51 protein-coding genes and 5 pseudogenes are annotated in these 52,579 nt (G+C 60.0%); 19 read left to right on the top strand and 37 right to left on the bottom strand.

The annotated features are described in order from the left end of the window. On the top strand, window positions 1–734 hold a 734-nt coding region (locus NKH59_RS26545; RefSeq protein ID WP_353023517.1), incomplete at its 5' end, for a LysR substrate-binding domain-containing protein. Window positions 735–798: 64 nt separating this feature from the next. Here the strand turns inward: NKH59_RS26545 and NKH59_RS26540 are convergent. From NKH59_RS26540 to NKH59_RS26520, 5 genes are all read right to left on the bottom strand, one after another. Beyond that, window positions 799–3,183, bottom strand: a complete 2,385-nt coding sequence (locus NKH59_RS26540) for a xanthine dehydrogenase family protein molybdopterin-binding subunit (RefSeq protein WP_353023518.1) — start codon at window positions 3,181–3,183, stop codon at window positions 799–801. Beyond that, a complete protein-coding gene (locus tag NKH59_RS26535; RefSeq protein WP_353023515.1) occupies window positions 3,180–4,172 on the bottom strand; it encodes an FAD binding domain-containing protein in 993 nt (330 codons plus the stop codon). Before NKH59_RS26535 ends, NKH59_RS26540 begins: the two co-directional genes overlap by 4 nt. Then, window positions 4,169–4,660, bottom strand: a complete 492-nt coding sequence (locus tag NKH59_RS26530; RefSeq protein WP_352910148.1) for a (2Fe-2S)-binding protein — start codon at window positions 4,658–4,660, stop codon at window positions 4,169–4,171. Before NKH59_RS26530 ends, NKH59_RS26535 begins: the two co-directional genes overlap by 4 nt. Before the next feature lie 238 nt (window positions 4,661–4,898). Then, on the bottom strand, window positions 4,899–5,732 hold the full coding sequence (locus tag NKH59_RS26525) for an SDR family oxidoreductase (RefSeq protein WP_353023513.1): 834 nt from the start codon (window positions 5,730–5,732) through the stop codon (window positions 4,899–4,901). Between the two features lie 33 nt (window positions 5,733–5,765). Continuing rightward, on the bottom strand, window positions 5,766–6,929 hold the full coding sequence (locus tag NKH59_RS26520; RefSeq protein WP_353023511.1) for an NADH-dependent flavin oxidoreductase: 1,164 nt from the start codon (window positions 6,927–6,929) through the stop codon (window positions 5,766–5,768). Between the two features lie 109 nt (window positions 6,930–7,038). Here NKH59_RS26520 and NKH59_RS26515 point away from each other — a divergent pair, with 109 nt between their 5' ends. Continuing rightward, window positions 7,039–7,932, top strand: coding sequence for a LysR family transcriptional regulator (locus tag NKH59_RS26515; RefSeq protein ID WP_353023509.1), 894 nt, complete (start codon window positions 7,039–7,041; stop codon window positions 7,930–7,932). Between the two features lie 427 nt (window positions 7,933–8,359). Here the strand turns inward: NKH59_RS26515 and NKH59_RS26510 are convergent, their stop codons facing one another. From NKH59_RS26510 to NKH59_RS26485, 6 genes and pseudogenes are all read right to left on the bottom strand, one after another. Beyond that, on the bottom strand, window positions 8,360–9,358 hold the full coding sequence (locus NKH59_RS26510; RefSeq protein WP_353023507.1) for a tyrosine-type recombinase/integrase: 999 nt from the start codon (window positions 9,356–9,358) through the stop codon (window positions 8,360–8,362). After that, window positions 9,355–10,278 (bottom strand): tyrosine-type recombinase/integrase, encoded by a 924-nt coding sequence (locus NKH59_RS26505; RefSeq protein WP_353023505.1) that lies wholly within the window; start codon window positions 10,276–10,278, stop codon window positions 9,355–9,357. The genes NKH59_RS26510 and NKH59_RS26505 overlap by 4 nt, the downstream gene beginning before the upstream one ends. Continuing rightward, entirely contained in the window at window positions 10,278–11,507 is a 1,230-nt protein-coding gene (locus NKH59_RS26500; RefSeq protein WP_353023503.1) for a tyrosine-type recombinase/integrase, read from the bottom strand. Before NKH59_RS26500 ends, NKH59_RS26505 begins: the two co-directional genes overlap by 1 nt. A gap of 398 nt (window positions 11,508–11,905) precedes the next feature. Then, window positions 11,906–12,177, bottom strand: a pseudogene (locus NKH59_RS26495) (type IV secretory system conjugative DNA transfer family protein); the annotation flags it as partial. Further along, a complete protein-coding gene (locus NKH59_RS26490; protein ID WP_352816244.1) occupies window positions 12,111–13,235 on the bottom strand; it encodes an S-adenosylmethionine:tRNA ribosyltransferase-isomerase in 1,125 nt (374 codons plus the stop codon). The gene NKH59_RS26490 and the pseudogene NKH59_RS26495, both read right to left, overlap by 67 nt. After that, window positions 13,232–13,954: an SDR family NAD(P)-dependent oxidoreductase gene (locus NKH59_RS26485; RefSeq protein WP_353023501.1), complete on the bottom strand. Its 723-nt coding sequence runs from the start codon at window positions 13,952–13,954 to the stop codon at window positions 13,232–13,234. Before NKH59_RS26485 ends, NKH59_RS26490 begins: the two co-directional genes overlap by 4 nt. Window positions 13,955–14,048: 94 nt before the next feature. Between NKH59_RS26485 and soxR the strand changes: the two genes are divergently transcribed. Beyond that, window positions 14,049–14,474 carry a redox-sensitive transcriptional activator SoxR gene (gene soxR / locus NKH59_RS26480; RefSeq protein WP_502895522.1) on the top strand — a complete coding sequence of 142 codons (426 nt, stop codon included), beginning with the start codon at window positions 14,049–14,051 and terminating at the stop codon, window positions 14,472–14,474. Between the two features lie 369 nt (window positions 14,475–14,843). Here the strand turns inward: soxR and NKH59_RS26475 are convergent, their stop codons facing one another. The 4 genes from NKH59_RS26475 to NKH59_RS26460 form a co-directional block, all read right to left on the bottom strand. Next, window positions 14,844–15,716 carry a ferritin-like domain-containing protein gene (locus NKH59_RS26475; RefSeq protein WP_353023499.1) on the bottom strand — a complete coding sequence of 291 codons (873 nt, stop codon included), beginning with the start codon at window positions 15,714–15,716 and terminating at the stop codon, window positions 14,844–14,846. 506 nt (window positions 15,717–16,222) lie between these two features. Continuing rightward, a complete protein-coding gene (locus tag NKH59_RS26470) occupies window positions 16,223–16,420 on the bottom strand; it encodes a hypothetical protein (protein WP_352542309.1) in 198 nt (65 codons plus the stop codon). Continuing rightward, window positions 16,417–17,007 carry a type II toxin-antitoxin system VapC family toxin gene (locus NKH59_RS26465; RefSeq protein ID WP_352542308.1) on the bottom strand — a complete coding sequence of 197 codons (591 nt, stop codon included), beginning with the start codon at window positions 17,005–17,007 and terminating at the stop codon, window positions 16,417–16,419. The genes NKH59_RS26470 and NKH59_RS26465 overlap by 4 nt, the downstream gene beginning before the upstream one ends. Continuing rightward, window positions 16,997–17,293, bottom strand: a complete 297-nt coding sequence (locus NKH59_RS26460; RefSeq protein WP_353023498.1) for a hypothetical protein — start codon at window positions 17,291–17,293, stop codon at window positions 16,997–16,999. Before NKH59_RS26460 ends, NKH59_RS26465 begins: the two co-directional genes overlap by 11 nt. 69 nt (window positions 17,294–17,362) lie before the next feature. Between NKH59_RS26460 and NKH59_RS26455 the strand changes: the two are divergent. Next, window positions 17,363–17,779, top strand: a pseudogene (locus NKH59_RS26455) (ATP-binding protein); the annotation flags it as partial. A 443-nt stretch (window positions 17,780–18,222) separates the two neighbouring features. On the opposite strand, the gene NKH59_RS26450 reads toward NKH59_RS26455, so the two are convergent. Beyond that, on the bottom strand, window positions 18,223–18,354 hold the full coding sequence (locus NKH59_RS26450) for a carboxymuconolactone decarboxylase family protein (protein ID WP_353023496.1): 132 nt from the start codon (window positions 18,352–18,354) through the stop codon (window positions 18,223–18,225). A 599-nt stretch (window positions 18,355–18,953) separates the two neighbouring features. Then, entirely contained in the window at window positions 18,954–19,427 is a 474-nt protein-coding gene (locus NKH59_RS26445; RefSeq protein WP_352542306.1) for an Lrp/AsnC family transcriptional regulator, read from the bottom strand. Window positions 19,428–19,555: 128 nt separating this feature from the next. On the opposite strand from NKH59_RS26445, the gene NKH59_RS26440 reads away from it, so the two are divergent. Continuing rightward, window positions 19,556–21,946: a thiamine pyrophosphate-binding protein gene (locus tag NKH59_RS26440; protein ID WP_353023494.1), complete on the top strand. Its 2,391-nt coding sequence runs from the start codon at window positions 19,556–19,558 to the stop codon at window positions 21,944–21,946. A gap of 109 nt (window positions 21,947–22,055) precedes the next feature. Here NKH59_RS26440 and NKH59_RS26435 read toward each other — a convergent pair whose 3' ends face one another. The 14 genes and pseudogenes from NKH59_RS26435 to NKH59_RS26370 all read right to left on the bottom strand — a co-directional run bounded on the left by NKH59_RS26435 (window position 22,056) and on the right by NKH59_RS26370 (window position 38,774). After that, entirely contained in the window at window positions 22,056–22,808 is a 753-nt protein-coding gene (locus tag NKH59_RS26435; RefSeq protein WP_353023492.1) for an ATP-binding cassette domain-containing protein, read from the bottom strand. 9 nt (window positions 22,809–22,817) lie between these two features. After that, a complete protein-coding gene (locus tag NKH59_RS26430) occupies window positions 22,818–24,017 on the bottom strand; it encodes an alanine racemase (RefSeq protein WP_352542304.1) in 1,200 nt (399 codons plus the stop codon). A 12-nt stretch (window positions 24,018–24,029) separates the two neighbouring features. Beyond that, a complete protein-coding gene (locus NKH59_RS26425) occupies window positions 24,030–25,004 on the bottom strand; it encodes an ABC transporter permease (RefSeq protein WP_352542303.1) in 975 nt (324 codons plus the stop codon). A 35-nt stretch (window positions 25,005–25,039) separates the two neighbouring features. Beyond that, complete coding sequence (locus NKH59_RS26420; protein ID WP_352542302.1) at window positions 25,040–26,101, bottom strand: substrate-binding domain-containing protein; 1,062 nt, start codon at window positions 26,099–26,101, stop codon at window positions 25,040–25,042. Window positions 26,102–26,161: 60 nt separating this feature from the next. After that, window positions 26,162–27,223, bottom strand: coding sequence for a substrate-binding domain-containing protein (locus tag NKH59_RS26415; RefSeq protein WP_352472940.1), 1,062 nt, complete (start codon window positions 27,221–27,223; stop codon window positions 26,162–26,164). A gap of 33 nt (window positions 27,224–27,256) precedes the next feature. Continuing rightward, window positions 27,257–28,516: a M20 family metallopeptidase gene (locus NKH59_RS26410; protein ID WP_352542301.1), complete on the bottom strand. Its 1,260-nt coding sequence runs from the start codon at window positions 28,514–28,516 to the stop codon at window positions 27,257–27,259. Then, a complete protein-coding gene (locus NKH59_RS26405) occupies window positions 28,513–29,727 on the bottom strand; it encodes an ROK family transcriptional regulator (protein ID WP_352542300.1) in 1,215 nt (404 codons plus the stop codon). Before NKH59_RS26405 ends, NKH59_RS26410 begins: the two co-directional genes overlap by 4 nt. A gap of 236 nt (window positions 29,728–29,963) precedes the next feature. Next, window positions 29,964–30,197 (bottom strand): DUF6894 family protein, encoded by a 234-nt coding sequence (locus NKH59_RS26400; RefSeq protein ID WP_352542299.1) that lies wholly within the window; start codon window positions 30,195–30,197, stop codon window positions 29,964–29,966. Window positions 30,198–31,059: 862 nt separating this feature from the next. Beyond that, window positions 31,060–31,805, bottom strand: a pseudogene (locus tag NKH59_RS26395) (SDR family NAD(P)-dependent oxidoreductase). Window positions 31,806–31,876: 71 nt separating this feature from the next. After that, window positions 31,877–32,641 (bottom strand): SDR family oxidoreductase, encoded by a 765-nt coding sequence (locus tag NKH59_RS26390; protein WP_352542335.1) that lies wholly within the window; start codon window positions 32,639–32,641, stop codon window positions 31,877–31,879. Window positions 32,642–32,659: 18 nt separating this feature from the next. After that, the gene (locus tag NKH59_RS26385) at window positions 32,660–33,568 is read right to left on the bottom strand and encodes an aminotransferase class IV (RefSeq protein WP_352542297.1); all 909 of its coding nucleotides are present in this window, start codon (window positions 33,566–33,568) and stop codon (window positions 32,660–32,662) included. Window positions 33,569–33,643: 75 nt separating this feature from the next. Next, complete coding sequence (locus NKH59_RS26380) at window positions 33,644–35,458, bottom strand: hydantoinase B/oxoprolinase family protein (protein WP_352542296.1); 1,815 nt, start codon at window positions 35,456–35,458, stop codon at window positions 33,644–33,646. Between the two features lie 14 nt (window positions 35,459–35,472). Beyond that, window positions 35,473–37,575, bottom strand: coding sequence for a hydantoinase/oxoprolinase family protein (locus NKH59_RS26375; RefSeq protein WP_352980810.1), 2,103 nt, complete (start codon window positions 37,573–37,575; stop codon window positions 35,473–35,475). Window positions 37,576–37,655: 80 nt separating this feature from the next. After that, window positions 37,656–38,774 (bottom strand): LacI family DNA-binding transcriptional regulator, encoded by a 1,119-nt coding sequence (locus tag NKH59_RS26370; protein ID WP_352816259.1) that lies wholly within the window; start codon window positions 38,772–38,774, stop codon window positions 37,656–37,658. 464 nt (window positions 38,775–39,238) lie between these two features. On the opposite strand from NKH59_RS26370, the gene NKH59_RS26365 reads away from it, so the two are divergent. From NKH59_RS26365 to NKH59_RS26355, 3 genes are all read left to right on the top strand, one after another. Next, on the top strand, window positions 39,239–40,168 hold the full coding sequence (locus NKH59_RS26365; RefSeq protein WP_352542293.1) for a sugar ABC transporter substrate-binding protein: 930 nt from the start codon (window positions 39,239–39,241) through the stop codon (window positions 40,166–40,168). A gap of 73 nt (window positions 40,169–40,241) precedes the next feature. Then, a complete protein-coding gene (locus NKH59_RS26360; RefSeq protein ID WP_353023490.1) occupies window positions 40,242–41,780 on the top strand; it encodes a sugar ABC transporter ATP-binding protein in 1,539 nt (512 codons plus the stop codon). 23 nt (window positions 41,781–41,803) lie between these two features. Beyond that, the gene (locus NKH59_RS26355) at window positions 41,804–42,829 is read left to right on the top strand and encodes an ABC transporter permease (protein WP_352542291.1); all 1,026 of its coding nucleotides are present in this window, start codon (window positions 41,804–41,806) and stop codon (window positions 42,827–42,829) included. A 465-nt stretch (window positions 42,830–43,294) separates the two neighbouring features. Here the strand turns inward: NKH59_RS26355 and NKH59_RS26350 are convergent, their stop codons facing one another. Both NKH59_RS26350 and NKH59_RS26345 read right to left on the bottom strand, forming a co-directional pair. After that, complete coding sequence (locus NKH59_RS26350; protein WP_352996902.1) at window positions 43,295–43,426, bottom strand: hypothetical protein; 132 nt, start codon at window positions 43,424–43,426, stop codon at window positions 43,295–43,297. Between the two features lie 9 nt (window positions 43,427–43,435). Beyond that, window positions 43,436–43,738, bottom strand: a complete 303-nt coding sequence (locus NKH59_RS26345; protein WP_353023489.1) for a hypothetical protein — start codon at window positions 43,736–43,738, stop codon at window positions 43,436–43,438. An 881-nt stretch (window positions 43,739–44,619) separates the two neighbouring features. On the opposite strand from NKH59_RS26345, the pseudogene NKH59_RS26340 reads away from it, so the two are divergent. Both NKH59_RS26340 and NKH59_RS26335 read left to right on the top strand, forming a co-directional pair. Beyond that, window positions 44,620–45,363: pseudogene (locus NKH59_RS26340) on the top strand (thiamine pyrophosphate-binding protein); the annotation flags it as partial. Window positions 45,364–45,527: 164 nt separating this feature from the next. Continuing rightward, entirely contained in the window at window positions 45,528–46,244 is a 717-nt protein-coding gene (locus NKH59_RS26335) for a thiamine pyrophosphate-dependent enzyme (RefSeq protein WP_353023487.1), read from the top strand. Between the two features lie 179 nt (window positions 46,245–46,423). Here NKH59_RS26335 and NKH59_RS26330 read toward each other — a convergent pair whose 3' ends face one another. Further along, the gene (locus NKH59_RS26330) at window positions 46,424–46,687 is read right to left on the bottom strand and encodes a DUF6894 family protein (protein WP_352542287.1); all 264 of its coding nucleotides are present in this window, start codon (window positions 46,685–46,687) and stop codon (window positions 46,424–46,426) included. 166 nt (window positions 46,688–46,853) lie between these two features. On the opposite strand from NKH59_RS26330, the gene NKH59_RS26325 reads away from it, so the two are divergent. From NKH59_RS26325 to NKH59_RS26295, 7 genes are all read left to right on the top strand, one after another. Further along, window positions 46,854–47,114 (top strand): hypothetical protein, encoded by a 261-nt coding sequence (locus NKH59_RS26325; protein WP_352542286.1) that lies wholly within the window; start codon window positions 46,854–46,856, stop codon window positions 47,112–47,114. 71 nt (window positions 47,115–47,185) lie between these two features. Beyond that, window positions 47,186–47,419 carry a hypothetical protein gene (locus tag NKH59_RS26320; protein WP_352542285.1) on the top strand — a complete coding sequence of 78 codons (234 nt, stop codon included), beginning with the start codon at window positions 47,186–47,188 and terminating at the stop codon, window positions 47,417–47,419. Window positions 47,420–47,425: 6 nt separating this feature from the next. Continuing rightward, a complete protein-coding gene (locus NKH59_RS26315) occupies window positions 47,426–47,713 on the top strand; it encodes a DUF982 domain-containing protein (protein WP_352996894.1) in 288 nt (95 codons plus the stop codon). A 154-nt stretch (window positions 47,714–47,867) separates the two neighbouring features. Next, a complete protein-coding gene (locus tag NKH59_RS26310) occupies window positions 47,868–48,062 on the top strand; it encodes a hypothetical protein (protein WP_352542283.1) in 195 nt (64 codons plus the stop codon). Between the two features lie 276 nt (window positions 48,063–48,338). After that, entirely contained in the window at window positions 48,339–48,557 is a 219-nt protein-coding gene (locus tag NKH59_RS26305) for a hypothetical protein (protein WP_352542282.1), read from the top strand. A gap of 186 nt (window positions 48,558–48,743) precedes the next feature. After that, complete coding sequence (locus tag NKH59_RS26300) at window positions 48,744–48,989, top strand: DUF982 domain-containing protein (protein WP_352542281.1); 246 nt, start codon at window positions 48,744–48,746, stop codon at window positions 48,987–48,989. A 76-nt stretch (window positions 48,990–49,065) separates the two neighbouring features. Next, window positions 49,066–49,308, top strand: coding sequence for a DUF982 domain-containing protein (locus NKH59_RS26295; protein WP_353023485.1), 243 nt, complete (start codon window positions 49,066–49,068; stop codon window positions 49,306–49,308). 77 nt (window positions 49,309–49,385) lie between these two features. Here NKH59_RS26295 and NKH59_RS33570 read toward each other — a convergent pair. Continuing rightward, window positions 49,386–49,651, bottom strand: a pseudogene (locus NKH59_RS33570) (hypothetical protein). Window positions 49,652–49,997: 346 nt separating this feature from the next. Between NKH59_RS33570 and NKH59_RS26290 the strand changes: the two are divergent. After that, complete coding sequence (locus NKH59_RS26290) at window positions 49,998–50,453, top strand: Ros/MucR family transcriptional regulator (protein ID WP_352816273.1); 456 nt, start codon at window positions 49,998–50,000, stop codon at window positions 50,451–50,453. A gap of 351 nt (window positions 50,454–50,804) precedes the next feature. Here the strand turns inward: NKH59_RS26290 and NKH59_RS26285 are convergent, their stop codons facing one another. Together NKH59_RS26285 and NKH59_RS26280 are read right to left on the bottom strand one after the other, a co-directional pair. Then, entirely contained in the window at window positions 50,805–51,059 is a 255-nt protein-coding gene (locus NKH59_RS26285) for a DUF982 domain-containing protein (protein WP_352542334.1), read from the bottom strand. A gap of 497 nt (window positions 51,060–51,556) precedes the next feature. Then, window positions 51,557–51,703, bottom strand: coding sequence for an FAD-dependent monooxygenase (locus tag NKH59_RS26280; protein WP_352542278.1), 147 nt, complete (start codon window positions 51,701–51,703; stop codon window positions 51,557–51,559). 482 nt (window positions 51,704–52,185) lie between these two features. Between NKH59_RS26280 and NKH59_RS26275 the strand changes: the two genes are divergently transcribed. After that, on the top strand, window positions 52,186–52,362 hold the full coding sequence (locus NKH59_RS26275) for a DUF982 domain-containing protein (protein ID WP_352542277.1): 177 nt from the start codon (window positions 52,186–52,188) through the stop codon (window positions 52,360–52,362). The last annotated feature ends 217 nt before the right edge of the window (window positions 52,363–52,579 follow it).

The following is a 52,579-nucleotide window of genomic DNA, read 5'->3' as shown; positions in this document are numbered from 1 at the left end:
CGACGCGGAGCGTCGCACCGACCGAGGCCGGCGAGCGACTTTTCCAATCTCTTGTTCCCCGCTTCGAGGAAATCGAAGCCGACCTTGCAAGCCTGGTGGCCTTTCGCGACAAGCCCTCTGGAACGGTCCGTATCACGCTGTCCGACCATGCGCTCCAGACGACCGTCTGGCCGAAGCTGCAGCCCTTGCTCAGCGACTATCCTGACGTGCGCGTCGAGCTCTACAGCGACAACGGCATGAAGAACATTGTGGAGGAGCGCTTCGACGCAGGCGTGCGGCTTGGTGAGAGCATCGACAGGGATATGATCGCAGTGAGGATCGGGCCGGATTGGAGGCTCGTGGCCGTGGCTTCGCCGGAGTACTTTTCCCGCCATCCGGTTCCGACCGCACCCCAGGATCTGGTCGATCATGACTGCATTAATATGCGGCAGGCAACGTTCGGCGGATTATATGTCTGGGAATTCGCCAAGGATGGCCGCGACCTTCGTGTGCGGGTGGAAGGCCAACTCACCTTCAATTCGTCCATTCCCATGATCGAGGCTGCGATAAGCGGTTTCGGGATCGCCTATGTCCCGGAAAACCTCGTCAGCCACCACATCGCCAAGGGATGCCTTAGGCTCGTGCTTGACGACTGGAGCCCGCCGTTTGCGGGCTATCACCTCTACTACCCGAGCAGGCGACAGCTCTCGCCTGCGATGGCGGTGATCGTGGAGGCGCTCCGCCATCGTATCTGACCCCTTTAGAAGCGTACTCTTTGAATGCTCGCCTATTCGCGCAGCAAGGGTCACCAGAGGCGCATCAAGCGAGCTTTTCCAGCGTGATTGGAAGGCTTCGAATGCGTTTGCCGGTCGCGTGGAAGACGGCATTCCCGATCGCTGGGGCGACCCCTACGACACCGATCTCGCCGACTCCTTTGCCCCCCAGAGCAGTTGCCTGCATGTCCGGAATACCAACCGAAATCACTTGGATGTCGGGCACATCGGCGTTGACCGGGACGGCATAGTCGGCAAAATTCGCGTTGATGGTGCGTCCGTCCCGCTGGTCGACGTAACCCTCTTCCAGGAGAGCTTGCCCGAGACCCATCACCATACCGCTGATCCACTGGCTTTCGGCAAGCTTCGGATTGAAGATCCTGCCGCTGTCGAATGCCGAGACCATGCGCTTGACACGGATCGTGCCAAAATCCTCATCGATGCGAACTTCCACGAAATGCGCACACCAGCTATGGGCAGAGACGCCTCCTTCCACCGCGCCCTTCAACTGGGCGAAACTGCGGTCGGCCCCATTCTTCGTCTCTTCGGTGGCGCCTGGAGCAAAGGTGTTGCCCTCGATTTCCAGTTTGTCTGTGCCCACTGCCTTCAACAGTTCCGCTATGCTGATGCCGCCGGTCGGTCGACGGGTCGGCCGTACCGAGCCGTTTTCGAACGTGAGGTCAGTCGCCTTCGAGGCTGCCAGCGGCGACTTCGGATCGGATGCGGCAAGCGCCAGGAAGGCATCCCGTGCATTCTTGGCCGCCTTGTTCACCGCTCCCGTCAGGTTGTTGGCCTGCTGGGAGCCGCCAGCGAGCGCCGATCTGGGGAGGATGGTATCGCCAAGCCGCACCGCGACGGTCTCGACGGGAACACCCAGAGCGTCAGCCGCGGTCTGGGCGAGAATGGTATAGGTCCCCGTTCCCATGTCGGTGCCTGCGCTGAGGACTTCGATCTGTCCACTGGCATGGAATACGATCTTGGCTTCGCTCGCAGTCCGGATCATGGGGTATGACCCGGCGGCCATTCCATAACCGATCAACTCGCGGCCTTCGCGCATCGAGCGAGGGGCCGGGTTCCTGTTCCACCAGCCGATGGCTTCTGCGCCGGCGGCATAGGCTTCGCGCAACTGTCGAGTGGTCCACGGCATACTGTTGCTGGGATCGATCTCCGCCCAGTTGGCAAGGCGAAGCGTGATCGGATCAATGTTGAGCGCGTACGCCAGTTCGTCGATCGCGCTTTCCAGAGCATAAGCACTGGGGTTTTCGCCGGGGCCCCGTTTCCAGCCAGGCTGAACCGTATTGACCGGCACGACGTTGAGACGTGACGAGAAGTTCGGCATCGCATACATGATTTTCGTCACATTGTTGCAAGCCTCGATGTGGACTTCGTCGATCGCTGTCTCGTTCCAGCTCTCATGGACAATCGAGCTTATCTTTCCGTCCTTCGAGGCGCCGATCGACAGGGTCTGCCGAGTTGCCGGTCGGCCGCCAAGGCCGGTGAAGGTCTGCGGTCTAGTGAGAGAAACCTTGACGGGCCTGCTGAGCCTCCGTGAGGCCGCGCAAGCCAGCCCCACATGTGGATGTGCCCCGATCTTGGACCCGAACCCGCCGCCGACGTAAGGCGAGATCACCCGCACATTTTCGATGTCGATGCCGAGCCATTCCGACACGACGCTTCGAGCCCCGCCAACCCACTGGCTGGGCTCCCAGACGGTGATTTTCCCGTTCTCCCAGGAAGCGATGCAGGCATGCGGCTCTATCGGCACATTGTATTCGCGTGATGTCGTGTAGGTGACGTCTACCTTGACCTCGGAATTGGCCAGGGCTGTCGCGGCATCGCCCCAGGCAGCACCCATGGGATCGATGAGCTGGGCTTTTGCCTTGGGATCGTTGATGTCGAGAATAGGGTCGCCGTCCTCATATTCCACCTTGAGAAGGCTTGCCGCTTCCGTTGCCTGTTCAAAGGTTTCAGCGACCACGAGCGCGATATGCATGCCGTTGAAGCGGACCACATCGTCCTGAATTGGGGTAAATTCCTCGGTGGCTCCGCCGCCCTTGCTGTAGACGGTCGGCTTGTTGAGCTTCAGGGAATTCTGCGCGGTATAGACGTCCAAGACGCCCGGCAGAGCCTTGGCGGCCGAAGTATCGATATTGACGATACGCCCTGCCGGCCGTGTCGATTGGACGGAAACGCCATAAGCCAAGTTCTCCAGCTTCTGCTCGATCGCATAGCGGGCCTGCCCGGTGACTTTCAACGGGCCTTCGGCGCGCGACAGACGCGCACCGAGCACAGAGCCCTTGGATTTAGTGGGATCGCTTGCAAAAGCTGTTTCGCCCGACAAGCCAACCCCAGCGGTGGCCACAGCGGCTGCGCCTGCTCCGAGTTTCATGACGGTACGCCGGTTGAGTTCGAACTCGTTGCCATGTGTCATGCGATATCTCCTACCGTCATCAGGGCGCGTGCCACGACCTTCGGTGCCAGCTCGATTTTGAACGCATTGTGTCCCCTCGACTTTGCGCCATCGACGGCAGCTGCAGCAGCAGTGCGGAGCGTTGCCTCGTCGAGTGTCTTTCCCTTGAGCGCATCCTCGACCGCACGAAGGCGCCATGGCTTGGTGGCAACGCCGCCAACTGCAATGCGCACATCGCGGATCGTCTTGCCGTCCGCTTCCATCTCGATACCAACGGCAGCACTGGCTGCCGCGAACTCATAAGACGCGCGATCGCGGACCTTGAGATAATGGGAGCGCTTCAACGCGGCCGAACGCGGGATCTCGATCCCGACGATCATCTCGCCTGGCGCCAACTGGTGCTCGAGATGGGGGGTATCGCCCGGGAGCAGGAAGAATTCGTCGACGGGAATTTTGCGTTCGGAAGCTCCCCGGACGATGACCGTGGCGTCGAATGCCACCAGGGAAACTGCAAAATCTCCCGGATAGATCGCTATGCACGCGTCACTCGTGCCAAGCACCGCGTGGTTGCGGTTGACACCCTCGAGCGCTGCACATCCGGAGCCGGGATTGCGCTTGTTGCAGTTCGAATAGGCGCCGGGGTCGCGGAAGTACGTGCAGCGGGTTCGCTGCATCAGGTTGCCGCCGATGGACGCCATGTTGCGTAGCTGCGCCGAGGCGGCGCGCCACAGGCTTTCGGAGAGAACCGGTGCCGCTTCCTTGATGTCTGCGTGGGCCGCGACCTTGCTCATCTTGGCAAGGGCGCGGATACGAATGACATCCGCAGACACCTCGATCGTGTCGAGCCCGGAAAGGCGGGTGATGTCCACCACGCGGGCAGGGCGCTCGACATTCAGCTTCATGAGGTCAAGGAGCGTGGTGCCGCCCGCGAGAAAAAGGGTCTCGGGCTTGGCAGCCTCAGCAACCGCCGTTGCGGCGTCTTCGGCGCGGAGATACTCGAACGTTCTCATAGTGCTGCCTCCTTCTTGAGGCGGCTGGCAGCATCGCGCACCGCGGCGACGATATGGGGGTAAGCGCCGCACCTGCAGATATTGCCGCTCATGTATTCGCGGATGTCCTCGTCCGTACCGGCGTGGCCTTCGCGAATACAGGCAACAGCCGACATGATCTGGCCTGGGGTGCAATAACCGCACTGGAAAGCGTCGTGCTCGATAAAGGCAGTTTGAACCGCGTGCATCACACCGTCGGCTGTCTGCAGGCCCTCGATCGTTGTGATCTGACGGCCCTCGACCTGGGCCGCCAAGGTGAGACAGCTCAGAACGCGCTCACCTTCGACGTGAACTGTGCAGGCACCGCACTGGCCGTGATCGCAGCCTTTCTTCGTGCCGGGCAGGTTGGCATGCTCGCGTAGTGCGTCCAGCAGGGTCACGCGTGCGTCAAGATTGAACTGGTGGCGGCGGCTGTTGATGTCCAAGGCTAGCTGTCGGGGCTCTGACATGTCGTCTCCTCGAGTGGCGAGCGGGGATTGGGACTTCTCGCGAAGTCGACCGGACCGACGAAGCCTGCGGCATCAGTCGGAAAGGAAGTCTATTCCGAAGGCCCTGTCGTCGGCCGGTTGCCTAAGCAACCCTCAGGAGAGCACGGACGCGACATTCGAATTAGCCCTCAAAATTCGCATGAGCCTATCAATGGCACTCATGAATACACCTGCGAGTGGTGGTGCTGAATGCGAACCTTCAGCTGTCGAAGGCCAGTGAGCTGGATAGCTCCTCATGGGCGTCGACCTGCTGCTGCAGCAGAGCGAGTTTCTGCCTGACCATGCCAAGAGCATCGGCGCCGGCGATGAAGCGACGGGGCAGCTCCGGCTTGTCGACCAGAGTTATCAGCGCCTGCGCGAGTTTGGCCGGGTCGCCGACTTGCCGGCCGTTCGCGGCTTTCCAACCCGTTATCTGCTGGGCGCGACGTTCGCTGTAATCGCTAACGGATGACGGAGCATATTGAGTGGATTCGTCCGTCAGCAGCTCCGTGCGGAAAAACCCGGGGTTCACGATCATGGTTTCAATGCCGAACGGCGCCACCTCGGCTTGCAGCGACTCGATCCAGCCATCCACGCCGAATTTTGCCGCCGCGTACGCAGAACAGAACTCGAAACCAACCAGGCCTGCCGTCGATGAGATTGCAATGACCTTGCCAGAACCCTGCGCGCGCATCACCGGCAGGACTGCACGGGTGACATTCATGGCCCCGGTCAGGGTGGACGCGAGCTGAAGTTCGATATGGGCCGGAGTCAGGTCCTCGAAATAGCCCGCATAGAAGCCCGCGGCATTGTTGACGAGCACGTCCAGGCGACCAAAGCGGTCGAGGGTTGCCTTCACCGCGGCATCGGCGTCGGCCGGCTTGGTCACGTCCAACGTCACGACCAAAAGATTATCCGATTGGCCGATCGCCTTGGCGACCCGAGCCGGGTTACGGCCGGTCGCAACGACCTTATCGCCGATCGCCAAGACCGCCTTGGCAAAGTGGAGGCCCATGCCTCGCCCAGCGCCGGTAATCAACCATACTCTACTCATAGCCGTATCCTTCCTACCCAGTATCTTTTCAATTTATGCGGCGTTGGCTTTTGGGACGTCCGTCTCAGCGGTGATCTTGAACCACCCGGTGGCGGACTGAATCACACCCCATAGTTTCGCTGGAATATCGATGCCCAGAACGCTCGACGGCCGGATTTCGGTCTCGATCAGATCCTCGCGGCCGCTCTTTGCCAGCTGGACCCACTCCGGGTTCATCACCAGTCCTTGCCCAACCGCGACGAGCGTGAGGCCTGTCGCCAGGGCGAGCTCGGCCTGAAAAGGCGTCCTGACCTGACCCGCGGCAACGACCGGGACCCGACCGCTGGCTCGGTGAGTGATCAGGCCGGCGATGGTGTCGCCCTCGGGCGCCTTTATAGGCTTTGCCTCGAGAACGCTCGTCAGAGATGCATGGAGGTAGTCCACACCTTCATCGATAAGACGTTCAATCAGCTCGTACGTGTCGGCAATACGCAAGCCACCTGACTCGGGTTCCTCGGGTGACACCCGGTAGCCCACGAGGAAGGGGCGGTTCGCATGTGCCGTGGCCACTCGCTTTACCTCACGCATCACGGCGATCGGGAAACGCATCCGATTTTCGAGCGTGCCGCCCCATTCATCGCCACGCTGATTGTAGAGAGGCGAGAAGAAGTTCTGGATCAGAAATCCGTGAGCGCCATGCAGTTCGATGCCGTCGAAGCCTGCCTCGATGGCCCGTCGTGTCGCCTCGCCATAGGCGGTAATGATCGCGAGGATTTCGTCATTCGACAGTGCACGTGTCTTCACACCGCCCGGATTGAAGGGGCCGGGCGGGACTTCGAGCGCACTGGCGCTGACGATCTCGCCGCCGGGTATAAGTGCCGGCACGGCCTTGTTCCCGGCATGAAAGATTTGCAGGACGGCCAGGGCCCCGCCGCTTTTGGCCGCTGACGCCAACCTTGAGAGGCTTGGGATGAAACGATCGTCGTAGGAGGCGAATTCGCCCGCAAAGCCGATGCCGTCGGGCAAGACATGGGTGCAGCCGGTGAGCACAAGTCCGACGCCATTTGCCCGACGCCGGTAGTAGGTGATCTCCGCATCGGAGACCGTTCCGTCGTCATTGGCCGACCAGGTGGTCATCGGCGCCATGACAATCCTGTTGTCGACGCTCAACCCGTTCGGAAATTGGAACGGCTGGAAGATCTGTCGTGAGGTGTCCACAGCGTTTCCCTTTCGACGCGCGTTTCGTTGTCTCCGGGGTGAAATAGCGAATAGGACTCGATATGATTAGCCGTTACAATCCGCATGAAGTTAGAAATGGGGTTGATAAATGAGGCGCGGAGATTTCAGCGAGCTGGCCGTCTTCATCGCCGTAGCAGAGGCAGGCAGCTTCACACGCGCCGCAGCAAAGCTCGGTCTATCGCAGTCCGCGCTCAGTTACGCTGTCAGGACGCTGGAACAGCGCCTGGGAGTCCGGCTGATCTCACGCACCACACGCAGCCTGTCCGTGACGGTAGCTGGAGAGCGCTTGCTGCGAAGCCTACGACCGGCCTTCGATCACATCGAAAGCGAGATCGCCGCCGTCACCGCCCTGCGCGACAAGCCCGCTGGCCTCATTCGCCTGACGACATTCCGGTATGCTGCCAAGTCAGTACTGTGGCCCGTCATCGCCAAACTCCTCCTGGAGTATCCGGATATCGAAGTGGAATTGAGCCTGGACGAGGGGCTGGTTGACATCGTTGCAAACAAATTCGACGCCGGTATCCGGATCGGCGAGCAGGTCCAGAAGGATATGGTGGCAATAAGGATCGGCCCGGACCTGCGCATGGCGGTGGTCGGATCACCGTCATATTTTGCAAACCGAACCCTTCCAAAGACACCGCGCGAACTTGGGGAACACAGAGGCATCAGCTACCGCCAGAAGACAGGCGGCGGGCTCTTTGCCTGGGAGTTCGAGAAAGGCGGGGAGGAACTTGAAGTCAGGATGAATGGCCCACTCGTCATCAATGACGGTGAAATGCTCGAGGATGCGGCTCTTGACGGTCTCGGTTTAGCATACACCTTTGAAAGCCAGGTTGCTCCGTTCATCGCAGACGGACGCCTTATCCGGGTACTGGAAGACTGGTGCCAACCCTTCTCAGGCTATCACCTCTATTACCCCAGCCGACGCCAGCACACCGCAGCCTTCGCTCTACTTCTCGAGGCCCTCCGTTTCAAGGCGTGACAGGTGGCAGAACCGCATTCAAACATGCCGCTCTACCTTGGCATAGTATGAGGTATCCGTCTCTCATATGCACAACCTCGCGGGACGTCGACAATCAAGGCCCGCTCTGGGAGAACAGGCGCGCCCAGCTCGCCCTCGAAAAAGTCTCAACTTACCCTGACGGACTGCGTTGCGGTGAACTCCGATTCCAGAATTCAGAGCCCCTAAGCCGCCATTCCGCTTCCGGCCCCGCGTAAGCCGAAAAGCAGGTGCTGAATGAACGGCATGTTCCGGGTGCTCCGCAGCCCAGCCTGAAAGACTGACTCGAAGTCGTGAGCTGACGGCCAAGCTTATCGACCCTTGGCCCCTAGCTGGAAAGTCTATCATGAGGATCCGAGCATGGAGATTGGCGCCGGGCAAGTGGCTGCCCGGCACCGACATTGAGAAATCAAAGCGCATTCAAGAATGCCAGCAGCTTGTCGCCCGCCTTGAAGCGCATGCCTTTTTGCCCCTCCATAGCCGTCACCTTCGCCAACGCCGCCTCCTTCAGCGCGAGATGAGCATGGAGGTAGGTCTGTGTTGTTTGAATTGATTCATGGCCAAGCCAAAGCGCAATCACCGCCAGGTCGACGCCGGCCAATAGCAGTTCCATGGCGGCGCTGTGCCGGAGCGTGTGGGGTGAAACGTGTTTTGAACGCAGGGAGCGGTAGGTCTCCGCTGCGACGTTCACGTATTTGGACAACATAAATTGCACAGCATCCGCGCTCATGCGATCTCCGTGGATGGTGGGAAACAGCGCGGTCGCACCGTTGTGCGCTGGTTCCGTCAGCCACTTCTTGACGGCCTCCCGTGCCAGTTTGGTCAGCGGGGTGCTTCTCTCTTTGCGCCCCTTGCCGAAGCATCGAATATGCGCGCCGACGCCGAGCTGTACAGCGTCCCGATCGAGGCCGGTAATCTCGGACAGTCTCAAGCCCGTCTGGACTGCCACGAGCAACAGCGTGTAGTCGCGACGGCCTGCCCACGTCGCCTTGTTGGGGACAGCGAGGATAGCCTCGATCTCGGCTCGGCTGAGGAACTCCACTTCCCGGCGGGCGACGCGCTTTGGTGGGATCGCCAGGACACGCTGGATCTGCATGCTATATGCCGGTTCTTCGAACGCAACGAAACGAAAGAACGTCCTGATCGACGTCAGACGCAGGTTGCGCGATCGTGCTCCGATGCTCCGCTCGGTCTCCAGATGCTCGAGGAAGCCAGCGATCAGACGGGCATCAAGGTCCGTAAGGTTCAACCGCGACGGCGGTCGGCCGAGCTTCTTCGACGCGAAACGAAGAAGGAGTCGAAAGGTATCCCTGTAGGAGGCAATCGTGTTGGGGCTGACGTTCCGCTGCTGCATCAGTCGTTGAGTGAAGAACCGCTCGATCAAAGACGGAAGGATCGTCGGATTCATACCGCATCCCCCCATCTGCTCTCCAGCCGATCGGCGGCATGGCGCATGAGCTCGGGGCACGCTGAAAGATACCAATACGTGTCGCGGGTGTGGGTGTGTCCGAGATAGGTCGACAAGATCGGAAGCATACGGTCGACGTCGTCACCGGCCTCATACCATCGCAAGAGCGTGTTGACGGCATAGGTGTGTCGAAGGTCGTGAATCCTCGGCCCGCGCGTGCCGACCGCTCCACGAAGACCCGCACGCCGCATACTCGTGATGAAGACGAACTCGACGCGCTGCTTGTAGAGGCCCTTGCCGCGTTCGCCGACGAAGAAGCGATCGCCCAGCCGCCTTGCTGGGCTGGCATCCCGTCGTTCACAATAATCCTGAAGCACTGATGCAGTTGTGTGATGGACTGGAACGATCCGCGATTTGCCGAACTTCGACTCCTCGACAGAAATGACCCCGGCATCAAGATCGACATCGGAACGTTTGAGCCGAATCGCCTCTCCGAGTCGCATTCCGGTCACCGCGAGCAGGCCGATACAGCAATGGAAGGTCCATTGCCCGAAGCCGTTCCTGGAACGCCATCGCTTTATCTCCGAGAGGAGGACTTCGATCTCCTCAGCGGTGTAGATATGGGGTTGCGGCCGGTGATGCTGCGGGAACACCCCAGTCGGGGGGATCTCGGTCCGTGGCTCAAGGTCGGCGAGATACCGGGCGAATGTTCGGACCGCGGAGAGCCGGATCGCCCACGTTGCCGGGCCGGCCGAGCTTCCCGCCCATTCTATCGCCAGCTTGCCTGTGACGACGGTCGCTCCCTGTCGATCCATGAACGCGACGAAGTTGCGGAGCTTGCCATCGCCATCCTCGAGTTTGAAACCGAGAGCACGCTTTGTCCGGAGATACGCTTCGAGAAAGTCGTGGAGTTTTGTCATCAGGTGGCCTCCGGCCAGGGAAGGCTCAGCAGGCGCAGACGCGGAAGATCCACCTTCGCGTAAATCCGTGTGGTGTCGTGGCTCAGATGCCGGAGGATTTGGCCGATCTCATTTAGAGTGGCGCCGGACCGAACCATATCTGTCGCAAGTGTGTGTCGGAATACATGCGAGCGAACGTTTGCGATTCCGGTAATGCCGGCACGCTTTAAAGCCCTCGTGGCGACCAAAATGATACCGGTTGCGGTAGGAAAACCCACCTTCGGCGTCTGCAGGCGCAGGAAGAGCTGCCGAGATGCTGAAGATGGCCGATCGTTTACCAGGTAGTCGACGATCGCGGCGCCGACGTCGCACGGCAGAGGTAACACCGACTGCGTTCCCGCCTTACCAGTGATGGAGATCACGCCGGAGCCCCAATCGATATCGTCCAGCGAGAGCTTTGAAACCTCATGGGCGCGCAGTCCCAGGCGAGCCAACAGCAGCAGGATTGCATGGTCGCGGCGCCCTGCGGGCGTGGTGCGATCACAAGCATTGAGAACGCTCTGCAGTTGTACAGGCGTCAGGAACTTCGGCAATGCTGCGTGTCTGCGCCCGCTAATAGCGGGAATGCTTGATGACAGGTCTTCATCAAGCAGGCCCTCGGCAAACAGGTATCGCAGGAAGGACCGCTGCCGTGTGAATATGCTTTGTGTCGTTCTGACGCTGCGATCATGAACATGCCGATCAACGTAGTTCACGACGTCCTGTCGACATATCTGCCTTAGGTCGTCCGTGCCGTTCCAGATCTCCCTGAGAAACGGCAACACGTAATATACGCTGGACTCGATCGTGCTGGGCTGAAGCCCTCGCTTTCGTCTGAGGTACTCGCTGAACGAGTCAAGGACCTGCTCATGTGGATCAGTCACCGGCGGGCTCAGAACGATGCCAGCTTCAAGGAGCTCGCCGAGAAACCGCAAGATCGCCGATCGATCACCGTTTTGGAGCTTGCCCAGCTTCCTTCGGTAGCTCAGGAAGCTGGAAGCCGTCTTGCGAGAAACGTCACTCCCATCGTGATGATGGTCGATGAGCCACCGGGCGTAATCCCCGACCGTCCTTATCGCGCGGCAGATTGTTTGCGTCCGATAACCGGAAGCGTGCATCCAAGTGATGTAAGCATCGACGTTGTCTCGAAAAATCCATCCGTCAAATCGCTGCCATAGCTGGTGGCTGTAGAGATTAATGGTGCAGGTCATCTTGCTCTCCTTTGCATCGTTGCAAGGAGGGCAGAATACTATGCCGAGCCGTGGTGGCCTTTTTTACCGAAAGTCCCGTGGCCTAGGCAGCTTGATCGGCATAGTCTCCGACTCGGGATAAGATCCATACGAGCACATCGACGGCATCAAGGTGAAGACGCGGAATTTCCGATAGAAGCTGCAGCGGATATACCGTCATCATGTGGTAGTCTGGCCCGCATGACGGCGCTTTATCTCAATTGACGCGGAAGACGGTGGATCCCTCAGCCGAATAAAACGCATCCGCCGAAATGGATCGAGCCTCAGCTGACGCGCCTGGTCGACGAAGCGCCCGACGGCGCCGATTGGCTTCACGAGATCACACGATGCTCGCCGGCCTGGCCCGAAGCGGCAGCCGGGCTCCAGTCGTCCGTGCCCGGCTGTGCCGGCCTGGCAAGCACCGGCGGCGCCATGAGCCGGTCCTTGAAACGGCGATCCTTGTAGCGCGCCTTCTTCGCGCGGATCGGCGGCGTGCCCGCCACCATGACGATCTCGTCGGCGGGCGGGAGCTGCATGATCTCGCCCGGGTTAGCAGCGGTCTGGCGGTCTCGGAGCGCGACACCATCAGATGGCCAAGCCAGGGCGAGAGCCGATGGCCCGCATAGTTGCGCATGGCGCGCATCTCGGGAGCACCTCGGCACGGTTCCGTTCGCGCGATAGAAGCAGCGGTTGGCGATTGAGCAGCATGGAATCGCCGAATTCATGCGCGCGGTATCGATACGCGATGAAGGCTGCGGAGGCCTTGGCGAGCAGAGCATCGTCGGCAAAGGCGCGCAAGAGCTCGAAATGGCTTTCGCCGGGCTGGTGGACGCCCGTGAGAACCGCATCGACCACGCGAAGCCGCGTGCCCCGCGCGATGCGCCCTGTCGCAATGCCATTTCCGGCACGCACATTGCCGCCGGGATTGGCAGCTGCCTCAAGTGCGCGCACTACGCTCGTGCCGATCGCAATGATGCGGCCGCCGCGCAGCTTCGCCCACGCGACCTGCGCCGCGGTGCGCCCAGGGATGCGGTATGGCTCGTCGAAGGGAAGGCGCGAGTCGAGCGCGGGATCGCCGGTAGAAGAGACGCCCGCAGCATGCGTGAGTGTTGCAAAGCCAATGTCGTGCCGACGCCAGGCTTGGAGCGTGCGCCAGTCGAGCGCGAAGCCTGCCGATGGCGCCTCGAACGCGACCGGCCCGGCGGCAATCTTCGTCCAAACATCCCACAGTGCCAACGGCTCGGGAACATGCGCGTATTGAATCGGCCGGCCGTGCTGCGCCAGTCCTGCAAGCACCGCTGCGCGATTGCCTGGGAAGTGCAATTCGAGAAGGCGTGGATGGTCGAGAAGGCGCTCGACGACGGCGTCAAGCGAGCCGAGCCGGAGGCGATCGCCTGGTGACAGCGGAGGTGGAGGCAGCCGGTCTTCCGTGCGCGTGCGGTGATCGCCCGAGCCGAAGGCAATCGCCACGAAACGGGTTGGATCGGGAAGTGATAGCCAGCCCGCCAGGCGGATCTCGATCGCCTCACCGCTTGGGACATGCGTGCCGTGCAAGCTGGCAGGCAAGGTCGCGGCGTCATTGGCGACGACCAGATCGCCGGGGTTGAACAGCGTCGCGAGTCCAGCTCGCGGCAGGTCGCGCATCGTGCCGTCCGCCTCGACGACGAACAGCCTGGCGGAGCGCTGATCGGGACGATCGGCGGCAATCATGCATGTGCTCCGGCGAGACGCGTAGAGCGGACCGGCAACGCGTCGAGCATCTTTTCGATGATCTCGGCAGCTGCCTCCTCGGGGCGCTTCAAGGTCGCCGGATCAGCATCAGGGATCGCGAGCGCGTGCAGTGGGGTGTCCATATCGCCGGGGTCAAGTGCGAGGAGCCGGATGCCGTCTGCTTTCGCCTCCTCGTCCCAAATCGCCGTCAGATGGGCAAGAGCGGCCTTGCTCGCGCCGTATGCTCCCCAGCCGGGATAGGCGTTCACCGCGGCGTCGCTGGAAATGTTGATCGCCATCGCGCCACGGCCGCCGCGCGCGGACGCCGCAAGCGCACCGAAAAGAGCCTTCGTCAGCCGGAACGCGCCGACCAGGTTGACGGCGAGCACTGTTTCCAGCTCCTCGCACTCAGTATCGGCGAGGAGCGCCAGAGGGACAGGGCCGAGGCTCGAGGCATTGTTGATCAGGACGTCGAGCCCGCCGAGGCTCGCGGTTACCTGTAGCGCGATCGAGTAGGTGTCCTCCTTCTTGCCGACGTCGCCGACAACGCCGTGCGCGCCCGTCTCGTCAGCGATGCGTGCGACGTTCGCGGCGGTGCGGGCGACGAAGGCGACGCACGCATCCTGTGCGGCAAGCTGCCGCACAAGCGCCAGTCCGAGACCGGACGTGCCGCCCGTGACCGCCACGCGAAGTCCCTGAAGTTCGATATTCGTCTGCATTGCCAGTGCTCCCTTAATCCGTATGCCTCTTGCTACAAGTTAAAGTTAACTTGAAGTCAAGCGGGAATTGTGCTTTGGTTCATGCATGGATTCCATGCTGACCATCACCGACGTGTCACGGCGCAGCGGCGTCGCCTCATCGGCCCTGCGCTTCTACGAGGAGCGCGGGCTGATCGCGTCCGAGCGGGCCGGCTCGGGACACAGACGCTACCCGCGATCCGTGCTGCGCCGGATCGCCTTCATCGTCTTCGCGCAGCGAATTGGGCTGACACTTGAGGAGATCGGCGCCGAGCTGGCCAAGTTGCCGGCCGATCGCGTGCCGTCGCGTCGGGATTGGTCGCGGTTGTCGGGCCAGTGGACCAAGCGCATCGACCAGCGCATCGCCGAGTTGCAGCGCCTGAGGTCGGGGCTTACCGAGTGCATCGGTTGCGGCTGCCTGTCGATGGACCGGTGTAGCCTTGCGAACCCTGCCGATATGGCAGGACGCAAGGGGCCGGGGCCGAGGTATTGGCTGGGGTGAGTTGACAGCCTGCCTGTCCCTATTGCAGAACTCGGCAGCGCAAGACTTCGCCAAGTGCGAGACGCTGCGGGCCCCGGTAAGGTCAGGGCGCGGCGGCCCTGATGTCAATTCAGGAATCGCGCTGAACCGGACAGCTCCTGCATTTGTCTCAAAACCGCGGTCAACAAAGGGTCAGAACAAGAGCTGCTCAAAATCGACGCGATGGAAGGCTCCCGCTCCGCCGGGGTTGGCATCGTTAGGATGGACAAACCGGGAGCGTAAGACTCCTGCGGCGGATTTGATTCGTGATCGTCGCGCAGCCGTACCAGCAGTGCCGCCCGCAGGCCCGCTGCATCTCTTCCGGCGATCCGATCGCCTGTCGCGAGCGACTCAGGTGCTCTTCAGGGTCCCGTTCATCCCTTCCGGATAGAAGCCGCCCTTGCTCACTCCGTCCTTGTCGGTGAGATAGACGATCCGCAGCACTTCCTGCGGCGTCCTGGTGAACGCGATCGCGTCGGGCGTCGAAGGAACGAAATTGGCCTTGCCATTCACCTGGATGCCCTGGTCCTTGTCTTCCGGCCCGTCGATCTTGTCTCGTGCATCGGAGACGGCGTTGGCGGCCTTCCAGGCTTTCTCTCCCTTCCGGTATAGAGTGGAGCGCGCCATTCCCATGTGATAGGCCTCGACCGCCAATATGCCGGCGGCGGCTGCGAGGAAGTCCTTGTCCTTCAGAACCGTCGCAGCACCGGCATAGGCGGTGACGCCGACATCCTCGAACAGCATGCCGCCGAGAACGAAGTTCGTTTCGTTGCCGAAGGGATCGAAGTCCCGCCCGAGGCCCGCTGCCTCCGCGACCGCCTTGAACCCCGCATCGAAATCAATGGCCGGCCTGTCGACTGCGTTCTTTGCAAGCGTCTTGCGGTAGAACCGGACATGCGCGAGTTCGTTTTCAGCAACCTCCTGCATGAATTCGCCGATGGCGGGTGTCTCGAAGGACACTTTCTTTCCGCCGACGACATCGCCGGGTTTGGAACCGGCATCGGCGGCGTCGATGCCTTTTCCGGTGGTGCCGCGAAGATAATATTCGGCCTCCATGTATTCCAGGTTGAGCGCAAAGCGGAAAATGTCCTCGTCCTGCACTTCTTCCTTGGCATAGGCGCGAGAAACCGGCGCCAGGCCCGTCGTGGCGGCGAGGCTGGCTCCCAGCCCAAATTGCAATGCGCGGCGACGGGAAAGGTGGAGTGAAGGGATGGCAAGTATCATGGCTTCCTCCCAAAAGTCCGCCGGGACCACCGTTGGCACCTTATCGCGGGCAACGCGCCCAACTCCGCCATAGGCGAAATGTTCCTGTAAAGGTCGGACTTTGCAGGGGTCGTGCTCCGGATCAATGGCTTTTTGGGCGCGTAACGTCGGAGTTGGCATCGACTATTTGTGACCAAGCCTCGAGTCTAGACATTGAGGTGACACATTATGAGCCGGATAAGCTACGCCCGCGTCGGAACTGGGAGAAACGTCCGCTATCGAACGACCACTTTTCATTCGCGCGGTGAAGCTGCGGAACATCAAAAAGCTGCTCAAGCTCGATCGCAGAAAAGCGCTGCACTTGGTTTGGACCGAACGAGATTGCCGGAAGGTGTGATGCCAGATAAAGCGGGCAGAGGTGCAGTCGCCTCGACGCTGTACTTTTCATCGCGTTATCAAGCCGGTCCGCGATCCCGGTTGCACTCGCCGCCAAACCGGAACCCTGGCCACGGACGAGACAGGCAAGCCTAGCTGGCGGGCCGCCAAGGCAAGCGAAAACCGCCAAATAGAGCCGGATCTAATGTGGGGTATCGAGTTTGACCCAGCTTCACAAAACCCAGAAAGGCCGGCGTATTCTGCAGATGATTGACCTCAGTCGCCGGCCCCCGATCCAGCTGTTCCAGTTCGTGAAGAATATCGACAGGAGGACCAACCGTGACGTTCATGATGACCGCCGTTCCGGCCGAGCTCGATAGAGGATGATCCGTCCCGTCGGCAGAACCTGGGTGAGGAAATCAAAATCGCGGACGTTACCGGTCAGCACGCTCGCACCCAACTGACGCGCCTGCAGGAACACGAGGGCGTCATTTAGGAAGCGCCGCTCGTGCCCCTCCCTCTTGGGCAGATTGCTCAGCCGGAAGAGCAAGCCAGCCAAGACCCCGGCCTGTCCCCAGATCGCATCGTCCGGTGCATGAAGTCGGTAGTCCGGAATGTCCTCTACCGTGGCTTCAATCGTCTCGAGGACAGCTTTTGTGGATGCATGCTTAGGGTCCAGCCGACCAAAGGCTTGGGTCAGCTCAGACAGGCAGGCAGCGGAATGGTGGCATCGGCGATAGGTAAGCAGCGTATCGACTTCAACCGGCGATCGTCCCTGCAGGACATCCAGATAGACGCTCGTATCCAGAAACAGCGGTCCCCCGATCGCAGGTTCGTCAGCAACCCATGGGAGATCGTCGTCGGCCCTGCGCTTCAGCGTTCCGTTGTGCTTTTGGGGCTTTAGCGATCGGAGCGTTTCGGAAAGATCAAACCCCAAGATCTATGTCCGCCGGGATACTGCCCTTACGTCCGACCAGGCGGGCGCCAAAGTCATCTTCGAGGGCCAGGCGCGACAGCGCCAGTTCCAACAGCTCCGTGTCCGAGGTGACATGGGCGCGCTTCTTGGCCGCCTCGATCAACTCCGCGGACACCCGCGCCGAAAGACGGGTATTCTTCGCGGCGCCGAGGAGGCCGGCGGCTTTCGCTTGCTCCAGTACAAGTTTATTGCGGGTCGATGCGACCGTTGCTTCGCTTTCTGCAGCCGTCCGTGTCTGCGCAGCCATGAGAACCTCCTGTGTTGAACAGAATGTAGATTGCGTTGAACGCATAGGCAAGGCTTAGTAGCCGCTGGCCGTCGGGACCATCGCTCCGGGATGATCAAACGGACATCTGACGCTTTCGCACTCATCACGCGCGGTCAGTATTCGGGGCTTGCGACGCAACCCGTGAAGGGCTGAGAAGTCCTCATCGCATTGCAGCGCGAGGGGCAGTCCAAGGTCGCCGACGCGCTCTCAAAGGGTGCGCGTTTTCAGCTCTAGCTGGCCCTGCGGCTTGCCGGATATTACGAGTTCGCCCAGTTTCGACCCTCTGGGCCATTCATTGCCGACGACATCATGGAGAACTTCGACCATTTCCGGTCCGACGAGGTTTTCAGGTTGTTTGGTCAGATGGCAAGCGCTGGCCAGGTGATTTATCTGACGCATCACCAGCACCTGTGCGAGATCGCCAAGGCTGTCGTTCCCGGCGTTACAATTCACGAGCTCACGTAGTTGGCTGCTGCGGCGTGTGATGAGTTGAGGCTGCAAACTGAAAGTAAACGGCCGGGCCGTCAGAAACACACCGCGAAAGGACGGCGAGTGCCACGGCGTCGGGGAACGCATTCCCATCCTCCGCCGGCAAGCCGAAAGCTCCAAGCTGGGCAGCCCGTGCGAAGCCTGGGCGGCTCCCGCGCCGAAAAGCCGTTCAAAATGAGCGATGCCCCGCTGGCGCGGATTTGAAATCATTTCAGGTCTCCTCCTGGAGTTCCTTTTCCTGACGAAAATGGTTTGCAATGAAGAGGGCTTTGGCGCTCGCCGGCTCAAACGAGGAACGCGCCTGGCTGATGTCGGTAGGCCTCGTGCGTTCCGGGTGGACCAATCGGAAGCCGACAGCGAGACGGTCCCAGAGATTGGTGGTGCCGGTGAGAAAGGTCAGCTGGGGGAGCTCTTCGTCACTAAAGGGCCTCTGTCCAGGCGAGGGCGGCGCGTTCGCGCTCGCTGTACAGCGAATCTGCCCTGCGCCAGCCATCGAGCAGATAGAGCCCGCTCTTCCGTCTCGCCGAGCGCGCGAGCGTCCTTGTGTGCATATGAATGCAGTAGGCGCAGCCATTGATCTAGGATGCGCGCATCCTTACGAGCGCGATCAGACTTGGTTCGAGGCAACAGTTGCGGATCGCGTGTTCAAGCGCCCAAAGCGCATTCATAGCGTCAGAAGCTGCCTGTTTCGTTTTCTTGGGTTCAACTCGCATTGTCCTTGTCCCTTCCGGGTTGACGTTCCGCCGTCGCACCGGAAAGACGGCGTTCTTCGTTGCGCAAAATCTGCAGACCCCTCCAGTGCCATGGCGCGCTATGTCGAGCGGCACCGGCGCTTTTCTGATCGCCTCTGACCGGTTTTTCCCGGAACAGGACCGCCAAATGGTGGACGTCCCGCGCCATTGCAGCCTGGTTGGCTTTGGCGGTCAGCCAGGTTCTTGAGCAATCCGCGCGACGGCGGCTGATGCGCCGGAAGGCAGACGATGCTCGCCAGGCCCAACAAAAAATTCTTTATCTAATCGCCGCAACCATGACGCATAAGCTCCAATTGCAGCCGGCGGAAATACCAGAAATCACAGTCAGTGTTGTGGCGTGCCGAACCCATATTGCCCACTTGCTGCAAGACCTGCGACACGCGGGTCCGTCCAAAAAATCATGGCTCTACCGGCAACCGGTTCGATCGCTTGATCTGGGCAAGCGCGAAGCTGGACTCGATCGAGGAGACGCCATCGAGCCGCGTCAGCTTTTCCTTCAGGAAGCGCTCATAGGCGTGCAGGTCGCGCACCACCACACGCAGCAAATAATCGCGCTGGCCAGTCATCAGATAGCAATCGACCACCTCCGGCCAGCGCGCGATTGCCGCGTTGAACCGGTTCAGCTCGCTCTCGCGCTGGCGCTCAAGCTTGATCGAGGCAAACACCGAGATCGGCAGATCGACCATGTCCTGGTCGATCAGTGCGGCATAGCCGGTGATCACCCCCATATCCTCCATCAGGCGGACCCGGCGGGCGCAGGGCGAGGCCGAAAGGCCGACCCGCTCGGCAAGCTGCTGCGCCGTCATCCTGCCATCGACCTGCAGCGCGGCAATGATCTTTCGGTCGATATTGTCCAGTCGACCTTTTGGCATCGAACGTTACTCCATTGGCTGATATTGGCACAACCAGCTAACGCGGCTGCCAATCTCATGCAAGTTTAGCGACAATTGGCTTTTGCTCAGCCCTAGGATTGAGACATCGCAACCGGGAGTCTTGCAGCATGGACAAACAAAAACTGGAGGCACTTTCGGCACTGGAGAAAAAGGTGCTCTGGCTGTCGACATGGATGATCCATAACGCCAATCACCTGCGGGAAAATACGGACGGCTTGAAGGTTGGCGGACACCAGGCATCCTCGGCGTCGCTGGTGACGATCATGACCGCGCTCTATTTCTCGGTGCTGAGGCCACACGACCGGGTCGCGGTGAAGCCGCATGCCTCGCCAGTGTTTCACGCCATCCAGTATCTTCTCGGCAATCAGACGAGGGAGAAGCTCGAAGGGTTTCGCGCCTTCGGTGGCGCGCAAAGCTATCCGTCGCGGACCAAGGATGTCGACGACGTCGATTTCTCCACCGGCTCAGTTGGCCTCGGCGTCGGGCAGACACTGTTTGCCTCGCTTGTGCAGGATTATCTCGGCGCCCGCGACGAAAGCATGCCCGAGGGCCGCATGGTGGCGCTGATCGGCGATGCCGAGATGGACGAAGGCAACATCTTCGAGGCGCTGCTCGAAGGGTGGAAACACGGCCTGCGCAACTGCTGGTGGATCGTCGACTACAACCGACAGAGCCTCGATGCCGTGGTTCGCGAAGGCCTTTGGGAACGCTTCGAAAGCATTTTCCGGAATTTCGGCTGGGACGTCGTGATCCTGAAATATGGCTCGCTGCTCGAAGCCTCCTTCACCGAACCCGGCGGCGAGGCGCTAAAGGCCTGGATCGAGGCCTGCCCGAACCAGCTCTATGCGGCGCTGACGTTTCAAGGCGGCGGCGCCTGGCGCAAGCGCCTGGTCGCCGACATCGGAGACAAGCCGGGCCTGGCATCGCTTCTCGACCGGCGCTCCGATGCCGAGCTCGCCGCGCTGATGACCAATCTCGGCGGCCACGACCTGCCATGCCTGATCGAGGCCTTCGGGACGGCACGCGGCAACGATCGACCGACATGCTTCATTGCATATACGATCAAGGGCTTCGGCCTGCCGCTCGCCGGCCACAAGGACAACCACGCCGGCTTGATGACCAGGGATCAGATGGCGGTCCTTCGTGCCTCGATGTCGGTCGGCGACGGGCGGGAGTGGGACGCCTTCGAGGGATTGGCTGTTGGAGATCTGGAGCTGCAACGGTTCCTCGACGCCGTTCCGTTCGCGGCAAAGGGCCAGCGGCGCCGGCACGCCCAGCGCATCGTGGTCCCCGGTCGTCTCGTTGCGGAAGCCAAAGGCAGCGTCTCCACGCAGGTCGGCTTCGGCAGAATTCTGGACGAGATTGCGCGCGCTGGCGGGCCGCTCGCCGACGCGATCGTCACGGCATCGCCCGATGTCACGGTCTCGACCAATCTCGGTCCCTGGGTCAACCGGCGCGGCCTGTTCGCGCGTCAGTCACTTGCGGACACTTTCCGCAGCGAACGCATCGCCTCGGCGCAGAAATGGGAATTCGGCCCCTCCGGCCAGCACATCCAACTGGGTATCGCCGAGAACAATCTGTTCATCCTGCTGTCGGCACTTGGGATGTCGCATTCGATTTTCGGCAAACGGCTGCTGCCGATCGGCACGCTCTACGATCCGTTCGTCCAGCGCGGTCTCGATGCGCTCAATTACGCCTGCTATCAGGATGCGCGCTTCCTGCTGGTCGCGACGCCATCCGGGGTCACATTGGCGCCGGAAGGTGGGGCGCATCAGTCGATCGCCACACCGTTGATCGGCATAGCGCAAGACGGGCTTGCGGCTTACGAGCCGGCCTTCGTCGACGAGTTGGGCGTCATCATGCGCTTTGCGCTGGATTATATGCAGCGCGACGGCGACGCCGTGCAGTCGGAGCGCACCTGGCTGCGCGACGAGACCGGCGGCTCGGTCTATCTGCGGCTCTCGACGCGCCCGGTCGAGCAGATCATTCGTCCCATGATGCCACAGCTCGAGCAGGACATCATCGACGGGGGCTACTGGCTGCGGGCTCCGGGTCCCAATGCCGAAGTGATTGTTGCCTATACCGGCGCGGTTGCGCCGGAGGCCATCGAAGCTATCGGCATGATGGCAGAGGACCGTCGCGACGTCGGTCTTTTGGCCGTGACTTCGGCCGATCGCTTGAACGCAGGCTGGACAGCGGCAAGTCGCGCGCGCGAACGCGGCCTCGTTCACGCCAGGAGTCATATCGAAAGGCTGTTTGCCGATCTCCCTGCGCATTGCACCATCATCTCCGTCACCGACGGTCATCCGGCGGTACTCGGCTGGCTGGGTTCGGTGTACGGCCATCGCACGCGCAGTCTCGGCGTCGAGCATTTTGGCCAGTCAGGTACTATCGGCGACCTTTACCGCCACTTCGGCATCGACGCCAATTCCATAGCCACAGCCGCCGAGCGGATTGCTGGTGGGCGCCCCATCCGCCATCTGCGCGCGCTGGATTGATGCTGACGACATTCTGTGGCCGAGGCCTGATCGTGGATCTAAAATCATGCCACTCGCTGCTCGGGTAACGCAATATCTGAACGGCGCGCCTCTGTCGGACCGGGCTAGACTAGTGCTGAAGCCCGGTGATCATGGCGACGATCTCGTTCTTGTCGGTCTCGCTGGTCTTGCGCACGCCGATCTGTTTGCCACGTCGCAGAACACAGATCCGATCTGAGAGCCTGAACACCTGGTCGAGGCTGTGGCTGATGATCAGCACGCCGATATTGCGCTGCTTCAGCGACAGAACAATCGTCTCGACCTTGGCGGTCTCGGCAACGCCGAGCGCGGCGGTTGGCTCGTCGAGCAGGATCAGCTTGCTTGCCCAGTGCGTGGCGCGCGCGATCGCCACGCCCTGGCGCTGGCCGCCCGAAAGATCGCGGATGGTGGCGTGAGCCGATGGGATGCGAACGTCGAGATCCTTCACCAGCTTTTCGGTGTCGTCGATCATCCGGCGTCGGTCGAGCAGGCCGAAGCGGTTCACCGGCTCGCGGCCAAGAAACATATTCATGTAGACGGTCTGCTGATCGGCGAGCGCCAAGTCCTGATAGACCACCTCAATTCCGTGGGCGCGCGCCATGGTGGCGCTCGACATTGCCACCGCCTGCCCCTCGATGATGATCGTCCCGGATGTCGGAGCATGCACCCCCGTCACGATCTTGACCAGCGTCGACTTGCCGGCACCGTTATCGCCGACCAACGCCACTATCTCGCCGGGACAGAGCTCGAGCGAGAAATTTTCGATTGCCGTGAGGCCGCCGAAATTCTTGCGGATGTCGCGCAGCTGCAAAACAGGGGGCGTGCCGGTCGTGGTCGCGTTCATCACTTGCTCCTAGACAGGCCAGGCAGCGGTTTCGCCAAAACCGTTTTCGATCGTTTCGACCTGGGGCGCCCCCTTTGAGACACCGGAGATGCCGACCACGTAGGCGCGGGTCACGAACGCCTGGCCGCGAAAGCCGAACACCGCCGTGTCGCCGGAGCGTGGCGCATTGGCGCCGCTAGCGTCAATCATTGCGTAATAGTCGATTGCCGCAGGCGGCGGCACCTCGACGCTTCTGAGCGCGGCGGCGGCCGTGGTGGGTTCTGCGGACACGATTGCCTTCACCTCATAGTCCGGAAAGATCGGATCGATATAGAAGCCGCCACCCAGGCAGTAGGCTTTGCCGCCAGACAAATGCGAGATCTCGGTCAAATACAGAACGGCAGGGAGCTCCGGCAGATCTTCCATGACGTGCAGCGCAGTGGTGCCGGCCAAGCCATTGCCCGGTTCACATTGCGTGGCGCCGGCTTCGGCCAGCGCGCCAAGCAGGACACTCGACGTTGTGCCGGGCGCGTTCACCTCTATGTCGCTGCGACCGGACTTGGCGAGCGCTTCGGCAGCTCTGCCCAGTGTCGCCAGATTGTGTGTCGGCAGGACCGTTCGCGTGGTCTGGTCGAACAACAGCGCCGGGAAGGTGGTGATGCCAGCGAACCGTCCGCCGTCGAGACCATCCAGTTTTTCGGCGACCGCGGCGATATCAGCCGCCTCAAAACCACCTTCGTGGCCGCGGTAGAAAACGTCACCATCGGCGCGGATGCGGGCAAGCAGGTTTTGCGTGTACCCGGCGAGCCTTGCGCCGGCAGCGGCTTCTTCAGCCTTGGTGTCGTTGAAGACGGTCCAATAGTCCGGCCTGAACGTTTTGGCCGCCGCATTGGCCTCGTGCCTTGCGATCTGCTGCAGGTGGCCAAGATGACCGAGCCTCAGGCCTGCTCTGTGCGTTGCCCGCGCGCAGGCCATGTCGACGGCGACGGCCTGATCGATGCCACCACGCTTGAGCGCATGGCAGAACGAACTGGCGCGGCCGACCTGCTTGGTCATGGCGAAAATCTTCAGGCCGAACCGGTCGGCCTCGCGCTTCAGGACCCGGGCATTGCTTTCGACGGCATCGAGGTCGAGCACATAGGAATTAGCCGGCAGCTTTCCTTCCTGGTGCAGGCGCATGGCGCTTTCTATAAAGCTCGGATTGCGGCGCCGCAGAACATCGAGGAACATGACAAAACTCCTTCAACGGGACTTTTCGCGCAGCGATACGGCGACGGCCGCAAGAATGATCAAGCCGCGCACGATCATCTGGTCGGAGACGGACAGGCCCATCAGGATGAGGCCGTTGTTCAGCATGCCCATCATCAGCGAGCCCACCAGCGCACCGACAATCGATCCCTTGCCGCCGTTAAGCAGGGTTCCGCCGACAATGACCGCCGCTATCACCGTCATAAGGTCGGTTTCGCCGAGCGTGTATTTCGCAGCCTGCAGCCGGCCCGCATAGAGCAGCCCGGCAAGGCCGGCGAGCCCGCCGCTTGTGGTCAGAACGGCAAGCCTTATCTGCGCCACGCTGATGCCGGAAACACTGGCGGCACGGCTGTTGTCGCCGGTGGCCAGCACATGGGCGCCGAAGCGCGTCTCGCGAAAGATGAGATGCGCGATCGCAACGGCAATTACCGTCCACCAGATCAAAGACGGAACACCCAGCAAAGAACCCGAGCCGAAGAAACCGGTGAAGGCGTCGTTGGTGACCGGGATCGACCGCAAGTCGGTCATCGAGCGAGATACGCCGGCAAACAGCCCGAGCGTCGCCAGCGTTACCAGGAATGAAGGCAACTTGACGTAAGCCACGAGGGCGCCGTTGAGAAGGCCGATCAGCAGGCCGGCGCCGAGGCCGGCCAGCACCCCAGCCACCAAGCCGTAGGCGTTTATCGCCACCGCGGCGGCAAGGGCTGCCACGGCAACGATCGAACCTATCGAAAGATCAATCTCGCCAGCCGACATGACAAAGACAAGGCCGATCGCCATGATCGTCACGGGTGCCGTCTGCAGCACGATGTTCGACAGGTTGCGGACCGTCAGAAAACCGCTGTCCTTCAGTACGATCGCGAAGAACAGAAAGATCGCCAGAAATCCGAGATAGACGACATATTGCTGCAGGTTGAAGCGGCTGACCAAGCTCGCTGCCCGGCCGGGGCTGGTGTTGACACTCGACATTCTCACTTCCTCCGGCGGGGCGCCATTGTCCGCCGCTATTTCATGGCGGCCGCGATGGTCGCGGGCACGTCCTTGTTGAGGGACCGCTTCCACCCGTCCTTGACGGTGTCCTTGGTGACGGCGAGGGAATCGACCACGATGAACGGCGCGGCTTTCTTGCCGATCAACGAGGCGGCCGTGGCGCGCGCCAGCGTCACGCCGATGTCGTAGGCTTCGTCTGCGATGAGTGCCGCAACGTTGCCGCCTTTCACCATGTCCAGTGCCGCCGGTTCGTTCAGGTCGAGCGTGACGATCTTGGTGTGGCTGTTGCCGGCCGCCCGCAAAGTGGACAGCACGCTAAGCGCCGGCTCAGCCCAGGTGACATAGATACCGTCGAGGTCCGGGTGCTGTGTGATCATCGCCTGCGCGATTTCCTCGCTGCGCGCGGGGTCGGCCATTCCGGCCTCGGCCACGATCTTCATGTCGGGATAGTCCTGCTCGATCGTGTGCTTGAATGCTCCGTCACGCTGGTTGGTGACGTAGAAATCGGCATCGTGAAAGATGTAGCCGACCTTGCCCTGCTTGCCGAGCGCGTCGGCCATTGCGATCCCGGCCTTGTTGCCCATCTGGAAAAGGTCGTCCGAAACGATGGTCACATAATCCTTGTCGTGAACGTAGCCTGCCGGCGAATTGTCGACGAATCCCAATTTCACGCCGGCCTGGCGCGCAGGATCATAGACGGTGGCCGCACTTGCGGGATCGACCGGTAGGGACAGTATAATAGAGGGCCTTTTGGCGAGTACTGTCTCGACGTCGGATTTCTGACGGGCCGCATCAAAGCCGGCGTCGGTCTGAGCGACGACCGTGATGCCGAGCCGCTTCAACTCGTCCTGGGCGCCGCTGTTCACCGCGTTGGTGTATTCGCTCATCTCATGCCAGACCAGCGCGGCGGTGTATTTGCCGTCCTTGATCTGCTGCTCCTCAGCTGGTGTGAGCACGACGCTCTTTGCCGGCGTCGGCTTTTCCCCGTTCGGTCCCGTGGTGGTGCCCTCGGCTGCGAAGGCGTTGGCAGCGACGAGTGCTACCAGTGCCGACAACATTCCAATTGCTATGCGCATGTCGGTTCCCCTTGTTTTTATGATGTCGGCGGCCCTGATTGGCCGCCGGGCATTGCCCTGTCATTTGGCCGCGTCGAGCACCGATTGCGGCGCGTCGCGGTTCAACGAATCCTTCCAGCCCTGCGCAACGTTCTGCTTGGTCACGGTAAGCGCCGGGGCAACGACGAAGGCCGGGGTCTCCTGGCCGAGCAGCGCCTTGACGCCGACAGCGGCCATGGCGCGGCCGAGCTCATAGGCCTTGTCGGCCACCAGTGCGGTCACATTGCCGCCCTTGACCATATCGAGCGCCACCGGTTCGGCGAGGTCGAGCGTGACAATCTTGGTCTTGGTGTTTCCGCTTGCCCGCAAGGCCGACAGCACGCCGTCGGCCGGTTCGGCCCAGGTGACGTAGATGCCGTCAAGATCGGGATGCTGCACGAGCATCGCGCTGGCCAGCTCTTCTGCCCGCGCCGGATCGGAGATCCCCTGCTCGGCGACGATCTTGATGCCGGGATAATCCTTCTCGATCGTTGTCTTGAAAGCCTGGTCGCGCTGGTTCGTCACATAGTAACTGGCGTCGTGGAAGATGTAGCCGACCTTGCCCTTGCCATCGAGCGCCTTGGCCAGTGCATCGGCCGCCTGCTTGCCCATCTGGAACAGGTCGTCAGTGACGATGGCTGCATAGTCGGTTCCGTGCTTGTAGCCTTTCGGCAGATTGGAAAGGAATACCAGCTTGGTGCCGTCGGTGAGCGCCTGACGGAACGCCTCGGCCGAAGTGACCGGATCGAGGGGCAGTGACAGGATGACGTTTGGCTTCGCCGCGAGCGCGGTTTCGATGTCGCTGCGCTGGCGCGCGGCGTCAAAGCCCGCGTCGGTGGTGGCGACGATTTGAATGCCGGCACGGGCAAATTCATCCTTGGCACCGGACGTGACCGCATTGGTGAAGTCGGAGGAGGTGTGCCACAGCAGCGCGGCCTTGTAGCCCTTCTCCTTTACTGCGGCCAGGTCTGCATCCGACAATCTAACCTCGGCGCTGGGTGTCGCCGTCTCGCCGCTCGGTCCCACTGTCTGTGCGCCGGCTCCACCGGCCATGAGCATCAGGCTACCTGCAAGTGCTGTAGCAACAAGTCTGTCTATCAGCATGATAGTTCTCCCATTTTCGCTCTCAGTTGTCCTTCATTCCGTAACGCCGCAATACTCCACCATGAACCGGGCGAAGCCGACGACGCCGGCCAGATATTCCTCGACATCGACGTGTTCGTTGAAGGTGTGGCAGTTGCGAATGTCGCCTGGCGCGCAGTACACGGCGGGGATGCCGAGCCGGTTGGTGAAAAATGATGACTCTGACCAGAATGGCGCGCCTTCGATGGCGCCGCGACCAGCCATCGATCGGGCCATGGCGGCAGCAAGAGCGCCGACCTCCGGCCTGTCAGGTGCAATCTCGGCGGCGTTACCCCCGAGCGGATGATCGCGACCGGCCGGATAGGCGAACGCCAACATGATTTCGGGATCGGTGACGGCGCCGCGCACCACTGCCTCGATTTCGGCGGCGGCCTCGTCCAGCGACTCGCCCGGCAACAGCTTGCGGATCAGCGACAACGTGCAGCGTTCGGGCACCGCGATGTAGCCGCCGCCCGCAAGCCCGGTGATCAGCAGGAAGCCACGCCCGATCAGCGGGTGCTCGGCTCTTGTTGCAACATCTTCCGAATGCTTCCACAGCGCGCTCATGACGGCGTGGCTTGCACGCAAGGCATCCTTGCCGAGTTCGGGTACGCCGAAATAGGCTGATCGTCCGGTGATGGTGATGTCGGTAATGAAGAAGCCAATTTGGGCCGGATAAACCGAAAGGCGGGTAGGCTCCACATAGACGACGAAATCGGGCGCCACGACTTCGCCTTTCTCGATGCGGCCGACGAAGTCCTTGATGCCGGCAGAGACGCCGGTTCCAGGCTGGCCGCTCTCCTCGTCGCCGACGAAGGCAAAGGCAACGTCGCCGGCCAGTTGGATGTCGGCGGTGTCGAGCAGAGAGAGTGCCGACAGCGCGGAGCAGATGCCGGCCTTGAGGTCGCCGGCGCCGCGGCCCCAGATCTGCCCGTCGATCATTGGCGCGGCAAACGGATCCTGCCTGGCGGTGCCAGCCCAGTGCTCGCGCCAGCCCTCGACATGGACCGTATCGGTGTGGCCGATGAAGAGCAGCCGCTTGCCGGCGCCGGCACCTTTGCGCTCACCCCAGACGTTGGGCCGGCCGGGCGCGAATTCCGCACGCCGAATTTCGCTCAAGCCAAGCACGCGCATGCGGTCTTCAAGGAAGGCGACAAAATTTTCTTCGTGACCGGTTATGCTTTCGCGGCCGATTGCCCCCTGCAGAAGCTCAACCGCTGCGTCCCAATCGAGGGCGGCGCGCAAGCGGGTGGTGATGTCCTTTGAGGCGGTCATAGCGTGGCCTCGCGCAGCACGGCCGAACTGGCTGGGGGAAGCGAAATGCGTCCGTCGGGCGCGTCGACGCCGAACAGTGTGTTGTGCAACTGGCCGAGCCCGATCGCGGCAGCGCCGATGAGCGCTGCCCGCGACCCGAGTTCGCTGGCCTCAACGGCGATAGGGTAGGGGAAGCAGCGCGGCAGCAGGTCCCTAACGCGCAACAGGATTTCCGGCCGCAGCCCGATCGAGCCGCCTAGGACGACCTTTTGCGGATTGGCAATTGCCGCTATGGCCACAATGCCTTGTGCGAGGTAGCGCGCGGTTTCGTCAAGTACCGTCGCGGCATGCCTGTCTCCAGCGGATGCACAGTGGAAAATCGTCGGCACGTTGACGATGTTGCCCGTCAGCGTTGCGTAGCGTTCAACCATGGCGCTGGTTGCGACCACGCGCTCGAAAGCGCCGGCGCGCAACGATGTCGGCGCGAATGGATCGGCGCCAATCGGCAAAAAGCCCATCTCGCCGGCTGCATTGCTGGCGCCCCGCACCAGATTGCCTCCAACCATGAGGCCGCTGCCGATACCGGTACCCAGCGCAATGAAGGCGAGGTTGTCGATACCCCGGCCGCACCCCTGCCAGTTTTCGCCGAGCACCGCCAGATTGACATCGTTCTCGATCACCACATGAAATCCGAATGCGTGCTCGAAAGCGCCAACGACATTCATCGTGCCAAAGCCGGCAATATTCGGGGCAAGCAGGACGCGGCCCGTCTTCTTGTCGGGTGCACCGGGAACACCAATCACCGCCAGCCTTATCTTTGTGCGCGAGATTCGGTGCCTCTCGGCCGCCTGAAGCGCTAGATCCACGATCTGGTCGACGATGAACTGTCCGCCCCGAGGATCGGTCGGCGCCGTTTCCTCCGCGAATATCTGGCAGGCAAGATCGGTGAGCGCGACCCGGACTTTGGCGCCGCCGAGGTCGACGGCCGCGATGTAGGCCGCGTCAAATACGAGTTCGTAAGTGACAGCCGTGCGTCCGACATGTCCGCTCGTGCGCCCTGTCTCCTGCACCCAGCCTTCCTGCTCGAGTGTCCTGACGATCTCGGAGATTGTCTGCTTGGACAAGCCGGTCTGCTTTGCGATCGAAGCGCGCGAGATCGGCCCACCTTGCACGATCGCCTCCATGACGGAGCGCTGCGAGAACTGACGAGAAATGCGCGGCAGGTCGTTCAACAGCAGCTCCGATTAATTCGTTCTATGACCGAACTTAATAATCATTTTCGACGGCCGTCAACTGGCCGCTCAAAAAGGGGGTTTGTACACCGGGGAAAAACAGCAGCGCTGGCGATCTAACGTCCCGCTGAAAAGCAGGTCTGTGGTTGCGTTGGTCTTGGTTTTGTATGTGCTCTCGCTACTACGATTGGCAGGGTACACGGTCGCTCGTTCGTATTTTCTATGACGCCCCGCCCCTAATGCGCCATCTCTATTTCGAATTTGATCCTAGCGTGTAGCAAAACCTGGCCCGTCTCGGTGCGAACGATCATCGTAAAGTCGCGGCTAGATCCGTCCGCCTTGTCTTTTACTATCGCCGCCAGAGCCTTTGCTGCCTCGAGCCTGGCGGATTCGACGTCCGGCAGATCGGTACCTTGATCGTCGGGGTACAGTTCGTTCGCATCTGCGAAGTCGAAAAAATATCGCGGCATTGCCGATAACGCCGATTTCAGTTGGTCGGTCTCGGTCGGAAATGTCCTCGTCTATGTGAGACGCCCCCCCGCCGCGACGCCTCATTCGCATCGAGTAAAGACTTGGCGGCTTGGGTCAGGCGAGTGCGATTATTTGCCGTAGGCCTTGATCGCTTGCTCACCTGGCTTGGCGAAGCGCCGCTTCCCGCGCGAAATATTCGACCTCGTAGCTACTCATCCGCCGACACGGTTGCGGTCACTGAAGTCTCGCTTGCTGTTGTCGTCGCCCATTTTGTGCCTCCAAAGGCTTGGCTCATTGCAACGCGATGCTGAACGTTTTGTTGCTAGCGACGTGCGGAATCATCTTTGTTAGTTCTGGCTAATATAATCAGGTCGCCTAGAATCGAAGAAGTGCGTAAATTGTAAGTGCCGGCTCCGGCCCGCTCGGTTCATTCCGCCGATGGAACGCAAGCTCGTCGCCAAGCCGCCCGAAGGACGACGGGTGGTCTCACGAGGTCAAGTTCGACGGCTATCGCTCCAGATTGTTATAGACGCCGGCGGCGTTCGCATCTCCACCCGCCGCGACGTCGACTGGACGTCGAAATACCGCGACGTCGCCCGTAGTGCCAAAAAACGGTAGACGTCGAGAACGCCATCATCGTCGGCGAAATCATGGTGCTCAATGACAAGGGCCTATCGGGTGCAAGATCAGCGAGATCGACTGTCTCGTGCTCGAGCACGATACGCCAACAAACCGCCTCGACGATTTAGTGCGGGCCGGAGCCAGTCTCGCAAAGGCCCTTCAGCCTTTCTGATGCCGATTTGCGGCAATTCAGCCTGTCAGATTTGTAACACTGGAACCGTGAAGTCGCCGCGCAGAGGGCTAGGTCCATCCGCCATTTGCGACGAATTCTTGCGACGAACAGAGCGCACTATCATCACTGGCCAGGAACAGTGCCATCGCTGCAATATCTTCGGGCCGAATGCGCGCTCGAATGGACTGTATCGCGTCAATCTGGGCTTCTCCTTCCAGAGTCGGATGTGCGCGCCTCTGTTTCTCCGTCATCACCATCCCGGAAGAAGCGTGTTGACCCGGATGTTGAAAGGACCAAGTTCTCGAGCCAGCCCCTTTGTCAGGCCGTGCACGCCAGCCTTGGCGGTCATGTATGTGGGGATGTTCGACGCTGTACGCGCGCTCAACGATCCAAAGTTGATGATCGACCCGCCTCCGAGACGCTTCATCTGCGGGATAATAGCCTGTGCAGCGAAGAACATCGGCCGCAGGTTGACTGCCATCCTGTTGTCGCGTCTGTCATTGGCGACATAGTTGATGAGAACTGAAATATCACCGAGGTCTCTCCTGATGCGCTCTATCGTCATCTGGAGCGCATCGATATTGCGGATGTCACATTCGATGAACACCGGGGGAAATACGTGCTCGCACAGGGACGTCACAAGCGCCTCAGCCAAAGATTTCTCGATATCCACGAAGGCTACCTTAGCTCCTTGCCAGGAAAATCCTTGGACCAGCGCTGCGCCAATACCAGAGCAGCCTCCGGTGACAAAGATGACCTTGCCCTTGAGCGAAGGGTAGCAGGCTGAGTTTCTTCGAGAATGTCTTCCCTGCATGAGAATCCGCGTCCACTTTGTGGATGATGGAGAAGCGAAAGGACATGCTTGCCCCAAGCATGGCCAGTCATTCACACCGTCACTGTCATGCCACCGTCCACGTAGAGCGTGTGCCCGTTGACGAATGAGGAGGCGTCGCTGGCGAAAAACACTGCAGCCCCGATGAGTTCTTCAACATTGCCCCATCGACCGGCCGGCGTGCGCCGTTCCAGCCACGTGGAGAACTCGGGGTCCCGACCAAGTGCTTCGTTGAGCGGCGTCTTGAAATAGCCAGGCGCGATGGCATTGATCTGCAAACCATGTTTTGCCCAATCCGCACACATGCCTCGAGTCAGATTTCTGACAGCCCCTTTTGTCGCCGTGTAGGGCGCGATACCCGGACGAGCCAATTCGCTCTGAACAGAGGCGATGTTGATGATCTTTCCGCGACCGCGGCCTATCATGCCTTTGGCGACGGCTTTGCTCACATAGAAAATGCTGGAGAGATTGGTTCGAACAAGATCGTCCCATTTCTCTTCCGGGAAATCCTCCAATGCTGATCGATGCTGGATGCCGGCATTGTTGATGAGAATGTCAATCGAACCGATCGAGGTCTCAATCCGCTCGACCCCGTGTCGCGCAGACAGGGCATCCGTGACGTCGAAGGCCGCCACCTCCACCGACAGACCGTCCTTGAGCAGGTCTGTGGCAGCGTCCTTCAACAACTGTTCACGACGACCGTTCAGGACAACCAGGGCACCACACTCCGCCAGGCCACGGGCAAGCGCCAGGCCAATGCCCTGGCCCGAGCCTGTAACCAGGGCAATCTTGCCGTTGAGGTCGAAAAGCCATCGCATCTGCATTTCGCTCTTCGATCAGGAAGCGTAAGACACTGGCGTCGCATGCCAGCCGTCCTTCCGCTTGTCCCAAAAAGCTGTTCTCAGCCGCGCGGAAATCGGACCCGGTCGGTCGTTCCCCAGGATCCTTTTTCCAAGACGGCTTACCGGCATAATGCCGCCAGCCGTAGTCGAGAAAAAGATTTCGTCGGCGGCTTCGAATTCGTCGCGGCAGAGATCCCGGACCTCACAGCGAATTCCAAACTCGTCGCACAGTTCCAGAACTGTTCTTCGAGTGATACCTTCCAGCGCACCGCGTTTCGGCGTGATGACCTTGCCATCTATGACGGCGAAGACATTGAAGCCCGGTCCTTCCGTGACGTTTCCATCACGATCCAGTAAAATGCAGGTTTCGGCGCCTTGATCGTGCGCCTCGAAATTCCCGCGCGTCAGGTCGCCCCAATGGAAATTCTTGATTGTCGGGTCGAGTGATTCCGGCGCAATCCGTTGGGGGGACGCGATCATTGCGTGCACGCCGCGTTCCTGCTGCTCGGGGGTGAATACCCACACCCAAGGCATGACATGGCAAATCAAATAACTGCGGCCGTTTATGGGATGAAGCGGCACGCCGCGCGGCGGGCGGGAGCGGACACAGTCCATCGCCACATAAGCCTCGCGCAACCCGGTACGCCGCACCAGTTCGGCGAGAATATTCTTGATCTCTTCGTCGCTTTCCTTCGGATTCATCCGCAATTTCGTCATCGAGGTGCGAAAGCGTTTGACATGATCGTCGAGCCGGAAGAATGCGCCGTAGTAGACGCCCGCGACATCGTAGGTAACGTCGGACCGGCGGTAGCCCCATTCGGTGATACCGAGCTTGGCATCCTTGAGAGGCATGAATTCACCATCAATGTAGGCCGCGCCAGCGGACCAATCGACGTCTGTCATCGTAGTTCTCCTTGACCTGAAAATCGTGCCCGTTGTCGGGCAGCCTGACAAGAAACACCCGGCGTATCGGCCGGGCTAAACGGCCACCGCCAGTTCGCTCCGGCTGGCGCGCAGGATGCGTGTTTGGACGATGTCCAATTGAAGATTGTCGTCTTCGGGAGATCCCTTGACGGCTACTCCGTAGATGTCTCGTGCGCGCTGCACGCTGATCCACCCTTCTGCAAGATCGTGCAGCACGCGCGCGGGATCGCGTTCCCGTGGAGAACCATATCCACCGCCGCCTGCGGAGTGAGAGACCATGTGCTCACCCGGCTGCAGAGTGACCCCGTAGCAGGGGGGAAGATCGACGACCGAACCATCGGCCTTGCGCATTGCCGCTCTGGACAGACCGCCGGGGCCACCGCCGCGAGCGCCTGCGGCAGGCGTGATGGTACCATCTGCGGTATAGAGGACCGTCAAGGAGTTTCCGCCCCACGGGCCGTACTCACTGTAGACCGACGGCGCGCCGCGAAACGTGCCCGCTCCCTCGCTGTCGTCGAGAATATGGCGATCGTAGACGATGATTGGATGGTGGAGCTCATCGACTTCGACACTGTCGATATGGCACATGCCCGCGTTGCCGGCATGGATCATGGTCAGAAAGCCGTCGGTGACCGGCGTGCCGGCGCCACCGCTAATGCCGATGTGGACTTGATTGATGAAGGGCTCGTCATTGTTGTAGGGATCGCGCCCGGAGATGACACCCATTCCTGGTGGTTGGATTGGACCGGTCGCGGCTTGCCCAAAGCCAGCCGAAAGCTCGGCTATTGCGCGCTGTACCGGATTGGTGACATGGTCGGCGAGATTGGTGGTCGCCACCGAGCAAGAGGCCGGATGCCTCGGTATGCCGACGCAACAATTTTCGCGAACCCGAATGTCAATTCGTCGAAAGCTGCCCGCATTGGCGGTAACGCGGTGATCGAGGATGCCGTTGAAAATCCCGATCATCGCTGCGCTTTTGGCGGTTGCCTCAGTAAGATTGAGGCCACAGGGCTGGCAATCGGGATTATCGCGCAGATCGACAATGATCCTGGCCTCGTGCGTATCAACTTCAACGTCCACCTTGACGGGAATGCCCTCCGGGATACCGGGGAACGGGTCGTGAGCAGACACCAAAACGACATGTCCTGAAGACAATCTCCTGATTGCCTCAATCATCTTTTGTTCGGAATAGTCGAACCAGCGGTCGGCATAGCCTTCAAGCATATGCCAGCCGATCTCGCGGCCGAGGTTGAGCAGTTCGCGTTCGCCGATGCGGACGGATCCAAGGCTCGCAAGAAAATCGCCCCACCATTGGTCCGGAACCCGGATGCGGGCCTGACACATGCGCACGATGTCGTCGTTGGTCTTGTAGTCTTCCTGTATCTTCGTCGCAGAAAAAATCAGGGCACCCTCTTCATACAGATCCTTCACGTCCGCCAGATAGCTGGAAGGGCGGGAATTACCGCAGTCCGCCTGATGTGCTTTGGCCAGCACGAAGAAGCGCAGGATGCCTTCGTCGTCGATGACCGGGACGATCATGCAGTGGTCGGCCGCGTGGGAGTTTCCCTCGTATGGACTGTTGTGAAGGAAACAGTCGCCGCGCTTGAGCATCGGATGGTGTTTGAGGACCGCCCGGCACATCAAATCAGGGCCGATGAGCGTGTGGTTCGGCAGACTTTCCGCAGCCGCCAGAAGCTTGCAGTCAGCAGTCAGAACAACACATGAGAAATCATGGGCCGTGTTGAGGATACCGGAGCGGGCGGTTCGGAAAAGCGTGTTTTGCATCTTGCGTGCGATGGTCTCCATACGGCTGGAAATCATCGCCATCTGAACGCCGTCAGGCGCCTTTTTCAAAACTTGCTCAGACATGGGTAAGCGCCTCCTTAGAATGTCACACGCAGGCCACCGCTGGCCGTGCGTTCTGCGACTGTGCCCGGATCGACCACGACGGTGGTGAACGACGATTCGATGATGGCCGGGCCGGCAACCGGTTCGCCCGGCTGCATGGCTTCGTAGCGATGAACCGAGACGTCGCTCCAGCCGAGTTCGGTGAAGTAAACCGGCCGCTTTGCGCGACCACCGGCAAAATCACCCTCAGGAGGGAGCGTGCCGGTGGCCCGATCAGTCAGTCTGCATCTGACCTTGGCGCGCCAGGTCACGAATTCGACATTGGAATTGCGGTCGCTGATCTCGAAAATACGCTGGTGGGTGTCATGGAACGCATCCGTGACCTGCTTCAAATCGCCTTCGCTCTTCACCTGATCAAGCGGGAGAGGAACGTCGATTTCCCAGATCTGATGCGGATACCGCGCCTCTACGGAATACTCGATGTGGCAGTCGAGTGCCCCGGCGCCGGGCCCTTCCGCGAACTCAAGGCATCGCTTCCGTAGCTCTGCCAGAACCTCGTTGATCTTGTCAGCCGCAAATCTGTCGCTGGTTGTAAACTGCAGTTGCGCATAGTCCGACGAAAGCTCCGACATCAGGGCCCCGGCCGCGCTCATTACGGCACCTGCTTCGGGAATGAGGACACCAGCGCATTGAAGGCGCCTGGCAACTGCGACTGCATTAAGTCCTGCGGCGCCGCCGCCGCCGATCATGACGGCCGAGCGGGGATCAATGCCCTGATTGACCGTGATCTCCTCGATCGCTCCGACCATCTTTTCGGTTGAAAGCCTCAACACAGCGGCAGCGGCTTCCTCAACTTTGATGCCGAGCGGTTCGGCGACTTTCAATTGTAATTGCCGGGTCGCCCCCTCCCGGTCGAGGACCATGGCGCCGCCCAGGAAGAAGTCCGGATCGATATAACCCAGGATCAAGGCGCAGTCCGTGACGGTGGGCTCGGTTCCTCCGCGGCCGTAAGCGACGGGCCCCGGCGTCGAGCCCGCGCTCTGCGGACCGACCTGCAGAATTCCGCCATTGTCGACCCATGCGATCGAGCCGCCTCCGGCGCCGATACTCTTGATATCGACAGATGGAAAGCCGGTCATATGGCCACGTGTGCGCTGGCCAATCCATGTTTCGCGGCTCCAGGGGATGCGCCCGTCACGCACCAGGCTGACATCAAAGGTGGTCCCACCCGTGTCCGCGACAATCGCGATGGCATTGCCAAAATCGCGCTCTGCGTAGTAGCGGCCGGCGATGGGCGCCATCGCCGGTCCCGAATTGATCGAGTGGATCGGAGCCCGTGCAACTGCCGTCGCATCCATGATGCCGCCACTTGAGGTAACCATCAGTGTTCGACCGTTGAAACCGGCGTCTTGCAACCTGTTGGTCAAGCCATCGAGATACTTAAACATCAGCGGTTTCAGCGAGGCGTCAATGACGGTCGCGGAAGCTCGACGATACTCGCGCAGGGTTGGATTCAACTGATGCGAGAGCGTGTATGGAACATCCGGTAGATGCTCCTTAAGCAGTTCTGCGATACGCCGCTCATGAACCGGGTTGACAACCGACCACAGAAGGCAAACGCCAACGGCTTCGATTTTCAGCGCCTGCAGTTTTTTGATTGTCGCGATGAAGTCGGTTTCGTGTAGTCCCTCGACGATCTTGCCGCGAGCATCGACGCGTTCATCCACTTCGAACGTATACCGCCGAGGCACATAGGGTTCAGGGTAGGCGACCGTAAAGTTGAAAGGCTCAATGCGCCCGCCCTCGCGCATGACCAGGATGTCACGATGACCTTTGGTCGTGATGAAGGCTGTTTTCGCCGTCTTGCCGGTGATGATCGCGTTGATAGCCCGGGTGGTGCCGTGGACGAACATGGCGCCACGGCTCAGGAAATCTCCGAGTCTCATTCTGTAGTGCCTGGCAGCGAGGTCCAAGGCATCGAGCACGCCGCGCACTGGGTCATCAGGCGTCGTCGATGCTTTGAACAGCCTTATCTCGTTGCCATCTTCAACGACAAGGTCGGTGAAAGTACCGCCGGTGTCGCACGCCATCCTGATATGATTTGCGCTTGGTTTGATCTGGGTGGCGTGGGTATTCATAAGGCAAGCCTCTTTCGTGCCAGCGCGGATGTATCCGGCCGGATATTCTGGGGTTGTTGGCAGAAGGGCGCTGTTTGGCGCTACTGTTCTAAGTGTCGTTTCCGGACATGCGTGGCGGCATCTTCCTGTGGCTTCGCACATGTGTCTCGAATGACGAGTTCGGGCAGAAAAATCGCGTCGGAGCCGGCGTTGGCCGGCTCCGCATTCGGTTTGAGAACACGCTCGACGGCAGCGCTGGCCATCGCCTCGATAGGCTGACGTATGGTCGTCAGTGCAGGAAATGACAGCTGGCTGATCCAGGCATCGTCCACGCCAATAATCGACATGTCCTTTGGAACGGCAATGCCGGCGGAACGGAAAGTCGCCAGCAGGCCCAACGCGATCATGTCGTTGAACGCGATAATGGCCGTGGGCCTGGGCGACAGCGCCGCCACATCGGAAGCGGCATCACGACCGACCTCGACCATCTGAGCGTCTGCGATATCAAGTGCGCTCTGGTGACGCTCGAGCACGACAGCCTGACTGTCGTCGAGTTCGTGATCCTTCATTGCTTTCTTGAAACCGGACAACCTCATCACCCGGCTGTGGGTGATGAGGGGATCGGTCACATAGGCTATCCGCCGATGACCGAGAGCAAACAGATGCTCCACAGCCATCCCGATTGCCGCCTCATGATCGAGATTGACCGTATCGAGCCGAGCAAGCTTCAAATCGAGCCTGTTGGCGTCCACGGCAACGATCGAAAGATCGCTCCACGCCGAGTAGTAACCGCGCCTGGTGTTCAGGGGTGCAATGGTGATGAGGTCGGCAACGCCGATGGCAGCCAGATTGTCCAAAAACTCTTTCTCGAGCTTCGGATCGCGCATGGTGTTGCACAGATGAACCCTGTAACCCGCCTTCACCGCAGCCTGTTCTATCGAGAACACCATTTGGCCATTGAACGGGTTGACAATGCTGGGCACGACCAGGGCGATTACCCGGGCCTTGCCAGTCTTTAGTTGGCGCGCTGCCTGGTTTGGTCGGAAGTCAAGCTCGGCAATTGCCGTCGCAATCCGCGTCCGGGTCTCCGTCCCGAGCCGATGGAATCGATTGTTCATGTAATTCGAGACGCTGCTCACCGATACGCTCGCCGCTTTCGCAACGTCCTGAATGGTGGCGCGGTCCGCAGCATCTGTGGGCGATCCACTCTTCGGCGGCATGACGTTCAAATCTCCCAAGGTCCCAGAGACCCTCATTCTACGACTCCCGAAGGAGAACGAAACCTCGATGGTCGCGAGTCCGGCCCCGCAGCTGTGCGATCGAGAAAGTCGGTAAAACGGTACACTAAAAATCGTCTGTGTCAATCGAGGGTCGATCTGAGGCTATCGGAGGTAATGCCGCTGGTATTATGGGGTTTGCAGGAATCACCTGACTCTGATGGGAGGCAAACTCCTCAAGTGGCAGTTGACAGATGAAAAAAATCCAGTGTATCGTTTTACCTACTGTAAGCAAGCCGAAGAGCTTCGCAGCAGGCTGAACGGCGCCGAACATGTTTGGCAAAGGGCAACGCGACGCCTGAAACTTGCACGATCGTTTTTTGCGATGCCGCCGCTAGTCCGACGGGTACCGGGGCGAAGTCGGCAATGACAAACTTTCAATCATCAAAAACCGACGGAGACGGAACATGAAAAAGATTTTGCTAGCTGCCGCTTGTCTAACGTTACTCGGTGTCCCTGCTCACGCCGAAACGATCGGCTTCAGCATGCAGCGGTTCGACGACAATTTTCTTGCGATTCTTCGCAGCGGCCTGGAGGCACACGCCAAAGACCTTGGGAATGTGACGTTGTTGATCGAGGATGCGCAGGGCGACATCGCCCGGCAGCAAAGCCAGATCGAAAACTTTATTGCCGCCAAGGTCGATGGGATGATCGTGATCCCGGTAGAGGCCGATGCCGGCGTCGCGATGTCCAAGACGGCCGACAAAGCCGGAATCCCTCTGGTCTTCGCCAACAATCAGCCTTCCAACGTCGATCAGTTGCCGGAGAAGCAGGCGTTCGTCGGCTCGGACCAGATCCAGGCAGGCAGCCTGGAGGCGCGCGAGGTCTGTCGTTTGCTGGATGGCAAGGGCAAGGCCGTGATTCTGATGGGTGAACTCGGAACGCTGGTTGCGCGTGGCCGCACCGAGGCGGTGCACGAGGTCTTCAAGTCCGACGAATGCAAGGGCATCGAAATCGTCGAAGAGCAGACGGCGACCTGGTCTCGCACGCAGGCGCTCGACCTGACCACAAACTGGATGTCAGCTGGTCTCAACTTCAACGCTGTCATTGCTAACAACGACGAGATGGCACTGGGTGCGCTTCAGGCCATCAAGGCAAGCGGGGGATCAACCGGCGATTATGTCGTTGCCGGCATCGATGCAACGCAGGACGCCCTGACAGCCATGAAATCAGGCGACCTCAAGGTGACCGTTTTCCAGGACGCCATCAGCCAAGGAAAAGGCGCGCTCGACACAGTTCTGAAGCTGGCGCGAGGCGAGAAGACCGACAAGAAGGTCTTCACCACGCTCGAACTCGTCACCAAGGACAACATGGACAAATACCTGAAAAGGAATTGATCGCCAGCATCGCGCGCCGGTCGACGATCGGCGCGCGAACTGTTCCGTTCGATCTGGATTTGGGACGACTTCGATGCAGACCACAGTCGCCGCTACCTCAACCCCACCTTGTCTTGAGGACAAGCGTCAGCCCTGCCTGCTGAGCGTGACCGGGATCAGCAAGTCGTTTCCGGGCGTAGTGGCTCTCGACGACGTGAGCTTTCAACTCAGACGGGGTACCGTCCATGCACTGATGGGTGAGAACGGCGCGGGCAAATCCAGCCTGATGAAGATCCTGGCAGGGATATATCAACCCGATGCGGGAGAGATCCTCCTCGATGGCGTTTCCGCTCAGTTCAAAACGCCTCTCGATGCGCTGGCGCAGGGTGTCGGCATGATCCATCAGGAGTTGAACCTGATGCCCTCGATGACGGTCGCGGAGAACATCTGGATAGGCCGAGAGCCGCGCAACCGATTTGGGATCATCGACCATCGGCGCATGAATCGCCTATCTTATGATCTTCTGGCGGAGTTGAAAATCAACCTGAATCCAGAGGCGGAAGTTCGCCATCTGTCGATTGCCAACAGGCAGATGGTGGAAATCGCGAAAGCGGTTTCCTATCGCTCGCGCGTCCTCATCATGGACGAGCCCACCTCGGCACTGACAGAGCGCGAGTCGGCCCACCTCTTCGAGATAATAGGCGACCTGAGAAACCAGGGCATCGGCATCGTCTATATCTCACACAAGATGCACGAGATCTTCGAAATATCAGACGAGATCTCCGTTTTTCGTGACGGCAAATATATCGGCACCCACGCGGCGGCGGCCACCTGCAGGGATGAGATCATCCACATGATGGTTGGCAGAGACATCTCAACACTGTTTCCGAAGAAGAATGTTCCGACCGATGATGTTTTACTTTCGGTTCGGGACCTCACTTTGCGCGGCGTCTTCTCGGGGGTCTCTTTCGATCTGCGGGCGGGCGAGATACTGGGCCTCGCCGGCTTGATCGGGTCGGGGCGGTCCAACGTTGCCGAGACGATCTTCGGGGTGACGCCCGCCACCAGCGGCGAGACACGGATAAGGGGGCAACGCGTCGATTTGAAATCGCCACGCGATGCGATCGCCAATGGAATGGCCTTCCTGACAGAAGACAGAAAACAAAGCGGCTGTTTTCTCGTCCTCGACATTCTCGAGAACATGCAGATTGCGGCTCTTCAAAGCCAATTCGTCAAAGCCGGTTTCGTCCAAGCCAAGGTGATTGCCGCGGCATGCAACGAGATGAGCAAGGCGTTGCGCGTCAAGAGCTCCGGAATCCACACCACGGTCGAAAACCTATCGGGCGGCAATCAGCAGAAGGTGCTGATCGGACGCTGGCTTTTGACCAAACCGGGCATCCTAATCCTGGACGAGCCGACACGCGGCATTGACGTTGCTGCCAAAGCTGCGATTCACGCCCTTGTCTCATCACTCGCCAGCGCGGGCGCGGGCGTCATTCTGATCTCCTCGGAGATGCCGGAGATCCTTGGAATGAGCGATCGGATCATGGTGATGCATGAAGGAAAGATCACCGGCGTTCTGGACCGAGATGAGGCGACGCAGGTCAAAATAATGGAACTCGCTTCGAAATAAGCGAGGAATAGAGGAACTGCACGATGGGAAAAGACACAACAGCCGCCGCCATTCCTGATTACCGTGGCAGCTTTGACGGTTGGCGAAAACCTCAGGAGCTCAATATCTTCCTGGTCCTGGTGGGGATCGTTCTTCTCTGCGAGGTGTGCGGCTGGCTTTTGATCGGGCAGAGTTTCGTCTGGAATCCGCAACGCCTCACGATCACCATCCTCCAGGTGTCCGTGGTGGGGATCATCGCAATCGGCGTGACGCAGGTCATCATTACCGGCGGCATCGACCTTTCTTCGGGGTCCGTCGTGGCGGCAAGTGCGATGATGGCGGCTGGGTTTGCGCAATCCGCGGAATGGTCGAAAGCTCTCTATCCATCACTGACCGGTTTGCCGGCGATCGTCCCGATCGCCGTTGGTGTCTTGATCGGTTTGATTGCAGGCATAACCAACGGCGTTTTTGTTGCCTATGCCCGCATCCCGCCGTTCATCGCAACGCTCGGAATGATGGTTTCGGCTCGGGGTATTTCGAAATGGTATACAAAGGGCCAGCCCATTTCGGGGCTGACCGATCAATTCACCGCCATCGGCTCGGCTGCCTGGCCGGTGTTTGTCTTCATAGTCGTCGCAACAATTTTCCATGTTGCGCTTCGCTACACCCGGTACGGCAAGTACACCTATGCGATCGGCGCGAACGTCCAGGCAGCGCGGGTCTCCGGCATAGATGTCGAAAGGCATCTGGTTAAGGTCTACGCGATCGCCGGAATGCTTGCCGGGCTCGCCGGCATCGTCACCGCAGCGCGCGCGCAGACGGCTCAATCCGGCATGGGATACATGTATGAGCTCGATGCGATTGCCGCAGCCGTGATCGGCGGAACGTCGCTTGCCGGCGGGGTCGGCCGGATAGGGGGCACCGTAATCGGCGTGGTGATCCTGGGCGTGATGTCGTCAGGATTCACGTTTTTGCGGGTCGACGCCTACTATCAGGAAATCGTCAAGGGCCTGATCATCGTCACGGCCGTGACCATTGATGTCTACCGGAATCGGCAGAAGCGCTCCTAGATCGAGCTCGCGGTCGAAGGGCGTCTATTTCCAAAAAGGTACAATAAAAAGCCGTTCAGATGAAACCCACCAAGGCAAGGAGGTTCCGCAAGCACAAAAGGACTTTAGGTCAATTCTCAAAAATTCCATCGATGGAGATCGAAAATGCAAATCAAAGCGCTACACAGTTTGGAACTGCAGCATTTTGACGTCGGCTCATTAGTCGAATGCATATCTCAAAGGTGGCGATATTTGGCCAGGGTTCACGACTTTGCTCGTCGCCTCGTCGACAAGCATGGGGCGAGCCGTGCGTCGGATCTTACAAAACGGGCCGCTGCCAGAGCATCGGGGAGGCGCGGGGCGACCCTGAGGGCAGTTGCCGAGTCAGTGAACGATCTGATGCGGTTGGACATTTTCTACCATTGACTGGACGATTCGAGCCCACGGCAAGAACTGCCCACAGTCGCTCACCATACAACGATCAACTCAGCTGATCGGGTGCAGTTCGATAGCCAACCAAACCGCATCGGCGTCGGCGAAATAGCGATGCCACGGATATTTCCACTGGTTCGTTCCGCTGACCCGGCAAAACGCCTCATAGGTAAAGCCCGGCACCATGGGGACATCTCAATAAAGCGTTGCCTGGTCTTTCTCCCGGAATTTCTGCATGCGGCCGGTTCCCAATATCTGCGTGTGGACCTCGAGGAAGGGAGGGTTGTGGTGAATGAACCAGTCGGTTCCAGCGGGTGACCACCAGAGGTTCAGTTTGAGCACGAAGCGCTGCAATTGCCGTTCCACGGCGATCTCACCGGAAAAGAACAGCGGGTCGAGCTCGACTTCGCCGACCGTGTGCTGCGGTGAGATGAAGAGCGGGATCTGGCGCGGGAAAGACCGGATGCGGTTGCCGAGCCAGTCCCAGCCGCGGAACATGACACCACTCAGGTCGACTGTCTTGCAAATTTTCGATCCGGCCGCTCTGTTCGATCATCGCCTTCGACAGCATGGCCGAGCGCCACGGCGCAATTGAAGTCTTGATCGCATCATCGAGGGCCAGCCGGGTGCTCGACAGGTTGACGACTATGCCGCTTTCGATGTGCAGGCCGGAGCCATTTTCAAAGAAATCGGCGGCGACAAAATCGTCCGTGAAATTCAGAGGTCGATGCTGCAGCAGGCCGCTACCCCGATGAATACTCATTCGATTCCCACATCTCTCGGGACCATGGGGCGATGCCGTCCTGCGATGGCAGTCGCGAAAAAGGCGCAACGACTGACGGTCAACAGGACAGAAAGAGGGGGCATCCGCAATTTCGCAGGCGCGCTTCGATCAGCGCGATCTGACGCAATACTCGCGTCGCCGGCCGGTATTGCACCATCCGCGACACCGGCTGAGTCGTCGATCCAACAGCGGACAGAGGGTCTGGCGTCGAAATTCAAGCGGCCGATCCGATTTCGTTGCGGAAACCGGGCACCGTCGCCGAACGCGGGTCAGCATGCACCGACAGCATCTTACGCACTGGGCGCTTCAGATTGCGTCACATTAGAAATCATTGAGAAATTGCGAGTTGTCTGTCGGCGAAGTCATATCGCAGGGCATTCAGCCGATCCGGGCCGACCTACCAGAGGAATGGTCGTGCACATGGAAGGCAAATCACAAAAGAGCGGAGCAAATGCATGCCTGCGCGTGAAGACGTGCCACGGCAGACCGCTGGCGAGGGGAGTTCTGCAGGCATGAAGCTTACTGGCGGCCAGGTCATCGCGACTGCGTTGAAGAAGTACGGCATAAAATATGTGGCAGCCATCCCCGCGCACGGATGCTGGGCGATGCTCGAGGCCTCTTGCATAAGGGCAGCGAAATCCCGGTTATCGAGGTGATGCACGAGCAATGCGCGGTGCATATGGCCGATGGTTACTGGCGCGCCTCGGACAAGCCGATGGCGGCGATGACTTCGATTGGCCCCGGCGCCGCCAACACCATCATCGGCCTCGCAACGGCCTACGCCGACTCGACGGCGGTCCCGCTCTTCACAGGCGGGCCGGCGACGCATATGCGAGGCCACGGGGTCATGCAGGAGCTCGATCGTCACCGCACCAATTTCTTCCCGCAGATCGCCAGCGGCGCCGTCAAACGATCTTTCGAGGCTGGTCGCGTCGATGAGTTGCCCTTTATAATGCATCGAGCCTTCAACGCCATGCTCAGCGGTCATCCGGGTCCGGTGCATGTCGAAGTGCCGATGGATATCCAGTCGGAAGCAGCCGAGGTGGACATCCACGACGTTGATCTCAGGATGGCGATGGGCCGCGCCCGACCTGACCAGCGGGCAGTCGAGGCTGCCGCCACGGCGTTGCTTTCGGCCGAGCGTCCGGTGATCGTGGTTGGCGGCGGCGCCATCACGGCGGAAGCAGCACCGGAAGTGAGGAAGCTGGCCGAAAAGACCGGCGCCGTGGTTGTCACGACCTGGAACGGCAAGAGTGCCTTCCCGGAAGGTCATGTCCTTTACGCAGGAGCAGTAGGCCAGACGGGAACTTCGGCCGGCAACAATATCGCTGCCGGGGCGGACCTCATTGTTTCCGTCGGCTGCCGCTTCACCGATCGGCGTCCAGTTGGCGCAAAGGCGTCAGTTTCTCTATCCCGCCGGCGAAGCTTGTCCATATCGACATCGACCATCAGGAGATTGGCAAGAACTGCCCGACGGCGGTCGGACTTGTTGCCGACGCCAAGATGGCGCTTGCCGATATCATCGATGCCATTTCGTCCGAGCAGTCAAACAAGGCACTTGCCCGGCGGGAAGCATTCCACAACGCGGTCGCTCGTGAGAAGACTGATTGGGAAACGCAGCTCGCCGCACGTCGCGACAGCAACCAGTTCCCTTTCACGATGCAGCGTCCGCTGAAGGAACTTCGCGAAATCATGGGTCGCGAGGACATTCTTCTCGTCGGCTCAGGCAACACGCAAGGCGTCGTGAAACAGACCTATCCGGTTTACGAGCCACGCACGCACATCACCTCCGGCAGCTACTCCTCGATGGGTTGGGCGCTGCCGGCTGCCCTCGGCACCAAGCTCGCCTGCCCGGACCGAAAGGTCTGCGTCATCCTCGGTGACGGCGACTTCATGATGTCGATGCAAGAGATGGCGGTGGCAGCGATGCACAACATCCCGATCATCGTCGTCGTGCAAAACAATTCCGGCTACATGGCGATCCGCAGCGGACAGCGAAAGATCCTCGGCCGCCATGCCGCCAGCGAATTCAATATGGGCAATGGCGGCGCCTACTCGCCGCAATTCGCTGAAATTGCCAAGAGCTTCGGCATCGACTCCTGGCGCGTCGAGAGCGCCGACAAGCTGAAACCGGCCCTGGGCTGCATTTTCGGAACTGACCCTACAGGACGCCCCGCAACGTCAACGCGCCTTGGTAGGCCGGCAGGAGCTGCTTACTGACAAGATGGCCGGGTGGTCTTCGGCTAACCGGTCCAACAGCTTACGCGAAGCTGCGATTACACGGCGGGTTTCGTCGATGGTCTGCCGAAGGTCTTCGATGTCTGCGCGCGCGCGGCGCTCATTCAATCGAGCAGCTACTATTTCAGACTTGTCCCAGGCCGAAAGCATTTTGAAGACGTCTAGCGCTCCCGCAGCTCAAACTTGAGCATTGCCTCTGCGAACCTGTGGCCGCTTTCGTCGCGTACCTTCATCACAAACTCTCGATAGAGACCATCCGGCAGCTTATCTTTGGTGATTTCGACCAAGGCTCTTACCGCCTCTTGGTTTGCAGCTTCGAGGTTGGGCAGATATGTGCCTTCCAGGTCTGGGAAGACTTGGCCGGTGTCGGTGAAGAAGAAAAAGCGAGGCATTCCTACAAACACACCATGGCGGGAATGGTTCACGCTTGCCTAGCAATTGGTTGGTCAGCAGGCCTTCGTCGCTCTAAATCACGCCGACCGATAACAACCGTGGACTGACCTCCAATGTCCGCGACATTTGGTTAAAAACGTACGCGCCAAGACTCATCGCCGCGATCGGCTTAGAATTACTTCCGAAAGGAGCGCTCTTATGCTGCCATTGCCCCACGCCGTCGATCCGAAGGTAGTTGCTGAGGTCAATAGTCTGCTAGACGATCACGCGGGGGCGGTGCCAGTGCCCGTTCACAAACTGGCGGCGGTTGTCCGGCTGCGCCTCAAAAGCCATCTTTCCATCGCGACTATCGAGGAGCTGATCGTGGACGAAGCCGAGTGTCGCCACCTGCCCATGCTGTTCGAACTGCCGGGAACGGAAGCGGCTGTAGTTTCATCTGCTCTGAGTCGCGCGACTTGAAGGTTTAGGGGCTCGGGCATTCGGCTCTGGCAGGAGAGCCCACCGCGCGTCCGCCCCAATGGTGACAGCCTATGACCAGCAGCAGCTCAACTAGTGGTACGGCCTATCCTGGCGACCTGATTCTGTTGAAGCAGGTCTTTGATCGTGTATGCGCCGAGCAAGACATTCCAGTAGGAAGCGAGCAGGCGGAGCGCCTGAGCGTGAGCGCAATGGCACTTTTCTCGGACGGCGAGTTCGACGAGGCCGTTCTCTACGAACACCTTCGGTTTGTTGCCCGCTCCCTGCCGAGAAGGGACCGAGCATGACCCACCATGATTCGGATGGTCGGCGGGTTCGTGCCGCCCTACTTACCCCCCATGGCAACCCATTGGTTCGTCCCTCCGGTGTTCGTGAAGACTGAAACCGGCGACAGGCGTGGCTGCAACAATGCCAAGGCAGCCCTTGAGCAGCTCAAGAGGTGGACCCGGAGAGGACCTCGCTGGCAAAAGGCGGTGACCCTCTGCCTGTCAGATCTGGAGGGCGATCCGATTGACCCTCAGGTCGTACGAAAGTCCTTCGAGGCTGCCGCTAAGGAAGCCAAGATGTATCTTTCCCCGTAGGAGGGGCTGAAATTTCTCCCAATATTCAGCCCTTTATTTCGTATGATTCGAAGATTGATTTTTCCGTGGAGTGACCCATAAGATGGCCGCTTGGGTTCTCGCCGAGGTGGGAGGCCTCGTATGAAGTTTTTGACGAAACCGCCGACCCGACATAATGACTGCACATGAGCTTGTTGAACAGCTGATCCTACAGGCCCGTCGCGGCCAAATCATCTCCATAAAAGACACTATTGCAGCGGTGCGCCGAGACGGGCCACATCTGGCGGAAACTGACTGCGAGTTGGTGGAGCTTATTGTCAATGTTGCCCCAGCCTTTGGCCTGTTTGTCGGGTTCGATCTTCGTGAATAGCCGCATGGCAAGCCATTGGTTGTCCCCTCCAGTCTACGGCAGGACCGACAGCACCCAGGTTGGGACGAAAGGCGAATCGGGGCGCGCTCTATAGGTCGAGAGGGGTACGGGGTTTTCGCGCGAGCCAATTACCCGATCATCCGATCAGAAACTCCGGCTAAAAAATGCTGACTATTGCGGCCTAGCACCGTGCCAATTTGTACGACTCGTACATGGCCTTGATGTCGCTCAGGCAGGGAGTAGAGTCCACTTCGGCGTGTGCCTGGGGAGGGCTGGATGAGCGTCGCGCAAAGGGTAGGTCCGCTTTTAGGGCAAGCAATCAACGTACTCCTCAACAGGGCGGACCGTGGCGACACGGTCTCGATCAAAGTGGCGCTACGCGAAGCGCGGGAGGCTGCGCCTTATTTGGTGGCCTCCGACGAAGAATTAACCGAGGCGATAGTCGAGGCAGCAACGGCCATGGGCCTCTACGTGGCTTTCGACGGTCGCGAGTAGCTGTCAGCCAAACTTCAGTCACTGTGGCATGGCGACGGAGGCGCGCCGCCCTGCGCCAATTCCAACGGTCAGAGGTAATCCGCAATTACCTTCGCAACCTGCTGAATCTGCCTGTACAACGGGAACTGCCGGCTGAGCAAAGGTATTTGCTGGAGGAACTTGATAAGGTCGACAAAGAGTGACCGCATGGCTCGCCACTGGTTCAACCCTCCGGTCCCGGTCAAGACCGAGCGTCCCGGGATCATCCGCAACGTCAACAACGCCGAGACGGCCGGCGAGGAGCTGATGAAGTGGACCAAGCGTGGCCCTTGGTGGCACCTCGCGGTGCGCGTTTGTATGGCCGTGATATTCGACGAGATGGAACCTGAGGAGGCTCGTAAGGCATTCCTGGCTGCTGCAAAAGAGGAGGGGACGTTACGGTCCTCTGATTAGAGCTGGTGATTGAAAGTTTATCAAAACTCGCGATCGGAAGCTGGTTACTGAGGGAGTCCCCTCCAATTTCCACCCAATGGCAACCCATTGGTTCTCCCCTCCGGTGTACGTCACCGACGGACGTGGGGCCACCTACGGGTGCAACAATGTCGAGGATGCCGCCGAGGAACTTATGAAGTGGACCAGGATGGGACCTAAGTGGAGGAAGGCTGTGCAACTATGCGTAGAAGCCCTCCAGGACCGTGTGATTCCGGAAGAGGTCCGTCAGGCTTTCGAGGCTGCTGCCAAGGAGGAGGGGGTGTTACGCTCCTCTGGTTAGGTCTCCTGTGTCCCTGTGCCCCTCGGCTACACCCTGAGGAGAAGTTCAGGGGAGCCTTGGGGATACCGGCCTAATCGTCACTCCATGTCGGGCACGTCGTTCCGAACCAAAGAGCGTCGTCGGCTCGCCGTATTCGTCCAGCGCCGGGTTAGCATCACGCGACCACGCAATGACATCGGCATGTTTCGTCGCCAGAGCTTTGGCGGTCCTTATCGCTCGGTCTTCGGTCTGCTGCTCGGCTGGCCCATAGGCTGCCTGGAAGTCGCCGCTCTCATCGCGGGTCGAAGGCGGTGACGACAATCAGCTTGGGGGCCTTCTGCTGAAGAAGGAAGCTGTCTGACATGTTGGTGCCTTTCGGATTGGTGAAGCCTAAGCAGAGGGCATGAAAGTGACAGGCGAAACAAGCGCCGACTCGACAGAGAGTAAATGAGGGATCATCGTCCTCACGCACCAACTAGCCTAGGTGGGGAGAAAAAAGCGTTGCTGCCTCAGCCAACGATCTGCTGATCGCATTCGGGTGAATGAGGGTGCTACACCTGAAGGGAAATCGGCCGCACACACGCGTGTCGCAGGCGGTGACCAGCACAGTCGGCCTTGGAGTAATGTAGCGTCAAATAATCATTGTTTGCAATTGCGCAGGCCGAATTTTCCAAATAGGAACGCCGGAGATCAACAAGGGAACGATTTTGATGGATGAAGCAATTGGGCAGCGAAGGGCTGATCTGCTAGGGATGACAGCAGATATCGTCGCAGCCTATGTCCAGAGCAACGCAACGCCCGTGGCGGATCTGCCGAATTTGATCGCCAGTGTTAATTCTGCGTTGTCTGGCCTGGCTGAGCCGGTCGCTGCAGCATCGCCAATACTGACGCCCGCGGTAAATCCTAAGAAGTCGATCTTTCCCGATCACATTATAAGCCTTGAGAACGGGCGCAAGTTCAAGTCGATGAAGCGCCACCTGGGCTTGCTTGGCATGACACCTGATGAGTACAGAGCCAAGTGGGGTTTGGCGTGGGACTATCCTATGGTAGCGCCCAGCTATGCGGCTCAGCGGTCTGCGCTTGCCAAAGCTGCCGGTCTCGGCCGCAAGGCGGTTGACAAAACGCCGCCAAAGAAAGCACCAGCAAAGCGCAAGGCCAAAGCCTGACAGTGCACGAATTCGGGCCATGCCATTAGGTCTAGATGGTCTAGGTGGCCTGGCTGAGAATGAGCTGCCTGGCTTCGCGGTTCAGTAAGCGCCGCTCACGCCACAACACAAGCTTCTGCACGGCTTGCGTCTTCACGTCCTCGTATCCTGACGGGGCAGGGGAGGTCGATCAATGTGCGATCGACAAGTCGAGCCGATACATCGTCGCCCTCGACAGACAATCAAATCATATCGACAAAATCGCACTACATCGATACGTCACACTCTGCTCGATGCCACTAAGCAACAAAGCCGCTGAATCCAGCAGCGCTCCGTGCTTCAAGGGCATGCCCATACGGGTGCTGGGCAAGCCTAAATTTCTTCCCCGAGCAGTATCCTGGCCTCCTTGGCCGCAGCGATGAACGCCTGGCGCGCTATCCTTGGTGGTTTTTCTCCACGGATTACGGCAAGGCATGCTTCGATTGCGGCGAGCCGCGACTTGCCCGCCGGCCTCGGCCAATCCCTCAATAGAACTTCGGCCGCGTCGGATACTGATGCAACAACTCTGTCGCGATCGATCCGGCCGGGTTGAACGACGACGGGCTTTCTGAAACGTCTCGTACGCACGACAGCCTCCAAGAACAAGATATGTTAGCTTCCGGTGATCCTTTGCGCCACATCAAACTTCGGCAAGTAGTCGACCGTGAACAATCCGCGCTCTAGCGGCGACCGGCTTGGGCCGGAGTTGAAGCAGAGCGATCAAGAGCGACAAAGACCCTTCAGCCACCTGAGCATCGCGCGCCACCGCGTCGCGTCTTCTCTCAGCTTCGATAGTTGGGGTCTTCGCGCCGAGAAGCCGCGACGCCCGCCCGGCGTTGCGTATAAGATGACCGGGCAGGCGAAAAACCTGCATGTGGTTCTCCTATGATTTGAGCTTCGCAACCCGAGTTGCGGAGAACCCCTCCTCAACTGCAAGAATCTCATATCTGTCTGAGCTCGGTCACTCTGGCACGATGATCACGGAGGGCAATGCCGCGACGCAACTACGCCGGTGGAGATTCCTTCGGAGCCGAAACCTTTCAACAAAACCGGCTCCACAAACGGGTTCGGCGCCTACGTGGCTTTCATGCCCAAGACAAGGATCGGCATCCTGATGTTGGCGAATGGCGCTCCACAACCATGCAGGAGACGCCCTGATGGCTCAGAAGCGATGCGGCGGTCAGGCTGTTTAAGCGCCCACCAACGATAACAATTGGGGTTGTGCTTTCCACGGGGATATTCCGTTGACTGGATCAATCCGATATTTTGTTTGGCCAAAATACACGCAGACCCTGCTCATCGACATGACACGGTGGATCTCGATCCGTTATTCGGGGTCGCGGTCGAGATGGTGGACCTTGGTCGGCTCCCCCCTGGTGAGGCGGTCGTCGCTTGCATGTCGGCCCAATAGGAAATGTCGTGAACCACGTTTCGCGGAAGCGCGCCTCACGATCCAGCCGTTGTGCTCCAGTGACTGGAGCACCGGAAGCATACTCTGCGGTTGACAAAGACAGCACGCGCAAGCTGGGCGTTCGAATCGCTTCACCCGCCCAGCAGGGCACAACCCACGCCGGAAACGAACTCAAAATGGATAGAAACTGGGCAACGTCAAGCGTCAAGCCGCAGCCAGGCAGGTGACCATCACCACGAATAAGAACGCAAAAAATCAGTGCAGTCATAGACGTCCCCAACTTGCCAACGACAAGATAGTCAGATGGTCGAGGTGGTAAGCTTGGCGGTGGTCAGATGGACCAAGCGCGGTCCTAAATGGAATAAAGCGGAAAGGGTGTGCATGGCGGCACTAGCCGGCGAGCTATCACCCGACGACGCCCGCATCGGTTTCAAGGCTGCCGCCATCGAGAAGAAGATGCTGGTCGCGGGTGATCCTTGACGGGACGGACGCTTGAGGCACGATCCCCACCTTAGCGCGACAATCGAAATCGTAATGCCGACGTTGAGCGACAATGAAGTACCGCACCGACTCCGTGGCTACTGGCCATCGTGGCAAGGACCACGATGCGCCTGACAAGGCCCAGGGTAACCAAAGCCCCGCTCCGGCGTTGGGGCGAGGGCGGGGGACGCTTTGGCCGGAGCGGGGTTAGGCTAGG

Origin of the sequence: Mesorhizobium sp. M0998 (genome assembly GCF_040318885.1) — a bacterium.
In the GTDB taxonomy this organism is placed as follows: domain Bacteria; phylum Pseudomonadota; class Alphaproteobacteria; order Rhizobiales; family Rhizobiaceae; genus Mesorhizobium.
This window is presented reverse-complemented; position numbering and strand designations above follow the sequence as displayed.

Coding starts and splice junctions, on each gene's coding strand:
- NKH59_RS26275 (WP_352542277.1), top strand. CDS start 52,186: ATGGTCGAGGTGGTAAGCTTGGCGGTGGTCAGATGGACCAAGCGCGGT.
- NKH59_RS26425 (WP_352542303.1), bottom strand. CDS start 25,004: ATGTCGAGTGTCAACACCAGCCCCGGCCGGGCAGCGAGCTTGGTCAGC.
- NKH59_RS26365 (WP_352542293.1), top strand. CDS start 39,239: ATGAAAAAGATTTTGCTAGCTGCCGCTTGTCTAACGTTACTCGGTGTC.
- NKH59_RS26335 (WP_353023487.1), top strand. CDS start 45,528: ATGGCGCTTGCCGATATCATCGATGCCATTTCGTCCGAGCAGTCAAAC.
- NKH59_RS26510 (WP_353023507.1), bottom strand. CDS start 9,358: ATGAATCCGACGATCCTTCCGTCTTTGATCGAGCGGTTCTTCACTCAA.
- NKH59_RS26470 (WP_352542309.1), bottom strand. CDS start 16,420: ATGAACGTCACGGTTGGTCCTCCTGTCGATATTCTTCACGAACTGGAA.
- NKH59_RS26420 (WP_352542302.1), bottom strand. CDS start 26,101: ATGCGCATAGCAATTGGAATGTTGTCGGCACTGGTAGCACTCGTCGCT.
- NKH59_RS26440 (WP_353023494.1), top strand. CDS start 19,556: ATGGACAAACAAAAACTGGAGGCACTTTCGGCACTGGAGAAAAAGGTG.
- NKH59_RS26410 (WP_352542301.1), bottom strand. CDS start 28,516: ATGACCGCCTCAAAGGACATCACCACCCGCTTGCGCGCCGCCCTCGAT.
- NKH59_RS26485 (WP_353023501.1), bottom strand. CDS start 13,954: ATGCAGACGAATATCGAACTTCAGGGACTTCGCGTGGCGGTCACGGGC.
- NKH59_RS26300 (WP_352542281.1), top strand. CDS start 48,744: ATGGCTCGCCACTGGTTCAACCCTCCGGTCCCGGTCAAGACCGAGCGT.
- NKH59_RS26315 (WP_352996894.1), top strand. CDS start 47,426: ATGATTCGGATGGTCGGCGGGTTCGTGCCGCCCTACTTACCCCCCATG.
- NKH59_RS26345 (WP_353023489.1), bottom strand. CDS start 43,738: ATGTTCCGCGGCTGGGACTGGCTCGGCAACCGCATCCGGTCTTTCCCG.
- NKH59_RS26530 (WP_352910148.1), bottom strand. CDS start 4,660: ATGTCAGAGCCCCGACAGCTAGCCTTGGACATCAACAGCCGCCGCCAC.
- NKH59_RS26435 (WP_353023492.1), bottom strand. CDS start 22,808: ATGAACGCGACCACGACCGGCACGCCCCCTGTTTTGCAGCTGCGCGAC.
- NKH59_RS26540 (WP_353023518.1), bottom strand. CDS start 3,183: ATGACACATGGCAACGAGTTCGAACTCAACCGGCGTACCGTCATGAAA.
- NKH59_RS26305 (WP_352542282.1), top strand. CDS start 48,339: ATGAGCGTCGCGCAAAGGGTAGGTCCGCTTTTAGGGCAAGCAATCAAC.
- NKH59_RS26325 (WP_352542286.1), top strand. CDS start 46,854: ATGCTGCCATTGCCCCACGCCGTCGATCCGAAGGTAGTTGCTGAGGTC.
- NKH59_RS26390 (WP_352542335.1), bottom strand. CDS start 32,641: ATGCGATGGCTTTTCGACCTCAACGGCAAGATTGCCCTGGTTACAGGC.
- NKH59_RS26355 (WP_352542291.1), top strand. CDS start 41,804: ATGGGAAAAGACACAACAGCCGCCGCCATTCCTGATTACCGTGGCAGC.
- NKH59_RS26385 (WP_352542297.1), bottom strand. CDS start 33,568: ATGACAGACGTCGATTGGTCCGCTGGCGCGGCCTACATTGATGGTGAA.
- NKH59_RS26415 (WP_352472940.1), bottom strand. CDS start 27,223: ATGCTGATAGACAGACTTGTTGCTACAGCACTTGCAGGTAGCCTGATG.
- NKH59_RS26505 (WP_353023505.1), bottom strand. CDS start 10,278: ATGACAAAACTCCACGACTTTCTCGAAGCGTATCTCCGGACAAAGCGT.
- NKH59_RS26450 (WP_353023496.1), bottom strand. CDS start 18,354: ATGCACACAAGGACGCTCGCGCGCTCGGCGAGACGGAAGAGCGGGCTC.
- NKH59_RS26490 (WP_352816244.1), bottom strand. CDS start 13,235: ATGATTGCCGCCGATCGTCCCGATCAGCGCTCCGCCAGGCTGTTCGTC.
- NKH59_RS26535 (WP_353023515.1), bottom strand. CDS start 4,172: ATGAGAACGTTCGAGTATCTCCGCGCCGAAGACGCCGCAACGGCGGTT.
- NKH59_RS26460 (WP_353023498.1), bottom strand. CDS start 17,293: ATGGCTGCGCAGACACGGACGGCTGCAGAAAGCGAAGCAACGGTCGCA.
- NKH59_RS26290 (WP_352816273.1), top strand. CDS start 49,998: ATGGATGAAGCAATTGGGCAGCGAAGGGCTGATCTGCTAGGGATGACA.
- NKH59_RS26295 (WP_353023485.1), top strand. CDS start 49,066: ATGGCAACCCATTGGTTCTCCCCTCCGGTGTACGTCACCGACGGACGT.
- NKH59_RS26525 (WP_353023513.1), bottom strand. CDS start 5,732: ATGAGTAGAGTATGGTTGATTACCGGCGCTGGGCGAGGCATGGGCCTC.
- NKH59_RS26375 (WP_352980810.1), bottom strand. CDS start 37,575: ATGAATACCCACGCCACCCAGATCAAACCAAGCGCAAATCATATCAGG.
- NKH59_RS26515 (WP_353023509.1), top strand. CDS start 7,039: ATGAGGCGCGGAGATTTCAGCGAGCTGGCCGTCTTCATCGCCGTAGCA.
- NKH59_RS26500 (WP_353023503.1), bottom strand. CDS start 11,507: ATGACCTGCACCATTAATCTCTACAGCCACCAGCTATGGCAGCGATTT.
- NKH59_RS26380 (WP_352542296.1), bottom strand. CDS start 35,458: ATGTCTGAGCAAGTTTTGAAAAAGGCGCCTGACGGCGTTCAGATGGCG.
- soxR (WP_502895522.1), top strand. CDS start 14,049: ATGCTGACCATCACCGACGTGTCACGGCGCAGCGGCGTCGCCTCATCG.
- NKH59_RS26320 (WP_352542285.1), top strand. CDS start 47,186: ATGACCAGCAGCAGCTCAACTAGTGGTACGGCCTATCCTGGCGACCTG.
- NKH59_RS26350 (WP_352996902.1), bottom strand. CDS start 43,426: ATGGTGCCGGGCTTTACCTATGAGGCGTTTTGCCGGGTCAGCGGAACG.
- NKH59_RS26360 (WP_353023490.1), top strand. CDS start 40,242: ATGCAGACCACAGTCGCCGCTACCTCAACCCCACCTTGTCTTGAGGAC.
- NKH59_RS26400 (WP_352542299.1), bottom strand. CDS start 30,197: ATGCCGCGATATTTTTTCGACTTCGCAGATGCGAACGAACTGTACCCC.
- NKH59_RS26475 (WP_353023499.1), bottom strand. CDS start 15,716: ATGATACTTGCCATCCCTTCACTCCACCTTTCCCGTCGCCGCGCATTG.
- NKH59_RS26445 (WP_352542306.1), bottom strand. CDS start 19,427: ATGCCAAAAGGTCGACTGGACAATATCGACCGAAAGATCATTGCCGCG.
- NKH59_RS26430 (WP_352542304.1), bottom strand. CDS start 24,017: ATGTTCCTCGATGTTCTGCGGCGCCGCAATCCGAGCTTTATAGAAAGC.
- NKH59_RS26310 (WP_352542283.1), top strand. CDS start 47,868: ATGACTGCACATGAGCTTGTTGAACAGCTGATCCTACAGGCCCGTCGC.
- NKH59_RS26370 (WP_352816259.1), bottom strand. CDS start 38,774: ATGCCGCCGAAGAGTGGATCGCCCACAGATGCTGCGGACCGCGCCACC.